Source organism: Aliiroseovarius sp. PTFE2010, from assembly GCF_049943335.1.
Classification (GTDB): domain Bacteria; phylum Pseudomonadota; class Alphaproteobacteria; order Rhodobacterales; family Rhodobacteraceae; genus JBNFVY01.
This window is the reverse complement of sequence record NZ_JBNFVY010000001.1, coordinates 678,417-735,195: the sequence shown is the minus strand read 5'-3', so window position 1 is coordinate 735,195 and position 56,779 is coordinate 678,417. Positions and strand designations below refer to the sequence as shown.

Here is a 56,779-nt window from a genome sequence, read left to right as displayed (position 1 = left end):
GCAGAAAGCGTCAGAGCCAGCGGCGCCGATTTTGCACTGGGGTTCGATGGCGATGGCGACCGCTGCGGCGTTGTCGACGACGAAGCCGAAGAGATCTTCGCCGACAAGGTGGGTGTCATCATGGCGCGCGACCTATCCAAACTCTACCCGGGCAGCACCTTTGTCGCCGACGTAAAATCGACCGGCCTGTTCGCCAGCGACCCAGAGTTGAAGAAACTCGGCGCCAAAGCGGATTACTGGAAAACCGGTCACAGCCACATGAAACGCCGGGTGCACGAACTGGGTGCACTTGCGGGATTTGAAAAGTCTGGCCACTACTTTCTGGCAGGCGACGTTGGGCGTGGCTATGACGACGGCATGCGCGTCGCGGTCGAAATCTGCAAGTTGATGGATCGCAACCCGGACATGAAAATGTCCGACCTGCGCAAGGCTCTGCCCACCACTTATTCCACCCCCACCATGTCGCCATACTGCGCCGACGAGGAGAAATACGAGGTGCTGGAACGGCTGGTCGAAAAATTGGTAACCAAGAAAGAGGCGGGTGAAAAATTCGCGGGCCGCGACATCGCCGAGGTGGTCACCGTGAACGGCGCCCGTGTGATCTTGGACAACGGATCGTGGGGGCTGGTGCGCGCTTCGTCGAACACCCCGAACCTGGTGGTCGTCTGCGAAAGTGGCGAAAGCGACGCTGAAATGCGCGCCATTTTCAAGGAAATCGACGACGTGATCCGCATCGAACCCTCGGTCGGGGACTACGACCAAACCATCTGAACATTGATCACGGCGGCGCGCAGGCTATCCTTTGGAAAACTGTAAGGGTTCCCTATGCGTCGCCTGTTCTCCCTCCTGATCGTCCTTGCTCTTGCTGTCCCGCTCTGGGCTGTTCCGCTCTGGGCCCAGGACGGCGCGATCACGACCGATAGCGTCACCTCGGACGATGCTGCAATCGCAACGCGTATTCGCGACATAAAATCCGAATTGACTGGCTATGATGATGTAACCGTGACGGTGAATTCCGGCATCGTCACCCTGCGCGGAGAAACACTCAACGCAGCCTCTGCCACGCGCATCGAAGATCTGGCTGCCCGGGTCGACGGCGTCGTCGCGGTCAGGAACGAACTCAGCGAAACCACCGATGTCACCGAGCGACTGGTTCCCGCAGTTGATCGGATATCTGACCGGGTCGAAAAAGCTATCGCGTTTCTTCCGTTGATGGCCATTTCATTGGCCATCGGTGTCGCGGTTTCCGCCGTGGGGTTCGCGCTCGCGCGGTTGCAACTACCTTGGAACCACTTGGCGCCGAATGCCTTTATTGCGGATATTTTTCGCGTGGCGATCCGAATTACCGGCGTCATTACCGGTATCGTGTTAGCGCTTGATCTGTTGGGGGCGACGGCCTTGCTGTCCACTTTTCTTGGCGCGGCCGGGATCATCGGTTTGGCGCTGTCCTTTGCCGTCAGGGACACAGTCGAAAACTTCATTGCATCGATCATGCTATCGATCCGTCAGCCGTTCCAGCCGAACGACACTGTGGAAATCGAAGGCGACACGGGTAAAGTTGTGCGCCTGACCAGCCGCGCCACCGTGTTGATGAGCTTTGACGGCAACCAAATCCGCATCCCCAACAGCACAGTCTTCAAGGCGCGGATCGTGAACTATACGCGCAACCCTGAACGCCGATTTACCTTTGCCGTTGGGCTGTCCTATCAGGCCGACTTGGCCGAGGCGCGGCGCATCGCCAAGGCTACCCTAACGGATCTGCCCTTTACGCTGCGCGCGCCTGCCCCTGCCGCGTGGATCGAAGATATGGGCGACTTTTCCGTGACGATGACCTGCGCCGCCTGGATCGACCAATCCGACGCTGATTTTGCCTCTGCCCGGTCCGAAGCCATGCGCATGGTCAAACTGGCCATTGAAAATGCGCACATGGCCGCGCCTGAACCCACCTATCGCATCATCACGCAAGCAGAACCGCCAGCCCCGTCCGCACAGCGTCCTGTGCCCCCCAATATGACAGAGGTCGAGCGCGAAGAGGATACCGCGCTCGAATCCATCGTCGACGCCGAACGGTTGGACGCAGACGCCACAGATCTTCTCAGCGAAACTGCCGTCCAGGAATGAATCGCGGTTTTACCCGCATTTTCCAGGATTCGGGTCTTGCAGAGTGCGCGGCCACGGCGTAAATACCCGCCCACCGTTGGGGTGTAGCCAAGTGGTAAGGCAGCTGTTTTTGGTACAGTGTACCGTAGGTTCGAATCCTACCACCCCAGCCAAATCCTGTTTGTGATGTACGGTCGAAATTGGAACCTAACCGGTCCAACTTGGAACCGTGATCTGGCAAGACTAGGATCTGAGGCCAAAAAACCTGTTTCACTCTTTGGCTTCAGAGCTTCTGCCGCGCTGGCGTAAAATTCGAAAAATTGCACGTTCCGAACCCGCGCGCCACGCGATCAGCGTAAATTAAGCAGCATGATGAACATCGCCCATCTCAATCGCCCTGAGCCTGTCAGGTAACCGATTGCTCCTAGCGAAAAGCGGCCGGCCTACATGACTGAGGATGGTGTACTATTGCGGCGCATCATTTCGGCCGAGGCAGATGTTCCTTTTTCGGAGAGCCATTCAGAAGCCCTAAGAAGCCTGAATGAGGCGAGAGAGCGCCCTTCGTAATACTCATGCTCTGCATCGCCGCAGGGATCGGTCTTGCCCTTTCCTTCTCATCGCAAAACCCAGCCATCATCGGCCTTTTTGCCATTCTGTTTGTCGCGGCCTACGTGATAGAAAACAAAGAGACTTCCGTCTCCTATGCTTTGCCAAAAGGCATCGCCTCGAATATCACCCCGCCCACAATCACCATTGACGGAAAGAACTGTTACTTCTTCCCCGACTGCATCCTGATGGAAGAGAATAAACGATTTGGCGCGATGCGTTATGAGACCGTCCGCATTGCGGTTCGAGATCAGCGCATGATCATGGACACTGCCCCATCAGACGCAACGATCGTAGGCCAGACGTGGAATTACGTGAACAAAAACGGCGGTCCGGATCGCCGTTTCAAGGACAATAGGCAATTGCCGATCTGTCTGTTCGAAGAGATCGGCATAGTCAGTGAGGGCGGTTTCAAGGGCCTATTACAGCTCTCGAAACACGGGATTGGCGGGGCTTTTAGTAGCTCAGTCAGCGAGTTGGGAAAGGTCACGAAGGAATTGAACGACGCCGAACCTCTTCTCATCAATAACAAAACATGAAGAGACCCCGGTCGCGATGGCCGTGACGAGAACTCGGCTTATGCGGTGAGCCAGCTTTCCAGTTTCGCCGCGTCCGGCAGCCCGCCGGCATGGACAAGCTTGCCGTCAATCGCGATGCCCGGCGTGGACATGACGCCTGCCATGGCGATGGACTTCGCGTCGGCAACTTTTTCGATGTCGACCGCGACGCCGAGTTTGGCGGCTGCCTGCCTGACCATGGTTTCGCTCGCCTCGCAGCGTTTGCAACCGGGGCCATAAATCTTGACGGTTTTCATTTGCACGTCCTTTCAGAGAAAGAAGTTGAACAGAAAGCCGGTGGCAAGGATGCCCGCCGCCACCACGGCCAGAAAAATCGCGATCAGGCGAAGGGTCAGCACCTGTTTGAGGATGATCGTCTCGGGCAGGCTAAGCGCAATGACACTCATCATAAAGGCGAGTGTGGTCCCCAGCGCCGCCCCCTTGCCCAGCAGCGCTTCGACAATGGGAATGACACCTGCCGCATTGGTATACATTGGCACGCCCACGATCACGGCTGCCGGCACGGACCACCACGCCTCGCCGCCCATGATCCGCAGCATCATCGCTTCGGGGACGTAGCCGTGAATGGCGGCGCCAATGCCGATGCCAACCAGCACCCAGATCCAGACCTTGCCGACGATTTCGCGCACCTGTTCCACGCCGATCTTCAGCCGATCAACCATAGTCAGCTGCTCATCGGGCAGATCGCTCCCCGGGCCGCCGGTGTTGAGCTCGCGCACCCAATCCTGCAGATAGCGCTCCAGCTTCATCCGGCCGAGGATGAAGCCGGCAACCGTGGCGATCGTAAAGCCGAAAACCAGGTAGATCGTGGCGACCTGCCAGCCAACAAGACCGTAGAGTAGCCCGAGCCCGACCGGACCCACCATCGGTCCTGCGATCAGGAAAGAGAAAGTCACGCCGAGCGGAATGCCCGCCGAAACGAACCCGATGAAAAGCGGGACCGACGAGCAGGAACAAAACGGCGTCAGCACCCCTAGCAGCGCTGCCAGAGGGTATCCCCAGATCTCGCGCTTGCCTGCCAGGATCGCACGCGTTTTCTCCGGGCTGAACCAACTGCGCAGCACGCCCGTCACGAAGACGATCGCGGTGAGCAACAGCAACACCTTCGGTACATCGTATATGAAGAATGCGATCGCCTCGCCGGTATGGCTGTCGCGCGCCACCGGGAAGAGTGCAGTCGCCCATTCCGAAAATGGAATCAGATGCGTGTACAGGGCGTACCAAATCGCGCCCGCGACGAGCACCCCGCCATACCATAGCCAGTCTGGGGCCTGACGTGGGGTCGTGTCATGTGTCTCGGCCGTCATGCGACCCTCTTTTCAGTTTCAGTATCTGCAGTCATAACGGCCTCAAGCACGGCCGAAATCGCGGGCGTCAGCTGTGGGTCCAGCTGGTAACGCACCCATTGCGCATCGCGCCGACCGCGGATGAGCCCGGCTTGCGCCAGAACCTTCATGTGCCGCGACATTCGGCTTTGCGTGACGTCAAGCCTCGCCATCAACTCGCAGACACAGTGTTCCTGCCCATCGGACAGGATCCGCATCGCAGCCAACCGTGTCGGTTCAGCCAGCGCCGTCAAAACGGTAAGAACCATCGGATCACCCTTGCTTGTGCGCATACACGCATATCCGAATGGAACTGGCGGCTACATGACCTGGATCAATTCCCAGCCCGATTTGAGGGAAAGTCCGCGTTTTAGCGCTAACCGGTTCAGCATTTTATGCATAGGGATCGGTTTTAAATGGCGCGCAGTTTGCAAAAGAAACCACTGCTGGAACGTCAGACAGCCTGGTGAAAGGTGCACGGTCACGTCGAAGGCGGCGATAGACCAAGTCGCGCCGCTTCGTCAGTAGGTGAAAGCGTCGCTACAACTGGTGCTTGTTGCGCACCACGGTTCCTATTGTCTACCGCAGTGAACGCCCACGACGCGCCGACCTCAACGGGTTTTGCGATACTCATCGTCTGTATCGGGTTCATTCTTGGCTCTCGCCTTGCGCAGGTTGATCGGCGCGAACCCCCCCAGGATTCAAGTTGGCATTTCGGTCCGCCGCGCAACCGTTACCGCTATCCTAAACGCTGGAACGTATGGATCTGCCCTTGAGCGTTGACCGGTTTGGAGCCTCGCCCTTCTGATATTTGACATATCAATTTATATGTTTTAATAGGCTCTTATCACATTTGGAATATGCATTATGATCACTGGCCCTCAGATGCGCGCGGCGCGCGCCCTTCTTGGCATCGACCAAAAGGTTCTGGCCGAACTGGCTGGGCTTTCCGTGCCGACGATCCAGCGCATGGAAGCCAGTAGCGGCAATGTCCGCGGCGTCGTGGACAGCCTGACCAAGGTGGTCGAGGCGCTTGAACTTGCCGGCATCGAACTCATCGCTGAAGGCACCGCCAGCACCGCACTTGGACGCGGTGTGCGATTAAAGGTGCCGCTACCAAAACACTGATCCCTCAACCGCGACGGAAACCGCCGACACCAAGCCGACAATCCCGCCGCCACCTGAATAGTGCGGTTAAAAATGAAAGATCAGACCACAAGAAAGAGTGACGCACCGAGCTTTGCTGAACTCTTCACACCGAAACTTGTCACTGTCCTGCGCGAGGGCTACGGCCTGCCGCAGTTGCGTGTTGACGCGATCGCCGGGCTAACCGTCGCGATCGTCGCGCTGCCGCTTTCGATGGCCATTGCGATTGCCTCGGGCGCGACGCCGGCGCAAGGGCTCTATACTGCCATCATTGGCGGCTTCCTCGTGTCCCTACTCGGCGGATCGCGCTTTCAGATCGGTGGCCCGGCGGGGGCCTTCATCGTGCTGGTCGCAGCCACCGTGGCCCAACATGGAATGGACGGCCTGATCCTTGCGACGTTTCTGTCGGGCCTGATGATGGCCGCAGTCGGTTTTCTTCGGTTGGGGTCCTTCATCAAGTTCATTCCATTCCCGGTCACGGTCGGGTTCACCGCCGGAATCGCCGTCATCATCTTTGCCAGCCAAGTTAAGGAACTGTTCGGCCTGACGCTGGTGAACGAACCCGGCGCGTTGTTGGAAAAGATCCCCGCCCTGTGGGAGGCACGGTCGAGCTTGTCACCTTCCGCGCTTGGAGTTTCCATAGCGACCGTGGCCGTGATCTTGTGCGCACGCCGCTGGCGCCCCAACTGGCCCGGGATGTTGATCGCAGTTGGCGTGGCTTCCGCTGCCACAGCGATTATTGCGCTTCCGGTCCAGACCATCGGCACGAAGTTCGGCGGCATTCCGTCGTCACTTCCCGCGCCGAGCCTGCCGTCACTTTCGATGGACGCCATTCTCGCGGTCTTTCCGGCCGCTATTTCATTCACGCTGCTGGGTGCCATCGAGTCGCTTTTATCGGCCGTCGTCGCCGATGGCATGACCGGACGCCGCCACCGCTCAAACTGCGAACTTGTGGCACAGGGCGCGGCTAACATTGGATCTTCTCTCTTTGGCGGCTTCTGCGTCACCGGCACCATCGCGCGCACGGCGACCAACGTGCGCGCCGGGGCGCATGGCCCGATTGCGGGGATGCTACATGCCGCATTCTTGCTCGTGTTCATGCTGGTTGCTGCGCCGCTCGCCTCTTACATCCCACTGGCCGCACTTGCTGGTGTTCTGGCGGTTGTGGCTTGGGACATGATCGAAAAGCCAGCCATCGCCATCCTCGTGCGATCAGGCTGGGGCGAAGCAACAGTGCTGGGCGCCACCTTTTTCCTGACCATCTTCCGCGATTTGACAGAGGCCATCGTGGTTGGCTTTGCGCTCGGCGCGGTCCTGTTCATTCATCGCATGAGCCAGATAACAGGTGTTGCGACAGACGGGGCCTTCGTCGCCCGCGACGAGGCCGACACCGCCCACCCGCGCGGCGAATACCATGAAGAGCAGGCCGCGAACCCCGACGTGGTCATCTATCGGATAACCGGTGCGCTGTTCTTCGGCGCGGCCGCGTCCATCGGCTCTGTGCTCGACCGCATTCAGGACACGCACAAGGCGCTGATCGTCGACTTTTCATCCGTGCCCTTCCTCGATTCGACTGGTGCCAACATGATCGAAGGCCTTGCACACAAGGCGCAGAAGGAAGGTGTCATGCTCTGGCTGACAGGTGCGACCCGTAACATCCAGCGTATTTTCGTGACCCACGACCTGAAGCGCCCACTGGTCCATTACGCGGCCACGGTCAATGAAGCCTTAGAGCTGCTGCGCGAGCCCGCCACCACTGATCAGGAGGCAGCCTAATGCCCTGTCCAGGCAACAAAACTCGTCATCCGGCGCGCCGCCGGAACAGCAGGGCGGAAGCGCGGCGACGCTATGTTCTTGATGCCCTCGATCGTCCGCGGACGCAGGCGGAACTACGCGATGCCCTCGGAATGAGCAACAGCGGGATCTTGCAACTTTTGCGGCGGATGGAACGCGACGGGCTGGTGCGGCCCGCCGAGCGTGTTTGCGGCACCCGGATCTGGGAGCGCACGCGCGCACCGGCGACAAAGCAGGGATGATGACGGACGAAAGGCAGAACTGCTGCGCCTGAGGGCATCGGGTGGCGCTGCAGCATCCGCACTCTGCGCGCGGTCGCCAAATCACGTCGTGACAGGACGCGGGTGGCGATGTCTTCGTATGTCAGCCAAGGTACCCCAAGCGGCCACCCTGTTTGCACTGAATTGCAACCAATCGATTGCGGCTGGAAGCTTCATTTGCTCCACGAATGAACGTGCACATCACGCCCGGAATGACCTTCCATTATCTTGACGGCCATTTCTTCGCGTTCCTTGTCACGCAAGCGAACCCAGAGGAGGATGCCGCCGTGCTCAATCTGGTTTGTGTAATAGTCCTTGTGGTGCTTGCCCACGCGGCGCGCCAGCAAAATCCCGATCACCGCTGACGGGCTGCCGCCGATCGCAATGGCGGCGATAGATGCCGCGAGTGTGCTTGCGGGCGTAAGCATCGCCGCCATCGCAATGTAAGATCCGACGAAGAAAAAGCCACCAGCTATGGCGCCCTCCAACTCGCCGGTTGCTTCTTCGGACACGAAGTGCGCGCGTGGCGCGCGCGGGTCGTCTTCCAGGTCGCTCGCACGCCAATACGCCTTTCCGAGTTTTTCTTTCAGTACTTTTTCATTTGCCAAAAGGCTGATATCGGAATGGTGAATCCCGATCATCCGTAGATCGTAGAACGCTTGTTGCAAATCCTCGAACGTGTCGAAGACGCCCACAGCCTCGGGTATGTCGATTACCGGGGTCTTTCCTTCACCGCTTTCCAAGTCCGCCATGGATGGCTCCTGTTTCTGGTTGGGTCAGTACGCCGGCACTGAAACACATTCACAATTCTAAATGCTTTGATGCGGATCAAAGACCTAGAGCGACCAGGGTCTACCAATCTCAGTCGGGTGCAGTTCGATTCGCGCCACTTTGGAAAACGCCACCAGGAGATCGCCGAGATGAAGGGTTTTGCAGACGACATCGAGAAACTGACCGAAGAAAACGACAACTTCCGCCAGGTTCTTTACACTGGCAAGAATATTCAACTGGTTCTCATGTCACTCAAACCGGGCGAAGAGATCGGCGAAGAGGTTCACGAAGATCGCGATCAGTTCTTTCGGTTCGAAACGGGTAGCGGCGAGGTCTGGATCGACGATGTCGCCGATCAAGTGAAAGCCGATGACGGTGTCATCGTTCCTGCAGGGGCCAAACACAATGTCATCAATACAGGGTCGGAACCGTTGCGCCTTTATACGATCTACGGGCCACCCGAACACATCGACGGCACTATTCACAAGACAAAGGCCGAAGCCGACGCATCCCACGAACATTTTGATGGGCAAACCACAGAATAGCGCCACTTGGGCGTTGGAAGCCTTGGCAATCTACAGCGCCGGCAACGCAATGTAACCGGTCGATTCTGCTTTGCAGGCAATAAGGGCTCGCCCCCGCGCCAGACATCTTGCGGCAAGTTCACCACCCTGCCCTAGAGCCAGTGCGACGTCGCCACCTTAAGCGCGCGAGAAACGCCGAACCCTCTGAAGTGCGCTACGGCCAAGACGATGCCATTCAAAAAAAAAGCGAACGGATCGAACGAAAGACACTCGAAACCCGGCGCTTGCGTATCCGCCAGCGCGCCGCATTTTCGCTGGTCAAATTCTCAGGCTTCTTTCCTTGGGTTGATCATCGGGGAAAAGTTGCCAGTGCCCCTCTGGCGTGACCCAAGTGGGTTGAGCGATTTCCACGCCGGCCGATTGTAGCACCCGCGATCGGATTTCCGGCAGGATGCGCGTTTGCCGCTAGATTACGGCGCATTCAAAGGCGAGAAAACGGCCGTCTTGATTGGCTGACACTGGCCCTAGGGGCCGCGGCGCGAAACGCATGAATTTGGCCATACGCATGAATGCCGGGGGGCCGAGAAACAGGCATTTCTTCGCATTTTGACTGCGCAAGAAATCATTCGCCTGCATTAAAATCCCGCGGCTGCACGCGGCGCCGGTTGTCGCAATAAAGCGGGTCAACTCCCACGTGTCGCGATCAAAGGGTGGTTCTTCTTCGCACAACTCGCGCGGCAGACCCTCCAGTCGCCCCAGGTAGGCGTCGCGGATCATATATCCATAGATACCGCTCTTGTTGTCGGTCCGGAGCAACCGCGCCCCGCCGACAACTTTGCCGTGCTGGTGGGCGATGACATAGACCGCCGCCAGCGTGTCGTATTGCTCGAATTCCAAACCATCGTGGACATGCAGGTTCCAACTCATCTGATCGACGAACACATTTGTCCGAAGTCGCAGAAAAGCCTTCACCAAGTTCCACTTATCCATATTTCCCGGATATCTGACGATCTCGATCTGACAATCTTCGAGCGCCGATCCATCTTTCATACAACCCACCTACGTTTTACTTCCGGCAACCTCGCCAGACCCAGAAACGCGCGGCGTTTCGACGAAACGAACCAGAGCCCGATCTCGTTCTTTTCGACCCGCAGGACCCCGTCTTCGGCAAATTCGTCAAAATAGACGAAGAGCGATTGGACCATATCTTCGGTCAGTTCAAATTCTTGAATATCGTCAGAGCGTTTCATTCAAGAAACATGCCGCACCACAACTTAGGCGTGAAGAAAAACTGGCACTCCCTACCGAAAAGAACTATCTAAAAGTATAGAGCCATGGCGAACCAGATTTACAAAGAACTGCCGCATCGGTTCGACAAGCAACTCGGCTTGCTCGAATATCTCTCGGCGTCCGGCTATATGCTGGGCCTTAACGTGACCGTGCGCGGCCCCGAGTACTTTCATTCGACCTACCCGCCATCATGGCAGAACGAATACGAAGCACGCAATTATATGTTCATTGATCCGATGCTGTACTGGAGCATGAGCAAGACCGGCACTTGCCGCTGGAGCGAGGTGCCCCTGAACCGGGCCAGTCCGATCTTCAAGCGGGCCGCGGCGCATGGTTTGAATTACGGCGCGACCATTTCGGCCAAGGGGAACGGTCGACGTTCGCTTTTGTCGATCGCACGGACGGACCGTGAATTTGCAGACGACGAGTTGAACACCTGCCTGAACACGCTTCAGAAGCTTTCCGACAGCACATTTGAAAACACCCTGTCAGTCGAAGAAATAGCCACCTTGAGTCTGGCAGCTGACGGCTTGTCGCAAAAGAAAATGGCTGCCAAACTGGGTGTAGCCGAACCGACGGTGAAACTCCGCCTCTCGCGCGTAAAGGAAAAGCTGAACGCCCGTAACACCACCCATGCCGTCAGTATCGCATTAGCCGAAAAACTGATCTGAATAGCACATCAGGCACGACAAGGACCTCAATGACAATTTGGAAGAAACCGTTCACCGTGGACGAAATCAACACGGAAAGCACAGGTTTGGCACAAGACGTGCTGGGCATCCGGGTAACCGATTTCGGCGACGATTACATTGCCGCAACGATGCCCGTAGAAAAGCGCACCCATCAGCCCATGGGGCTGCTGCACGGTGGCGCCTCGGCCCTACTGGCTGAAACCGTGGGATCGGTTGCCGCCAACCTGGCAGCGCCCCCGGGTCATATCTGCGTTGGGCAGGAAATCAATGCAAACCACTTGCGTGGTGTATCCAAGGGCACGGTGACGGGCACCGCGCGCCCTTTGCACATCGGGCGCCGCTCGCAGGTATGGAACATTGATATCACCGACGATTCTGGACGTTTGATTTGCGTTTCGCGCCTGACCATGGCCGTGCTGGATCGTTCGTCTTAGAACGTCGCGATGGCGTGACGGACAAATCCACCATACCGGACATACCGGACGGGCGGCGCGGCCAAAAGACACCGCGAATACCGAAGCTTGCGTAGCGATTTGGCAGGCGGCGTCAGGTGCAGCGAATGACATTCGTTTTTGCACTGTCACGACCATGCCCCATGGACGGCAAAGTTGTTCGACCGGGCCAAAAGCGCACCGGTTTGACCCGTGCGCCATTTGTTGCGCTGCAAAGCCGATGCCCCCCGAAATGGCGCAAAAAACCAAGCGTCCTGCAGGGCGTTGAGCGCAGGAAAACGAAAGGGCCGTTCGCGGATCAGACGGATTCGCGAATGGCCTTCATATTCGCGCCGTAGACGTCCGGCGCGTCAACCGAGCCGCCTTTGAAGACAGCCGATCCGGCGACAAGCACGTCAGCACCGGCGGCCACCACGAGCGGTGCTGTGGTCGGGTCGACGCCACCGTCGATTTCGATATGGACCGGGCGATCACCAATCATGGCGCGCAGGTCCCGCACCTTTTCCACGCAACTATGGATGAATTTTTGTCCGCCAAATCCGGGGTTTACCGTCATCACGCAGACCAAGTCGACCATATCCAGCAACGGCGCAGCCGCGTGCGCAGGCGTGCCGGGATTCAGCGCCAACCCAGCCTTCATTCCGGCCCCACGGATCGCCTGCAGCGTGCGATGAATATGCGGGCCGGCTTCGACATGCGCTGTCAGGATATCGGCCCCGGCGGCGGCGTAGGCGTCGATATAAGGATCGACCGGCGCGATCATCAGATGCACGTCCATCACTGTTTTTACATGCGGACGGAACGCTTTGACGGCGGGGGGGCCAAAGGTCAGATTTGGGACAAAGTGACCGTCCATCACATCGACGTGGACCCAGTCGGCCCCCTGATCCTCGATCGCGCGAATTTCGGCGCCAAAGTTGGCAAAATCAGCGGACAGGATCGAAGGAGCGATTTTCAGCGAGCGGTCGAAGGTCATGCGATTCCCTTTTCTTTGTCCCATGGATGCCCCCTTTTTTGGCAAATGTCACGTCGGGGCGGGGTAACTGGCGTGAAGGCTTAGAAATGTGCAGTATTTGCCATTTTGTCACAATATCGGATAGCAATATGTGCTATTGTGATGACATGAAATATGTCGAAATCAATAGCGACGCGATTGTCGGTCCGGATGCCGCATTTCATTTCACCCGCGCGGTCTTGGATACGGCGCGTCCCAAGGCCCTGCATCATCATACCCTGTACGAAGTGTTTTGGCTGCACAACGGCCGGGCCAGGCATTATTACGCCGACACGCGCGAGATGCTGCAGGAAGGCGACCTTGTGTTTGTCCCGCCAGGCGTGGCCCATGCTGTCCAGGGCGTCGGGGAAGAGCCGCATCTGGTGAATATCGTCGTGAGCGCCGGTGTTGTTGACCGTATTGCGGCACACGGGTTTCAGAAACGCTTTTTCTGGGGACAAGCCCCGCACCGTGTACACCGTGACATCCGGCGCCTGTCCGACTTGTCGCACAGGGCCGTCGCGCTGGAACGGGCACCTCGCACTGCTTTACATATAGAGGCCTTCTTGTTGGCGCTGCTCGCCGAACTGGATGTTGAAGACCCGCAGCTGCCGCAAGATGCTCCTGACTGGTTGGTCCGCGCCTGCGTAGCAGCCCGCGACCCAGACGTTTTCCGCGATGGATCGGCCGGTCTGGCGCGCGCGAGTGGCAAGGCCCATGCTCACGTAAGCCGCACGATGCAGAAATACCTTGGGCAAACCCCGTCGGACTATGTCAACCGCATCCGGATGGACCACGCGGCACGGCAGTTGGCCGGAACCGGCGACACGCTGGCCGAGATCGCGGCAGAATGCGGCATCACCAACATGAGCCATTTCCACCGTCTGTTTCGCGCGCAGTTCAACGTCACCCCCCGTCAGTTCCGGATGTCGCATCAAAAAGGAATCGTGCAACCCATTTGACCATTCGGTAAAACCTTGCCAGGCAGCGCATTCGGTGCAACCCTGCGCACTGCAATCCGAGGGAGAGCGCCCGTGAGCACCAAGCTAGCGACCAATTCGACAACCACTGCCGGTCTGCCCCAAGTGCATGCGCCGCGCAACGAAACGATTCCGCTGGATATGGCGTGGGTGCGGCGCGCGCAGGCCAACAAATCCGCCATTGAACGTCGCGCAGCCACCATCGGCGCCCGGCGCTCGGTCAAGAAGGATTATCAGGCCGCTTGGCTCTTGAAGGCCATCACCATGATCGACCTGACCACCCTGTCGGGCGATGATACGCCAGGCCGGGTACGGCGCCTTTGCGCGAAGGCCGCCCATCCCGTCCGCACCGATTTGCTGGACGCGCTTGGGATGCCCGGCATCACCACCGGCGCCGTGTGCGTTTATCACGATATGGCCAAAACGGCGGTGGACGCGCTGCGCGGTACGGGCATTCCCGTCGCCGCCGTCAGCACCGGGTTTCCCGCCGGTCTGTCCCCGTTCCATTTGCGCGTCGCCGAGATCGGTGAAAGCGTGATGGCCGGCGCGCAGGAAATCGACATCGTGATTTCCCGGCGGCATGTGTTGACCGGCAACTGGCAGGCGCTCTACGACGAAATGTGCGAATTTCGCGCCGCCTGCGGCGAAGCACACGTGAAGGCGATTTTGGCCACGGGCGAGCTTGGAACCCTGCGCAATGTCGCCCGGGCCTCGCTTGTGTGTATGATGGCCGGGGCAGACTTCATCAAGACTTCGACCGGGAAGGAACCCGTCAATGCCACCCTGCCCGTCAGCCTGGTGATGATGCGCGCAATCCGTGAATATCATGCCCGCACCGGCATCCGCGTGGGCTACAAGCCGGCAGGGGGCATTTCAAAGGCCAAGGACGCGCTGACCTACCTTGCGTTGGTCAAGGAAGAGCTGGGGGACCCATGGCTGGACCCGCATCTGTTCCGGTTCGGGGCGTCGTCGTTGCTGGGCGATATCGAACGGCAGTTGGAACACCATATCACCGGCGCCTATTCCGCCGCTTACCGCCACCCCATGGGCTGAGGTTTCCGAGGTCAAAATGAACGTAAAAGAGATATTCGAAACGATGGACTACGGCACCGCCCCCGAAAATGCGTCCGAGGCACTGGCTTGGATCGCGGCGAAGGGCGGCAAGTTCGGCCATTTTGTTGACGGGACCATGACCAAGCCAGCCGACGGCTTTGAAAGCCGCAACCCGGCGACCGGCGACGCCTTGGCGCGCATCTCGCAAGGAACGGCGCAAGACGTCGACGCAGCCGTCAAGGCGGCGCGAACCGCCCAGCCGAAATGGGCCAAACAGCCTGGCCACACCCGCGCGCGCTATCTCTATGCCATTGCCCGGCTGGTGCAAAAACACGCGCGCCTTCTGGCTGTGGTGGAAACGCTGGACAACGGCAAACCCATCCGCGAGAGCCGCGATGTGGATATCCCGCTGGTCGCGCGTCATTTCTATTACCACGCGGGCATCGCCCAACTGATCGAAGAGCAACTGCCCGGGCGCGACCCCCTGGGGGTCTGCGGGCAAATCATTCCGTGGAATTTTCCGCTTCTGATGCTGGCGTGGAAGGTTGCGCCGGCCATCGCGGCGGGCAACACGGTCGTGCTGAAACCGGCGGAATACACATCGCTTTCGGCGCTGCTCTTTGCGCAGATCTGCGTCGAGGCAGGCCTGCCCAAGGGCGTCGTGAACATCGTCACCGGCGACGGGGAGACGGGCGCGGCGCTGGTAAACGCGGACGTCGACAAGATCGCTTTCACCGGCTCAACCGAAGTCGGTCGCCGCATCCGCGAAGCCACTGCAGGAAGCGGCAAGTCCCTGACGCTCGAACTGGGCGGCAAAAGCCCGTACATCGTTTTCGATGACGCCGACATAGACAGCGCCATCGAAGGGCTGGTCGATGCGATCTGGTTCAATCAAGGCCAGGTTTGCTGCGCCGGCTCGCGCCTGTTGGTACAGGAAAGCATCGCGGATGATTTCTATGCACGGCTTAAAACGCGCATGACAAAGCTGCGCATTGGCGACCCGCTGGACAAGTCCATCGATGTGGGTGCTGTGGTCGATCCGGTGCAGTTGCAGACCATCACCGACATGGTCAGCGCAAACGATCAGGGCGAGGTGTTCCAACCCGTCCCTGCGCCCCCGGGCTGTTATTATCCCCCCACGCTGATTACCGGGACAGAGCCGTCGGCCCGTCTGATGCAAGAGGAAATCTTCGGCCCGGTGCTGGTGTCCACCACTTTCCGCACACCTGCCGAAGCGGTCGAGATCGCCAACAACACCCGATACGGTTTGGCCGCGACGGTATGGAGCGAAAACCTGAACGTCGCGCTGGATATCGCGCCAAAACTGGCGGCCGGGGTCGTCTGGATCAACGGCACCAACATGTTCGACGCCGCAGCCGGATTCGGCGGTGTACGTGAGAGTGGGTTTGGACGCGAAGGCGGATGGGAAGGCATTCAAGCCTATACCAAGGCGACCGGAAAGCCGAAACCGATCAAGTCCATAGCCGCTATCCCCCAACCGGATGGTGTTGAAGTGGGCCCGCTGGACCGCACTGCGAAACTCTATGTCGGGGGCAAACAAGCGCGGCCTGATGGCGGCTATTCGCGCCCCGTCTGGTCGGCCAAGGGCAAGCTTCTGGGCCATACGGCATTGGCCAATCGCAAAGATGTGCGCAATGCCGTCGAGGCCGCCCACGCAGCCAAGGGCTGGGCCGCGGCGACGGCCCATCTGCGCGCCCAGGTGATTTATTACATCGGCGAGAACCTTTCGGCGCGGGCCGACGAATTTGCATCCCGCATCCGCGATCTTACAGGCGCCAACGCCGCTAGGGCGAAAAAAGAAGTACAGGATGCGATCGAAACCCTGTTCACCTATGCCGCATGGGCCGACAAGTATGACCACGCCGCCAAGCCCGTGCCAATGCGGGGGCTGGCGTTGGCCATCAACGAACCCGTAGGCGTCATTGGCGCGCTGTGCGACGATGCGCGTCCCTTGGGCGGATTGGTCGATGTCATGGCCCCGGCCATTGCCATGGGCAACACCTGCGTGCTGGTTGCGTCAAACCCATTTCCGCTGGCGGCGACGGATTTTTATCAGGTGCTGGATACCTCAGACCTGCCCGGCGGCGTGGTCAATATCCTGACTGGCGATCACGCAGAGCTGGCGCCCACCATGGCCAGCCACCTGAACGTGGATGCGGTTTGGAGTTTTTCGTCCAGCGACGTGTCGGCCGAGATCGAACGTCTGTCGGCAGGCAACCTGAAACGGACATGGGTGAACAACGGCCAAGAGCGCCGGATTGGCGCGCGCGAATGGCTGGCGCAAGCAACCGAGATCAAGACAGTCTGGGTGCCCTACGGCGAATAACCGGCGCGCCCTTGGGCGCCGGGCCATTTCGAGCCGGGCCATTTAGAATTTCATGGCGTCCGCATGACGCGACAGTCATGTCCCGCGTCAATTTCGCGGCTTGCCACGCCATGTCCCCAGCCAAGCGCGAAATCCCTTGGACCTTTTGCGCGCACCTTCCGAGACGTTGTCCCAGCCCTCGTCAACGTCCTCCAGCAATGGGTCAATGGTGCGTTCGCGGAACTGCCGCCACATCCGCACAATCAGGATTGCGATCAGCAGCAACATGGTCAGAATGATGATGTTCACCCAAGGAATAATCGTCACATCCGGCCCGTCGACCCGCTTTAATCCAACAGCATTGGGAAAGATCGAAAGCCATTCGTTTCGCCAACCGTAATGCGTGATCGAATACCATTCGGGTTCGGCCTTGTTGGATATTGCGTCATTCGCTTCGGTATAAAGGTTGGCGGTGTCAAACTTGAAATAGGGGGGCCATCCCCACCCGGTATCTTCATTGCGATACACCATGGTCTTGCCGTTCGCCTTGACCGTCTGGATGAACTGAACATCCCGATTGGCCAGGCTGGTGGATTGTGTATCAGGCACCGACCAGAAAATCCGCGTCCAGTCACCCAGATCCTGACGTTCTTCATAGGTGTTCACAATGCGAACGATGTCGTGTTGCGGCAGTGTATAGTGCAGAAAGCCGCCGACCAGCAGGATCAGAAGCGTCAAAAACACCCATTTCACATAGCGCATCGCTTACCTCATATTCGTCAAAATGGTGATCCCCGCGATCAACACGATGGGGATCAGAAACACCAGCGCAATCGCCTTGCGCCGGAAAGATTGGTCATAGGCTTCAAGCCCTCGCTGGACATGATCGTCACGCGTGCCAATTTGCCCGCCTTCGTCCCACGCGTCTTCCAGCTTTTCCTTGCGTACCGAGCGCGAATAGACCGAAATCAGCAGGTAAGCCACCGCCATCACAAGGTAGGCCCAGAACAGCATCCACAACGCACCCATCACTTCCGCCCCTTCAGTACTGATCCCCACGGGCCAACCAGATCGACCAGATCGCGCTTGCGCTTGGTGCTGCGCGTCCAAGGCCCCTGGTCGTGGCGCACCTCAACCATGCTGGCCCCGCCGAACAGCGCATCGCGCATGCCTTCCTTGTCAATCATATAGTCACGTTCAAGGAAATCCGCCACATAGGCGCGCTTGGCATCGCTAAACCCGGCATAGCGTTTATAGAACGCTTGCTTGTGACAGATGAACAATTGACGGAAATCCAACGGGGTCAATTCCGCGAGAAGCTGGTTTACCAGATCCATGTCCGGGCCGCGCCGGGCGCGCAGGGTGTAGAAATATGCCGGATGGTCCGAGCTGATGCGCGGCCATGGCCCCCCTGCCTCGGCCCAACGTTTCAGCGCCGCCAGCCCGTGGAATTCAGCGGGCAGGCGCGCACCGATCTGCCGTGCCATGGCGCGCAATTCCCGGCTGCTGCCGCCGCCCAGATCAATCCCCATACTGGCGGCCGCATCGATCAGAACAAAGTCCATCTTCTGCCCGATGATCTCGGCGCCCGGCCCGCCCTTCTTGCGCACAATCGGTTCCACCAACTGGTTCAGTTCGAAAAAATGGGCAATGGAATTGCGGTCGTCCAGCGTGAAGGTATGAGCGATCGGCAGATCTTCCGACATGCGCTGCACCGTGATCGCCGCCGGGTGTTCAGCATCGCGGAACGCGTAAATGCCCCCGAAATGGGCCGTCCAGAAGTTCTTTTGGTCGTAGCTGATCGGCGTCAGCGCAATCGGGTTGCGCGTCACGTCGCCGGTCTGGCGGGCCAGTGCGATCATTTCGCCAATCAGCGCATCGTCAAACCATGCGTCATCGTGCGACTTGAACTGATCGATCTTGTCCGTCAGTGCGCGAGCATCGGCGATATGGTTGCCAGTGGTGTCTGCTTCGACCGTGATGCGGCGAATGTCAAATAGCCGCGCGGGGGTTGATGCTTCGAAAACCGAGTTGGCCAGCTCGCCGGCGACCGCATCCTTGGCTGTCAACGCGAACAGGTCGCTTTCATTGGCCTCGATGAACTGAATCAGAATCTCGCGGCTGCTCGAGAACTCGGCGTCCAAAAGGGGCGCGTGTTTCTGCGCCGTGGTCAGCAGGATGAACTGCCGGTTCACGCCGTTCGGATTGAGATAGAGCGGATCGCCCAGTTCATCGGCCACCTCGGGGGAAAATCCGGCGATATCGATATAAAAATCCGTCAGTCCGGTGGTCCGACCGCTCAGGTGCTTGAGCGCCCGGTTGTACCTTTCGGCCAGAGCAGGGCTGTCGACGTGGACAAGATTGGCGAACATCAGCCCTTTGGCGATCAGGCGGTGCATCGCTTGCCTCCCGCATCCGAGCCTAGCAAAGAACAATGCGCCCGGCCACAAGGCCCCTTTGCCAAGAACGTGACACCCGGCCGCCCAAGCCCGGACAGAAAGGAAAGCATGCATTCTTCTTTCAATTTTTGCCACCCTCGAACCTTTTGCGCGCCGCGGCCGTCCGCTCCATCTCGCGCACCATGTTGTCCACGGCGACCTCATCGGACTTGTCGGCATAGCGGAATTCACTGTCCGCGTAGCGGTTAATCTCCTGGATCACCATGTCGACCGTGATGGGCTGCATCATATCGCGCAGCATTGCCATTTTTTCGTCGTAGGACTTGAAGAGGAACAGGTCGGGCTGCGCCATCCATTCGTCGGGCAGTTCGAAATCCATCGCGCGCACCTTTACCGCATCTGTGATGTTCTTGATCGCGCGTCCCGTAAAGCGTTCATCGGCCTGCTGGATCCCCTTCAGGTAGGTGCCCAGTTTGGCAATCGTATCCAGCTTGCCGATCTTGGCTTCGGTCTGCGACCAAACACGAAGCAGCCCCTCTTCCTGTGGTCGCTCGTGCTTTTCGAAACTGGCCGCCACCGCGCGCTTGATCTGCTGGGCGGCATAAAGGTCATGGGCGCCCAAGGGAATGTCATGGTTCTTGCCCAATAGCAGGGCAAGGATGTCGATATAATCGTCACGGCTTTGGGGCCCGTCGACCAGAAACCGTGCGCCAGCCCGTTGGCGCAGGGCGTCATCGACATTTTCCGGGAAATTGCTGAACATGCCAAAGGTGCAGTTGCCGCGCACAACAGTGTTCGCCCCGGCAAAAGCTTCCATGAAGACGGCGGTGACTTCTTGCTGGCCCGAGGACGACTGCCGGTCGCCCCGCTTGCCCGCGATCTGGTCTATGTCGTCGATGGTGCCAAAGCCAATCACCGACGGGTCAAGCACGTTTTGAACGAAGGTCTTGGCGTTCTGGCCCGATTTCCCCTGATAGCTGTCGATCTGGTCGATGCTGAAGTTCTGATAGCGGAACGGATATCCCACATCTGCGCAATAGTCGTTGATCAGCCCAGCCATCATCTGGATCAGGGTCGTCTTGCCGGTCCCTGGCGCACCGTCCCCCATGAAGGTAAAGATGAACCCGCCAAGTTCTGCAAAAGGGTTGAGTTTGCGGGTAAAATCATAGGCCATCAGCATCTTGGCCAATTTCATCGACTGGTACTTGGCAATGTGGTTGCCCACAACTTCGTTCGGCTTCTTGAACTGCATCGTCAGCGTGGACCCGCGCCCCTTGCGTGACGGGGTGACGCCCTGAATGGTGAAATCATCGGCCTCGACGCGCCAACGCGCCGCCTCGAACGCTTGGGTGCGGGGGGCCGACTGCGCACGCAGCGCCACCTTCTCTGACAGCTGTTCGGCAAAGGCCAGAACGGTGGGGGCCAGCTTGTCGTGACTGTCGACGAACACCGCGATTTCCTGATCCAGTTCCCATAGCGCGCCCTGCAAGGCCAAGGGCGCGTTGTCTGTCAGAATTTCTTCGACCGCGCCGATCTGGACGGTTCGTTCGCTGGCCTGATCGCCCAGCAAGAACCCGGTTGCATTGGCAAAGACCGACAGCGTCGCCAGTGCCTCGGCGCCCAGCAGTTCGGTGAATTCCCCGCGACGGTTGTCGGGCAGACGGCCCTCCAGGTTCGCCTTTTTCAACTCGACCAGCCCGGTCATATCGGCAAATTTGTCGCCCACGGCCAGCGCGATAGCCAAAGCGCGGCGCAGCCCTTGCAGCACCGACGCTTGTACCGGCGTGATCAGGGCATCGCCCCCATCCGCGCCTTCGATCCGCGCGATCAGGCGCACACCTTCGGGGCGCGCGGTTGAGCGTGTCACCAGCCCCGGTGTGGTCGAGCGAAACCGCCGCCGTGTGCCCAGACCAGTGGATTTTGCGGGTTCAACAGTGTCCTTCGGCTTTGCGATCCGGGGCGTGTGATCTATCCCTTCCAGCATCGACAGCGCCGCATCGTAATGCGCGCGGATGTCTTCTTCGCGCAGTTCCATCTGGTCGGCGGGCATGCTCATTTTTCGGCCTCTGCCTTGCTCAGATCACGTATTTTCTGCCAATGTTCACGCATAGCTCAGGACCTTGCCACCGGCGCCCACCACGAATTTTCGCACGTCATGAAAACCCGGAGGGTTCTGTTCGGCCAGCGCCTGAAAGGGCCGTTCGGGCAGGATGATCGCGCGGCTCATCAGCGACGCGCCCATATCCACACCGCGCCCCGAAAACGGATCCAGCGCAAAAATTTCGCGCTCGACGCTACCGAACCAGCCCTTCTTTTCGGTCTCAACCCGCTCGGACACCAGATCCTCGGCCGTCCAGGCCAGCGCCCAATCCTGTCCCTGCGGCGCGTTCGCGTCTTCCAGAACCTTTTGCAGTGGACCAGACTGACGGGTGTAAGCGCTGGAATACATCGGCCCCACATGAAAGCGGCGCAGTCGCTTGGGGTGCAGATCGTCGAAATCCTCGTCAAAACCCTTGGCGATTGTCAGCAGTTTGAGCCCGCCCAGCGCTTGCGCCATAAGGTGCCGTTGGACCTCGGGCCAACGTTCGGTATCCTTGGGCAGCGACGTCTTGCCGGTATCCTCGACCTCCATCAGGTAGATCGTCGGCAGGTTGGTTTGGCTGTCATAGCTGGCCCAATGCACCATGAAGCGGCGGCGTGGATTGCGGCGATCTTCGCTGAGGTTACCCAGCCATAGCGGTTCGGGATCGTTCGAGGCCCAGAACAGCGCGCCCTTGATCAGCTCTTCGTAATAAAGCCGCTGGCTGAGCGAATACTGCAGGCGCACTGGCACACGCAACTGGCCGACGATTTCAGAAACCATACGGCTCTTCAACTCGGCCACGGGGGGCATATTCATCAGGTGGCTGTGCGCCTGCTGAGCGTCATTGGCCATGATCAACAATTCACGATGGACCGGAAAGCCGCTTTCGTGATTGTCAAAGGCCAACGATCCAAAGAATTGCCCAGTATCGCGCCCGGTCAGCAAGTATTTCAGGCTCAGCGCGCGGAAGGTTCCAGCCAGCCGGTCGACATAATCGGACAGGATCGCGACGTCGATCTTGGACAGGCTGCCCTCGGCCTCCATCGTGGCAGCAACCCGGCCCAGGTGGGTTGTGATCGCCTCGAACTTGCGGAAATACCGCCGCGCGGCGAAAGCATCGGATAGATCGACGTGATCGTGCGTCAGGTTGTTGACGTCAGCCATCCGCGTCCCCTTTGACCAGACGCACCACACCGCTCAGCAACACCAGCGTGGCGACGATCCCGCCCGCAAGACGTGCGTTCGCGCCGAACAGGCCCGATATCGCCAACGACAGGCCCAGCAGCCCTGCGGCCGTCAACACCAACCCGCCGATGACCTCAGGCTTGCCCATAAAGATTCTTGTCGTGTTCTTCGACGATCTTGGCAAAGCGGCGCGCGAACCGCTCGTCGGCTTTCGCCTTTTCTTCCAGCACCTTGCGGGCAAAGACCATCTGGTCGCCGTGGGCCTCCATCATCTCGGCCATGCGCGTATTGGTTGCCGATCCGATCGCGGCCATGGCGGTTTGCGCTTCTTGGTCCGTCTTTGTGCCGATCTCGTTGATGCGGTGTGCTACGTCCTGTTGCTGCGCCGTTTTCAACGACTTGGTCAGCGCATCATACAAAACCACGCGCTGCTTGGTGTCTGTTTCCAGCTTGTTGATCAGAACAGTCTGCGTCGCGGCCTGGTTCTGCAGGCTGTCGACCCAGGTTTTTCCTTTTTCGATGTAGCGTTCCAGTGTCTGGCTCTTGGCCAATTTGACCTGCTCGTCCTGCACCATCTCGTTGTATTTCGTGTTCATCTCGGCCAATTCACTCTCAAGCTTGGTGCGCTTGGCCGCGTCCTGTTCGACGCTGATCTTGTTTTCCAAATCGATGATCTTTGGGTCCATCGCCAAGAGATCTGCGCGCAACCCCTCCAGTTCCGCCACCACAGCCTCTCGTTCGTCCAGCGTGCCGACAAGGTTGTCGTTCACCTTGGCCTTTTCGGCTTCCAGCACGTTCAATTGGCTTTCCAGAAGGGCGACAATCACATCGGACTTGCTGATAAGGTCCTGCAACTTGTCATCTATCGACGCGCTGCGCAGGCGCTCTTGGCGCATCGATTCGGATTTTCCCTTGGCAAAGATGCCGACAAAACCCTCCCATGCGGTTTTCGATCGCATCTCTTCGAAATCCTTGGAAAAGCCTGCCGTAACATCGTCCAACCCCATGATCAGATCGGCGATATTGGCATTCATCACGTCAGTGTGGGCATGAACATCGTCGAGCGAGGCGTTTTCGATATCCACCGTAATATCCTGCCCAGCTTCCAACTTGGCGTGCGCTGTCTCGATCCGGGATGTGATTTCGGCAATTTCGGATTGGGTCTTGGCGACCTGATCCTGGCTTTCGCGAATTTTCTGATCAAGACTGGCCATACTGTCCTCGTGTTATCAATACCTTGTACCCAATATAGGAAATGTAAAAACAATTTACATCCCTCTGACATCGAATTCCTTTTGCAGCTTTGCAAATCACCTGCCGCATGGAAAGGTTTTCCACCATTTTGTATTGCCCGGCGCATACGGCGCGGTAGACTTGCCACATTTATTGAAGGAGGTTCCGATGAAAGCCCTTTGTGCAGCCGCGATTGCCCTGATGCCGTTGCAGGCCAGCGCGGATGAAATCACCGACACGCTGACCTCGGCCATCGAAGCCTATCAGTCGGGTGACATCCAGTATGCGCTTGAGGAACTGGCCTACGCGCAACAACAGCTCAAATCGCTGAAGACCGCCGATCTGGTATCCTACCTGCCTCAACCCGAAGGATGGACGCGGGAGGTGAATACCGACATGAACGCCGGGCTTTCAATGATGGGCGGCGGGATCGGGGCCGAAGCGGACTATTCCAACGGCACCGACACCGTGACCCTGACGCTGATGGCCGACAACCCGATGGTGGTCGCCATGGCCGGCATGGTCCAGAATGCGGGCTTGATGGGATTGAAGATCGTGCGCGTGGGGCGGCAGAAGTTCGTTGCTCAAGACGGCGAGCTGACCGCGCTGATCGGTGGGCGACTGCTGGTCCAGGCCAGTGGGGCGGACACGGACACCCTGATGCCGCTGCTCGAGGCGATCGATTACCAGGCGCTGGCGGACTTTGGGCAATGAGCAATCTGGCCCCCGGTCCACGCAACCTGATCACCGACGTGACCGGTGTGGTTGTTGGCAATGCCCAGGATGACAAGATCAAGTCTGGCGTAACCGTGCTGATGGCGGATGCGCCCTTCACCGCGGGTGTGCACGTTATGGGGGGGGCACCCGGCACGCGCGAGACAGACCTGCTTGCCCCGGACAAAACGGTTCAAAAGGTTGACGCGCTTGTGCTTTCCGGCGGATCGGCCCTGGGTCTGTCTGCCGCGTCCGGCGTGACCGATGCCCTGCGCGCCCAAGGGCGCGGGTTCGACGTTGGCGGGCAAAATGTGCCGATTGTTCCTGCCGCAATCCTGTTTGATCTGATCAACGGCGGGAACAAGGATTGGGCCGAAAATCCCTACCCGACCTTGGGCGCCTCGGCTCTGGCTGCTGCCGGGCCAGAGTTTTCCCTGGGCAGCGTTGGCGCGGGCACAGGTGCCACGACTGCCACGCTGAAGGGCGGGCTCGGCTCGGCATCGATACGTCTTCCATCCGGTCACATGGTCGGCGCGCTTGTCGCGGCCAACCCGATAGGCAGCGTCATTGTGGGCGATGGCCCCAATTTCCATGCCGGCAATTGTGAATTCGGCGATGAATTCGGTGGGCTCGGCCAGAAACCCCATGACCCGCAGACCCTTCCAGTTACCAAACTATCTGCCGCGCGCGCGGCCACCACAATCGCGGTGATCGCGACCGACGCCGCGCTGACCCAGGCCGAGGCAACCCGTATGGCCATAGCGGCCCATGATGGGATGGCCCGGGCCATTTGGCCCGCCCACACGCCGCACGATGGCGATTTGGTCTTTGCCGCCGCCACCGGCCGCACCCCCGCACCGCCCGACGCGCTGTTGCTTGGCCACACGGCGTCGCTCTGCCTGGCGCGGGCCATTGCGCGGGCCATTTTCCTGGCAAGCCCCGCGCCGGGCGACGTCTTGCCAACATGGTCCGAGCGTTTCGCTGATTGATCCTTGGTCGGTTCAAAGTACTTTGCGACGTCGGCAATTTCCTCGGCGCCCTGATGGCTGGCACGCAGAGCGCCAACAGGGCAGGCAAATGACCGAATTGCATGCGCCATTGCCGCAAAACATCAGTCTGCTTCGTAAGATGGCGGCATGTGAGCTTTATATTTCACAGGTGTCGATGCCGTATCGGCCAACCATCAAAACCCCATGCTTGAGGTCCGCGCAGCCGCCCACTGACCGGCGGGTGGCTACCCTGCGCACGGCATGCAAAAGCGAACCGCTCTAGTTTCCCCGAAAGCAGGCATATTGGACAGTCAGGGGGTTGCACCACGCAGGGCTGACGGGGCCTCAAAAGCCCCCCAGCAGCGACTCAACCGCCTACCATCGCGCCGAACGCCAACCGGCCGCTAACGCTTCCGCCTCTGAACAAAACCACCGCTCCCCCTTGGACGTGTTAATCCGGGTCTTGGCGTACCAAGGGCTCCAGGGCGTGTGATAGATCCGACCGTTCTTGGAAATGTTCCCTTTGATCGGACAATTCGCCGGTGCCTGCTGGGCCGACGCTGTCCACGCGCGTTCGCGATATTCCCATGCGGGCACCGATGGCGCTGACCAAATCCCAAGCTTTGCAAACAACGCCTGCTTTTCTTCATCAACGTAGCGGGTGGAATATTTGGTAAAGGCCCAGGCATGCCCGCTGGCCACCATCTGCGCGCCAAGATCGACCCCGCCTGCGGAACAGGTCGCGATGACCCGGCCGTAGGCGTCCGTTCCATGGCGCGAGCAGCGGACCTCTCCGGCACGCATCAAGCGCGCCAGATATTCCTTGGCTTGCTCGCCGCATTTCCACTGGCGCGTCTGAGCTGTCCCGCAGACCTGCGCCAGTTCCGGTGCGTCGATGCCTTCCAGCCTGTAGGTCACGCCCTGATCCGAAAACGTGTCCCCGTCGGTAACGTTCAGGGCCGCTATCGGGCCGGCGAACAACAACGCCAAAATGATCGCAAACCACCGCACGGTTCATCCCCTTGTCTCTGGGGCACTTTGTGCGACGCGTTAAGAAATGTAAACAACTTGACCACGGAACCGCATGCGCGGCCATGTGTTGATACCAAGCCAGACCTTGCGCCTGCACCCGCGCAGACATCGCTGAAAATGAGAGGCCCCAATGAAAGACACAGAAACCAATCTTGCCGATCTGCTGAAGGATCCCAGTCTGCTGGTCACCAAGGCGTACATCGCTGGCGACTGGGTAAATGCGGATGACGGCGCGACCTTTGCTGTCGTCAACCCCGCGCGGGGCGACACGATCGCCAATGTGGCCGACCTGGGCCGCGCCGAAGTCGCGCGCGCTATTGACGCCGCGCATGATGCCCAAAAGGGCTGGGCCGCCAAGACCGGCAAGGAACGCGCGGCAATCCTGCGCAAATGGTACGATCTGATAATGGCCAATCAGACCGATCTGGGTATCATCCTGACCGCTGAACAGGGAAAACCGTTGGGCGAAGCCAAGGGCGAGATTGGCTATGGCGCATCCTTCATCGAATGGTTTTCCGAAGAAGCCAAGCGCGTCTATGGCGAAACCATTCCGGGCCATCAGCCTGACAAACGCATTCAAGTCATCCGCCAGCCCATCGGAGTGGCCGCATCGATCACCCCTTGGAACTTTCCCAACGCCATGATCACCCGCAAGGTCGGGCCTGCGCTGGCGGTGGGCTGCGCTTTTGTTGCGCGCCCGGCCTCGGAAACGCCTCTGTCGGCGCTGGCGCTCGGCGTGCTGGCCGAACGGGCGGGGATCCCCAAGGGCGTGTTGTCGATCGTGCCATCGTCGCGCAGTTCGGACGTTGGCAAAGAGTTTTGCGAAAACCCCAAAGTACGGAAACTGTCTTTCACAGGCAGCACCGATGTGGGCCGCATCTTGTTGAAACAGGCCGCAGATCAGGTCATGAAATGTTCGATGGAACTGGGTGGAAATGCGCCCTTCATCGTGTTTGACGATGCCGATCTGGACGCCGCCGTGGAAGGCGCCATCACGTGCAAGTTTCGTAACAATGGGCAAACCTGCGTCTGTGCCAACCGCATCTATGTCCAGGACGGCGTGTATGACACATTTGCCGAAAAGCTGAAGACGCGGGTTCGCGAAATGAAGGTTGGCGACGGGCTGGAGGACGGCACGGACCTTGGTCCGCTAATCAATGGGGGTGCCATCGAAAAGGTCCAGGGTCATATCGCCGACGCCAAATCCAAGGGCGGCAAAGTGATCCTTGGCGGTGAACCGCACCAGATGGAAGGCAACTTTTTTGGCCCGACCATCGTGACCGGCGTCACCCAGGACATGAAAGTCGCGTCCGAGGAAACCTTCGGCCCGGTGGCTCCGCTCTTCCGTTTCAAGGACGAAGACGACGTGATCGCCATGGCCAACGATACCATTTTCGGACTGGCCAGCTATTTTTATGCCAACGACCTGAGCCGCGTTTACAAGGTGGCCGAGGCTCTGGAATACGGGATCGTCGGTGTGAATACCGGACTCATTTCTACCGAGGTTGCGCCGTTTGGCGGGGTCAAACAGTCCGGGCTTGGGCGCGAGGGCAGCAAGTTCGGGATCGAAGACTACCTGGAAATGAAATACATCTGCCTGTCCGTCTGATTGGACGCTCTAAATTGCAGAACGCCCCGGCCAAAAACCGGGGCGTTTTCGCTTTGGTTCGCGCAGATCAGGCGTCGGCTTTTTCTACAACGCTGGCTTCGACGGCAGCCGGCTTTGATGCGGTAATCGCGATGGTGCGCGGCTTGAGTGCCTCGGGCACTTCGCGGACCAGATCGATGTGGAGCATGCCGTTTTCATGGGCCGCGCCGGTTACATGCACGTGCTCAGCCATATGGAAGCGGCGCTCAAAAGCGCGCGTCGCGATGCCGCGATGCAGATAGGTCCGGTCCGCGTCGGCGTCGGCCTTGCGACCAGTGATCACCAGCGCGTTTTCACGGGTTTCGACCGTCAGGTCTTCGTCCGCGAACCCTGCCACGGCGATCGAAATCCGCCAACTGTCTTCCCCGAGCTTTTCGATGTTGTAAGGGGGGTAGTTTGATTGCGTCGGCTCGCCCGCAAGAACGCGGTCCATCAGGTCGGCAATCTGGTCGAAACCGACGGTCGAGCGGTAGAAGGGGGTCATGTCGAAGTTACGCATGTGTCATTCTCCATCTGAGCAATAACGTATCGGCCCTCCACAGATCGGCAGGGCCATGGGGTAACCGGGCCCGTTCATCGGCGTCCGGTGAAACTGATGTAGGAAGTGATAAATCGCGGTTCAAGGCCCGTGCTGACCGGCCAAAGTCAGGGTTTGACGAAGCGCGCGCCCGATGCGCTTTTCGGCCCACCAACGGTGATCCGGCGTACAGCGGTTTCGTTGCGGCTGGCCACCGGCATGGATCGCCCTGCCGCCAAGCGCGCCTTCAAGCGTGGCACCAAATGTTCCACGTCCATCGCATAGGTGATCTGGCCCTGGTCGCTTTGCGCAATGGCCGACACCACCGCCACGATCCGGGGTCGCGGCCCGCGCAAGGCAAACACCGGCGATCCAGACGACCCCTGAACCGCTTTACAAGTCAGCGCTTTGACCGCACCATAAGCTCGCGTGACATCACAGGCGCGTTGACGCGATGGGGCGTCAAATCGCCCCGCACCGTAGCTGACCACACTGACGGTTTCGCCGGGGCGTATGGCCCCATCTGTTATGTAGGGATCGGCATGCGTCGCCGGGATCGGTGCATCCAGACGCAGCAAAGCCAAGTCCAGAGAGATCTGCCGCGCAGTTTGGGCCACGGCATCTGCATAGCCTTCGGGGATCACCCATGCGGTGACGCGGCGCTTGGCAACCGACCGCCCGTCGCGCCAGCCCGCGTTGAAAACGATGCTGCTGGCCGGTGTCTTTTTGCCCGTTGCCGGATCGTGAACACAGTGCGCGGCTGTCAGGACATGGTCCGGCGCGATCAGGGTGCCTGTGCACCGGCGATTGCCTTCAAGTTCAAGCACGCCCACGGCTTCCCATCCGCGCGATTTCCCCCAACTATCGAGACTGACCAAAGGCGCGTCTTGGGCCGCGGCTGCATTGGATGCCATCGCTGCCGCCGCCACGCACGCGGCCAAGGCGATCGCGGCCGCCGCCAGCATTCCCATAACCTTGCGAAACATGCGCAGCGCCAGTGTCATCTCAGGGCCTTTCGAACTTGGCGCCGGCTTCGGGTGCGCCGGTGGGGGCGATCCGGTTGGCCAGCGGTTGGACGTCGGTGAAGACCTGTGCATCAGCAGACCTCAGCAGGGCATGCAATTCGGAAATCGAGGCGGCCAGAGTCGAGCCGAGCGCGACCTGTTTGTCTCGCATCATTGCCTTGGCCGAGACGACCGACACGATCTGCGCGCGGCCCTGATGGATCATGAAGACCGGTGCCCCGGATGACCCGAAGTCGACATCACAGTCCATGACCAGCACGCCGGACTGCCGGGCCACAACACGGCAACTTTCCTGCAATGCCGGCGATGTCGCGCGGTCCTGAGCATAAGAAACAACGTCGACCTTTTCGCCCCGCTTAGGGCTGTCCCCGATTCCGAAAGGAAGAACCGTAGCCGATCGAACGGGCCGCGTCAGACGCAGCAGCGCCAGATCCCGCGTCACGCGCAGCACGCGGTCGTCATGGGTAAAGCGAAATTCAGGATGAATGACTGCGGTACGCACTGGCAGTTCGGCCGTGGCACGCCCATTGCGAAACGCCGCCTGAAATTGGATGGATTCCACCGGCACCTGCTTGCCTGTGTCGATGTCATACAAGCAGTGTGCTGCCGTCAAAACCAGATCGGGCGCGATCAGGGCACCGGTGCAAAAGCTTTTGCCTGCGAAACTGATCCGACCGACCGCATCCCAGCCCTTGGCCTGAGCGCCGGTCATCATGACCTGCAGCCCCGAAGCGCGGTCTGCCATCGCTGTACCCGCCAAGACCACCAGAACCATCGAAATCAAAAGTCGTATTACCGGCATCCGCCCAGCCCATCCCATGCATCATTCCCAAATCGATACGTACGGCTTGGGGCAAGAATGTGGCTGATTATGGTTGATTTAGGGATAATGCGTGGGTGCGATCCGTGATTGCACACGGCCTACAACGCACGGCGCCGCCACATCAGCCGCCAAGGACGCGCGGCTTTGGCCCACCGGTCGCCCAGTCGAGCAATTGAACCGTGTGCACGACGGGCACCTCGGTGCCCATACCAATCTGCATCATGCAGCCGATGTTGCCCGCCGCGATCACCTGAGGCGACGTGGCTTCTAATGTCTCGACCTTGCGGCGTTTCAGTTTCGCACTGATCTCGGGCTGCATCAGGTTATACGTCCCCGCGCTGCCGCAGCACAGATGGCTGTCGGCCGGTTCTACAATTTCGAATCCAGCGCGCTTCAAAAGGGCCTTGGGCGCATGGGTGATCTTTTGCCCATGCTGCAGCGAACAGGCCGCGTGATAGGCGACCCGCAGGTTCTGCCGGCCTTCGGGCAAATCCAGCCGAGATAGAACTTCGGATACGTCGCAAGCCAGGTCGGCAACAGTTGCGGCGTCACTGGCGCGTTCGGTGGTCCGGAACATGTGGCCATAGTCCTTTACAGTCGTGCCACAGCCCGACGTATTGATGACAATGGCATCCAGCGGGTCGCGCCGGTGTTCGACCAACCACGCATCCATGTTGGCCGCCGCGCTGGCATGCGCATCTGCTTCGCGGCCCATGTGATGGGTCAGCGCACCGCAACATCCCTGCCCCTTTGTGATCACGACTTCGCAGCCCAACCGCGTGAGCAAGCGGATCGTGGCATCGTTGATATCCGTGTTCAGCGCGCGCTGCGCGCAGCCAGTCATCAGCGCCACGCGCATCTTGCGCGGACCGTGCGCGCAAAATGTTTGCGGATCGTCATTGCGACTGACTGGCGGGATGTCACGCGGCGCCATGTCCAGCATCGCGCGCAGCCGCGCATCAGGCACAAAGCGCTTGAAAGGGCGGCCCAGCTTGGCCAACAGCAAAGCCAACCGGAAACGGCCCGGATATGGCAGCACTTTGGCCAACACCCACCGCAACGCCCGGTCACGCCACGGGCGGCGGTAGGTTTGTTCGATATGCACCCGGGCGTGATCAACCAGGTGCATGTAATGTACGCCGCTGGGGCAGGTGGTCATGCAGGCCAGGCACGACAGGCAGCGGTCCACGTGTTTGACCGTTTTTTCATCCGCCGGACGTCCGGATTCCAGCATGTCCTTGATCAGGTAGATGCGGCCGCGCGGACTGTCCAATTCGTCGCCGAGCACCTGGTAGGTCGGGCAGGTCGCGGTGCAAAAGCCACAGTGCACACAGGCGCGCAGAATCTCGTTCGCCCGATTCAGCCCCGGATCTTGCAACTGCTCTTCTGTGAAATTCGTTTGCATCAGCCCATAAGCCCCCGGTTCAATATGCTGCGCGGATCGAATTTGGCCCGTAGCGCGGCGCTGATCCGCGCGATGGCCGGCTGTTGCGGGGGAAAACGGGGCGCGCCGCTACCCCGGATCAGCGTGGCGTGGCCGGTAAATTCGCCCAGATGCGCGCGCAAGTCTGTGCCTGGCTCTACCTGCAGCCAGACACGCGCACCGCCCCAGTCATAGATCACTTCGCGCCAGCCTTGGTTGAACAGCGCGCTCGGCAGGCGTGCCACGATACTGGCGGCCTGACTGGGCCGGACCGACAGGCGCCAGACATCCCGCCCGCTACCCGTGAATGGGGCCGCATCGCGCGTCTGGGTCCAGCGCGCGTTGACTTGGGCAAGATCGTCGGTCGCCATGACATCGCCAAATTGCGACAGCAGAGCGACCAGACGCTCGGCGCGATAGGCAACCGAGTCGGCAAACCCTTCGATACGGATATGGGTCACAGGATGGCCTGCGGCCCCCTTGCTCCAATGTGCAGCGCCGCTAACGTCGTATGGCGATGCCAGGGCAGCGGCCATCGCATCAATCGCGGTGCCATCGTCAAGTCCGTTAATCGCGATGCTCTGCGCCACTTCGGGCTTGGGAAGAACCTTGAAGCTTACCTCACTCAGTACGCCCAGTGTGCCATGCGCCCCCGCCATCAGTTTGACCAGGTCGTAGCCGGTTACATTCTTCATGACCCGCCCGCCATTCTTGACGATCTGGCCAGCGCCATCCACGAACCGCACGCCCAAAAGGAAATCGCGCGCTGCCCCCGCTTGCGCGCGGCGTGGCCCGCTGGCGTTTGTCGCGAACACGCCGCCAATGGTGCTTTGGCCCGTGGATCCGGTCAGCCCCGACACGTCATAAGGTTCAAAGGCCAGCATCTGCCCTTCGGCGTCCAGCGCTGCTTCGATGTCGCCCAGGGGCGTGCCGGCCCGGGCGATCATCGTCAACGCGCCAGGCTCATATAGTGTGATCCCCGACAGCCGCGCGACAGACAATGGCGCTCCCTCGGGCACAAGGCGTGTCCCGCCGCCGATGACCCACAAAGGCGCCTTCGCCCCAGCAATCGCCTCGGCCAACTCCGCTTCACTGTCAGGTGCAATCACCATACGCATGTTCTCCAGATCATCCCAATGGCGCGTGCAAGGGCGGCGCGCAAAGTCGCTATGCGCGCCGATCCGCTGTGGCCTGCAGCGGAAACACTTTCGCCGGATTCAGCAGCCAATCCGGGTCAAACACATCTTTGACCTGCATCTGTGCCTCCAGGTCGGCAGCCGCATATTGATGCCCCATCAGGTCGCGCTTTTCCACGCCCACGCCATGCTCGCCGGTCAGGCACCCCCCCACCTCGACGCAAAGCCGCAAGATATCGGCCCCCATCGCCTCGCACTTTTCCAGATCGCCCGGCTTGTTGGCATCAAACAGGATCAGCGGGTGCATATTTCCGTCACCGGCATGAAATACATTCCCCACTTTCAGCCCATATTCATCGGACAACTCGCCGATACGGCGCAGCACGCGCGGCAGTTCGGACACCGGTATCGTTCCGTCCAGACACATGTAATCGTTGATTTGGCCCATCGCGCCAAAGGCGGATTTGCGCCCCAGCCAGATACGCGCGCTTTCTTCGGGGCTGCGGCTTTCGCGCAGTTCGACCGGCTGATGAGTTTGCGCGATAGCGACGATCCGGGCCAGTTGCGCGTTGATTTCGGCCTCGGAGCCTTCGACCTCAACGATCAGCAGTGCCTCGCAATCGGGATATCCTGCCTTGGCGAAATCTTCGGTCGCGCGAATGCACGGCCGGTCCATGAATTCGATCGCCACAGGCAGAATTCCGGCCTTGATGATGTCGGACACGCAAGCCCCGGCGACTTCGTTGCTGTCAAAGCCAATCAATACGGGCCGCGCGCCTTCGGGCTTGGGCAGAATTCGCAACACGGCCTCGGTCACGATGCCCAGCTGACCTTCACTGCCACAGATCAGCCCGATCAGGTCCAGCCCCGCACTTTCCAGCGTCTCGCCGCCGATTTCGACCACTTCGCCATCGGCCATTACCATGGTCACGCCCAACAGGTTGTTTGTGGTTACACCGTATTTCAAGCAATGCGCCCCACCGGAATTCATCGCGATGTTCCCCGCTATCGCGCAAGCCAGCTGCGACGACGGATCGGGCGCATAGAAAAAACCCTGGGTCTCGATCTCGCCCGTTACCGACAGATTGGTGCGTCCGGTCTGAACGCGCATGATGCGATCACGATAGCTTATGTCCAGGGTCCGGGTCATCCGCGCCACCCCGATAACCACGGCATCTGCCGTCGGCAGCGATCCACCGGCCAAAGACGTGCCAGCGCCGCGCGGCACAACCGGCACACCTTCGTCATGGCAAATGCGCATCACAGAGGCGACCTCGTCGGTGCTGGCGGGCAGGCACACGGCCAAGGGCGGACACCGATAAGCAGTAAGCGCGTCACATTCGTAGGCGCGTGTCTCTCGGTGATCCCAGATCACGGCGTCGTCCGACAAAGCCGCGCGCAGACGCAGCACAATTTGATCCTTGCGCGAGAGGATCGACGGGTTAGGAACAGGCATTTCCATTGAAATCTCCGGATTGGTCAGGAAATATAACCAATAATATGATCTGGCAAGGGTCGCTGCGCATTGTTATCAGTATCGGCATGGATATGCTTCACCGCCTGACCGCTTTTTCAACCCTCGATGGGATGGCCGTCGGTTTGCTGATGCTCAGTTATCTGGTCATAGGATGGCGCATAGAACACCCTTCGGCCAAAGAGCCATCGGTGTCACGCATCATGGCAAACTACAGGCGCGAATGGATGCGCACGATGGTTTCGCGGCAACCGCGCATCCTGGATGGCGCCATCCTGAACACCCTGCGTCAGGGGATCACGTTTTTTGCTTCGACCTGCCTGATTGCCATTGGCGGCGGTCTGGCGCTGATCGGAAACGCCGAACGCCTGATGGGCGTGGCCGAGGATCTGACCCTGTCGAATACCCCGATCGTGATCTACGAGCTGAAGATCATCGTGGTCATCCTGTTCCTGACCAATGCGCTGCTGAAGTTCATCTGGTCACATCGGCTGTTTGGCTATTGCGCCGTGCTTATGGCAGCGGTTCCGAATGACCCCCAAGATCCGACCGCCATGCACCGGGCCGAGCAGGCAGCAACGATCAACATCAATGCCGCCCGCGCGTTCAACCGGGGACTGCGCGCGATCTACTTCGCCCTCGGATCGTTGGCTTGGCTTCTTGGCGCGCCTGCGCTGATACTGGCCACGGGCGTGACCTGCTGGGTGCTATGGCGGCGCGAATTCCGATCAACATCGCGTGATGCGCTGTTGAGAAAGGAAAAGTGATCAAGTCGCGGTCTTGTTTCCTGTAGGCTTGGCCGCTCTGCTATCCATGGCGATGTCCCCGTATTGGAACCGGTCTTGGCCCAACTGCCCTTGAACGCGGGGGCCTTGACCCGGCGGCACGGCAATCCAACCATTCCAGATGGTGTTTCCCGGGTGCTGGGTTGCGCGCGCAGCTTGATCCATGGGTGGCGCGCGGCTGGTGCGCCCATCCACCTGCCGCGCTAGTTCCGCCCTTCGCGCAGCCAAGCGCCAACTGCCAAGAGCGCCGCAACAGACACCCAAAGCCACGCGGGCAACAGCGGGAAAATGCGGATTTCTTCGATCGTGTAGGCATCGCGCGGGGTGATCCCGATCCAGCCACGCCCTGCTGCGGGGCGCCCTGCGCGCACTGTCCGCACATCTGGCACACCGTCCTCGACCGCGCGAATTCCGCCATTGGTGAGATCAACCAAAGGCTCTAGCACTGCGCTCGACGCGACTGTCTGGTCAAATTCCTTGGGCGCGGACGGTCCAAGGGCGATCACCGCGTCCTTGTCACCATTCGACAGTCGGTAAAGGCCTATTTCGGGGGCTTCGAATGTCGTTTCGAAACGTCCCGGCGCAACCTGTTGCATCGACAAGGTCGTTTCGGTGCCGTCGGGGCCGGTAATTTGCACATCGCCTACGGCCGCGGACAGGCTGCGCCGGGTGATCGTCATAGACTGCCCCGTGGCGGTTGCAACCAGCGCTTCTTCTTCCAACTCGGGCTCTTTCATCATCCAATGGGCCAGCCGCCGTAGCAGTTCAAGCTGCGGGCCGCCCCCTTCGAAACCGCGCGACCACAGCCATGCATGATCCGAGGCCAGAAGTGCGATCCGCCCCTGGCCTACCCGGTCGAGCAACAATAGTGGGCGATCATCGCCGCTCATCACGGTCTGTCCCGCCGTTTCCGTGACGCCGATCAGGCGGAACCAGCGCCCCCATGCGGGCCCTTCGGCGTCGGGGGTGGCCTGCGCGGCGAAACTGTCCAGCCCGGCGGTGACCGGGTGGCGCGCGCCCAAATCGGTGATCTGCGGGCGAAAGCCACTTTCCAGCACGCGGCTGGTCGGGGCGCCCGGCAGAATTGGCCCCAAGGGCGAGCGATAGAGGCTGTCTGCCGTGGCAAAGTCCGGCCCCGCTGCGACCAATACCGCCCCACCCGCTTCGACATACTGGCGCACGTTGTCCAGGTACAGCGATGGCAAAATTCCGCGTCGCTTGTAGCGATCAAAAATAATCAGATCGAATTCGTCGATCTTGTCCATGAACAACTCGCGGGTGGGAAACGCAATAAGGCTCAGCTCGGACACTGGCACGCCATCTTGTTTGTCCGGCGGGCGCAGGATGGTGAAATGGACAAGATCAACCGAGCTGTCGGATTTCAGCAAGTTGCGCCATGTGCGCTCGCCCGGGTGCGGCTCGCCGGAAACCAAGAGTACGCGCAACCGGTCGCGCACCCCGTTGATCTGCACAACGGCGCTATTGTTGCGGTCGGTCAGCTCGCCCTCGATCATCGGGGTTGAAAACTGCAGCACGTTCATCCCGCCATGAGGGACGGTGATTGGCACCTCGACAGCGCGGCCCACCGGCACGGTGTAAGTGCCCGGCGCGCCGCCATCGATGGCAATGCTCAGCTGCGCAGTGCCGGTTTGGCTGGCTGGAACGTCGCCCTGATCTTCCAGTCGCAGGACCAACGTGACCTCTTCGTCCAGAATGGCGTAGGCTGGCGCGTTCTTGACGATCAGCCGCCGATCCCAATCGCCCTGTCGTCCGGTGAGCAGCACGTGTAGCGGCGCGGGCAGGTCGGGCGCAGCCTTGATGTCATGCACCTGACCGTCAGTCAGCAGGATCGCGCCGGCCAGACGGGCGCGGGGCTGCTCGGCCATGGCTTGTGCCAAGGCGCCCATGACCAGAGATCCCGCGTTGTCTTCGCCGTCACCCAAGGTGACCGTTGCCAATTCTGTGTTCGGCAATTGGGCGATTTCTGTTTCGATGCGTGCAATGCTCTGGGCGATCTGATCCGGGCGGTCCGAAAGGGCTTGCGATGCGCTTTCATCCACAACCAGCACCACGATATCGCTGAGCGCCGCGCGCTCTTCGTTCTGCACCGACGGGTTGGCCAGCGCCGCGATCAAAACTATGGCCGACAGAGCGCGCAGCCACCACCCGGGCAGCCCGCGCCACATGGCCACACCCACAACCACTGCCGCAAACGCGGCGACCGCGCCAATCACCGGCCATACGAAATACGGATCGAACACAACGCCGTTCATTGGCCCAACCTGTCCAGAAGCGCAGGCACATGCACCTGGTCGGATTTATAGTTGCCGGTCAGCACATGCATGATCAGGTTGACCCCGAACCGGTAGGCCAGTTCACGCTGACGCTCGCCTGCGAACCCGCGCCCGACGGGCAGAACCGGCAGACCCTGATCGGTCTGCGCCCAAGCCCCGGCCCAATCGTTGCCGCCGATAACCACCGGTGTCACGTTGTCGTTGAGATTGCGGAACGGCATGCCATCGACTTGCTTGGCATCCGCCGGCGCAGCTTCAACCCAGACCTGGCGCGCGGTGTAACGCCCTGGGAAATCCTGCAGCAGGTAGAACGTGCGCGTCAGCACGTGATCGTCCGGAATCGGTTCCAGCGGCGGAATATCCAGCGGCAGGGCCAACTGTTGCAGCCGCCGCCCGGCCGGCGAGGTGCCCGAATAGGCTGTGTTCGAATCGCGCGTGTCGAACAAGATCATCCCGCCGGACCGCAGGTAGCGGTTCAGCTTGACATAGGCTGCGTCCGACGGCAGCGGCTGGGTTTCGGACACCGGCCAGTAAAGAAACGGAAAAAACGCCAGTTCGTCAGTTTCCAGATTGACCGCAATGGGCGCTGCCGGCTCAATCGTGGTGCGTTGGAACAAGGTTCGCGACAAGCCGAAAAGCCCTTGCCGGGCCAAGGTATCCAACTGCGCATCGCCCGTCACGACATGGGCCAACACGACCTCGGACGTGGCGGCGATGGCAGCGCTGTCGTCTTGTGCCGGGGCCTGATGCGGCGCCAGCGACATGGTCGCGCCCAGCACGGCGGCCATCACGGTGGCCCGCGCCCTGGACAGCCGACCGCTCACCACAAGCGAGCTGACCATATCAACCGCCAAAAGCGCCATCGCCAAAAGGATCAGCCACGGCTTGAGCGCCGCTTCGCGCGCAATCCCCAACCCTTCGACGGTGATCCGTGCAGGCCAGCGGGTTGCTGAAATCTCGCGATCGGGGCCGATCACGTTCAGGGCAAGGCGCCTCTCGTCTCCGGCGTAAAGACCCGGCGGCAGGCCCGGCCCGGGCCGGGCGCCCGTCGCAAGCTCTTCCCCCGGCACCCCAGGCATATCGCCCGCATCGCGCAAAGTGCCGAACCCGTCCAGCACCTGTGATGGGGTGAAAGTCTGCCCGGCCAGATCGGCGGGATCCTGCGCCGCCGGAAAGGACGACACGGCCAACCGTTCAAGCATCTGCACAAAAAGCCCAGACAGCGGCAGGCTGGACCATTCAACATTCGCCGCAACATGGAAAAGTACGATCTGCCCTTCGCCTTGCGACTTGCGCGTGACCAAAGGGGTGCCGTCGGACAAGCTGGCAATCACCCGCTCTGAAAGATCTGGCCCCGGCTGGGCCATGACCTGCGCGTTCACGGTCACGTCAGGCGGGATTGCCAGCCCATAAAACGGCGAACTCTCGGCAAACGCCTGCAATTGCTTGGGCTCGCCCCAGCTCATTGCGCCACCGACACTGCGCCCGCCCGCCCGCAGGCGCACCGGCATCAACGGATCGTCCATTTCGCGGCTGACATCCGACGCTGCAAGACGGGGGCCCGCGAACCGCACCAGTAGCCCGCCTTTGTTTATCCACTCCAGCAGGGCAGTTTCAGTGACCTCTGGCAGCCGGGCAACATCTGCAAAAACGATCACGTCGGGATTGGCCAAGATGATGTCGGACAGCGCGCCTTCGATCAGGTCTGCTGTCGGCTCGAGCGCTTGGCGCAAATAGTGCATTTGGTCGAGCAGTTCGAGACCCTCGCGCGTGTTCCCGCCCGAAATCAACGCGACCTCGCGCCGTTGAAGCGCGTCGTCGGTCAGCGCCACGGCCCCGGCGCTCCGCGCGCCTTCGATCTCAAAGCGAGACACCCGGTTGCGCAGTTCCGGCGGCAGCGACAAGGCAACGGTGGCTGTGCCTTCGCCCGCCGCAAATTCGGCAGTTGCGCGCGCCAGTTCCCGTTCGACCCCCGCAGGGTCCGGCCCAACGGCACGGACCACGGCCTGGCCCGGCCCATCGGTTTGCGCGCGCAGTGCAGTGACTTGCAACACCCCGTCACTGTAGCTGGGCGAACGCAGGGCGCGAAGTGCGCGCGGGCTTTCAAAAACCCGCACTTTGCCGCGCGCTTCCAGCGACGCCAACAAGTCCGCCCGCCAAGGCGCATCCAGCCCCGACGACACCCAGAACGTATCGAAGTCCCCTTCCAGGGCCGCCCCCCACTGCGCAACCTGGGCGGGATCGGGATCATAGGGCGCGGGCTGGATCGACGGCAACCGCGCGGCCCAAGCATTGGCAGCCAGAAACGGCACGTTTCCCACCGCGCCCACCGGCAAGTCGGTCAGGGCAACCACAGCCACGGGGCGGCCTGCGCGCCCGGCCTCTGACAGGGCACCGGACATGCGTTCCGTCCGTGCGCGCCAATCGCGTGCATCGGCCCATGATCCGTCGGTCAGGATCAGAAGCGGGCCGTCGTCAACGCCTGGCGAGGTGTCGGGATTCAGCACCGGACCGGCAAAGGCAAGGATGATCGACGCCACCGCAAGCATACGCAGCAAGAGCAGCCACCATGGCGTCTTGTCGGTTTGCGTTTCATCGTCGCTCAGCCCCACCAAGAGCGCCACACCGGGAAACCGGCGCCGGATCGGGGCGGGCGGCACGGCGCGCAGGATCAACCAAAGGACGGGCAGCACGATCAGCCCCAGCAAAAGCCAGGGCGACGTGAACCCTATGGGACCAAGAACCCACATCAGCGTACCTGCTCGAGCGCGCCATAGAGCCAAAGCAGCGCCGATTGCGCCGATGCGTCTGTATGATGCGTTTCGAACCGCCAGCCGGTGCTGCGCGCCAAGCCCGACAAGCGGTCCTTTCGCTCGGCCAACCGCTCGATGTAGCGGCCCCGCAAATCGGCCGCCTTGAGCGTTTCATGACGCACCGTTCCGCCCATGCTTTCAAAGACGGTGCGACCGTCATAGGGAAACGCCTCTTCGGCCGGATCCAGCACCTGCAGGATGGCGCCCTTGACGCCGCGGTCCGCAGCCTTGGTCAGTTGCCCGGCCAGTGCATCGATATCCCCCATGAAATCCGACACGAAGAGCGCGCGCGAATGGGGCAACATCCCGCGGATTTCCGGCACGCCATAATCTTCGTCCGCCGGGTCGGTCAGACCTTGGCTGATCCGCAAGAGTTGCAGGTTGCCAATTCGCGGCGGTGTCCCCAGCGAGGCCAGCGCCACACGTTCGCCCGCCCGCATGAGCAGAACCGCCATGGCCATTGCCAATAGGGCCGTGCGATCAGCCTTGCTCACCCCCGACTTGAGCGAGCTGAACCGCATCGATGCCGACCGGTCCACCCACATCAGCACAGATTGCGCGCCCTGCCATTCCTTTTCCCGCACGTAGTTTTCGTCTGACCGGGCCGACCGGCGCCAGTCGATCATTCTGGCGCTGTCGCCGACTTCGGCCGAACGATATTGCCAGAATTCGTCGCCCATGCCTGCACGTCGCCGCCCATGCGCGCCCAGCAGGACCGTCTGGGCCAGATGTTCTGCATCAGCCAAAAGCGGCGGCAGCGGGGCACCCAACAACTGCGCTTCGGCGCGCAGCCTAGCATAAGCGACGTTGGGGGGGGGCTGACTCACGCGGCGGCCTCGGCCCGGATCAGGGTCGTTATGGTGTCGTCGATCAACTGCCCCAGGCTTTCCCCCCGCGCGCGCGCCGCGAAGGTCAGCGCCATGCGGTGGGTCAGCGCCGGGCGGGCCATGGCAACCACGTCATCGACACCCGGCGCCAGCCGTCCGTCCAACAGCGCCCGTGCGCGCACCAGCAGCATGAGCGCCTGCGCCGCCCGCGGCCCGGGCCCCCAACTGACCGAGTTGCGCACCTGTTCAGAGGCTTCGGCTTCGCCGGGACGGAAAGCCCGCACGATATCCAAGATGACATCAATCACGCTTTCGCCAACCGGCATCCGCCGCAACAGGCGTTGCGCCGCGATCAATTCGCCCGCCGTAAAGACGGCATGGGCCTCTTCTTCGTCGATGCCAGTGGTAGCCAGAAGGATATCGCGCTCGGTTTCTCTATCTGGATATTCCACGTCGATCTGAACAAGGAACCGGTCAAGCTGCGCCTCGGGCAACGGGTAGGTGCCCTCTTGTTCGATCGGGTTTTGCGTGGCCAACACGTGAAACGGCGCGGCCAGCGCATGCGCCTGCCCGCCGACGGTGACGGATTTCTCTTGCATCGCCTGCAACAGCGCAGACTGGGTGCGTGGGCTGGCACGGTTAATTTCATCAGCCATCAAGAGCTGGCAAAAGATCGGCCCTTCGATGAACCGAAAATTCCGGGTTCCGTCCTTGGCTTTTTCCAGAACTTCCGAGCCCAGAATGTCAGCCGGCATCAGATCGGGCGTGAATTGTACGCGCGACCCGTCCAGCCCCATCACCGTGCTTAACGTATCAACCAAACGCGTCTTTCCCAGCCCGGGCAGACCGATCAACAGCGCATGCCCGCCGCACAGCATCGAGGACAGGACAAGGTTCACGACCTTTTCCTGACCGATGAATCGCTTGGTGATCGATTCCTTGGCCTCGGCCAGTTTGGCGCCCAAAGCCTCGATCTCGGCTACAAGCTGTTCGGTCTCGGACATGGCATCGCCTCCTTGATCGCCCTATATAGGCTATTAGAGACGAGGAACGATCCGATCTCAAATGACAAAAGGCTAAACAGGACAAAAGATTGTGACCTTATCCGCCGACAATATCGCCGCCGCCGCCCGCCAAGCCGCCAAACATGGCCAGCTTCCCCCTGTAGACAAATGGGATCCCGAATTCTGCGGCGATCTGGACATGCGCATCGCCCGCGACGGGACGTGGTTTTATCTGGGCACCCCCATCGGCCGGCCTGCACTGGTGCGGCTGTTCTCAACCATTCTGAAGCGTGAAGGCGACAAGTATTTCCTGGTGACCCCCGTCGAAAAGGTCGGGATCCAGGTCGAGGACGCCCCCTTCGTGGCTGTGGATTTCACAAAGGACGGCGACGCGCTGACCTTTCACACCAATCTGGGCGATAGCGCCACCGCCGGCCCCGATCACCCGATTCGCGTGGTCCGTGATCCCGACACGGGTGAACCTGCGCCCTACGTGACCATTCGCCGAAACCTCGAAGCGCTGATCGATCGCAAGAGCTTTTACCGCCTGGTCGACATCGGTGAAACACGCACGCATGAAGGGATCGACTGGTTCGGCGTCACTTCGCAGGGTGTGTTTTTTCCCATCATCCCGGCCTCGGAACTGGGCTGATACATACCTGACCTTCGTTCATGCAAGAATGCCCGCTTCCTGGACGGTCTGACAAAGCCCACCGGGTTCGAATGGATCGAAGTGCTAGGGCGGGGGCACCGGTTTTCCGGCGCCCCACGTATTCAGTTTCCAACCGGCTCAGCCGAACACCGCGCCATCCGTGCGCCAAATTGCGATCACCGAACTGCGCGGCTTGCCAACGCCATCGGGCCACGATCCGCCGGGGTGCTGGATGCCGACAAAGGCGGTCTTGCCATCAGGCGACCAGGTGAGTCCGGTTACCTCGGCGCCGTTCGGCGCGGTCAGAAAGCGGGCGATGTCGCCGGTTTCCGGATTGCCGACCAGCATCTGGTTGTTGCCTTGCCCGGCAAAGTCGCCTTCGTTGCTGTCATCGCCATCGGTCTGAATCCAAAGCAACCCGTCGCTGGAAAACGCCATCCCGTCGGGCGAGTTGAACATGTTGCCGGGCGTGACGTTGTCCGACCCGCCATAGGCATTGTCGTAAACTTCGGGGTTGCCTGCCATCACATAGAGATCCCAGGTGAACCCGTCCGAACCATGATCGCCCCCGTCGGGACGCCAACGCACGATTTGGCCGTATTTGTTCGTCTCGCGCGGGTTCGCGCCGCCAACCGGCGTGGCGTCGCCCCCCGCGTTCGGTTTGACGCCACGGTTCTTATTGTTGGTCAGCGCGCAATAGGCTTCGGCGCGGAGCGGGTTGCAGGCTACCCATTCAGGACGGTCCATCGTGGTAGCGCCAACTTTCGATCCGGCAATGCGCGCGAAGATCAGGATTTCCGCAAGCGACATGCCCGTGCTTTCCGGCGTCAGGGCCAGCCACTCGCCGCTCTGATCGGCGTTGAATTTGGCGACAAACAATGTGCCGTCCGACAACAGTCCATCGCTCGGCTGGCCTTCGGCCCATGTGCTGTTGGACACATAGCGATAGATGAACTCGCCGCGTTCATCGTCACCCATGTAGACCACGACGCGCCCGTCAGCAGCCTGCACCATTTCCGCGTTCTCGTGCTTGAAACGGCCTAGTGCCGTGTGCTTGATCGGCGTGCTGTTTGGATCGGTCGGGTCGATCTCGGTGATCCAGCCGTGACGGTTCGGCTCGTTCGGTTCGGCGCTCAGATCAAAGCGCGGATCGAACTTTTCATAGGCATAGCGGCCCTCGCCCCCGATGCCATACCGGCGCAGCCCTTCTGTTTCCTCAAAGGCGCCGGTTGCGCCGAAATAGCCGTTGAAGTTTTCTTCGCAGGTCAGGTAGGTGCCCCAGAGAGTCTTGCCTGAGCCGCAGTTGTTCATTGTGCCTTTGGGCGACTTTCCCGATGGATCAGCGTTGGTCTTCAGCAGATCCGTCCCGGCCGCCGGCCCGTCCATCGCCGTCTGCGTTTCATGCGTGATACGGCGGTTGTAGGGGCTGTCCAGAACCACCTCCCAGCCAGTGCCCTGATCGGCGACTTCCATCACCGTCACGCCTTGCATGTTTTTCAACAAGCGCACTTGGTCGGCGTTCTGGGGCACGCCTTCGGACGCGGCTGGCAGGTTGATCTTGGGGTTCACGTATTCCGAATTGATGGCCAGCAGCACGCGGCCATTGTGGGTAAAGATTTCCATTCCGTCAGTGTTTTCACCAAACACCTTGTCCGAATTTTCAACGCTGACACCCTGGTCTGGCGAATACGCCCCTGCGGCATCGGAAAACAGCGGATCGCCCCAACGCACCAACACATCCCAGTCGAACCCGTCCGGCACGTGGATGTCATGGTCGGTCGCAATGCCAACGGGTTGGAACCCAAAGCCTGCCGCCTGCGCATGCGCGGACGTGGCTGAAAGCAGCCCCGAACCGAACACCGCCGCGCCCGAGCCAAAGGCCAGCGCCCCGCCCAGAAACCCGCGGCGCGAAATCGCGCGTTCGACCACGGCGTCGAAATCGTTGGTGTCAGCGCGCGGATCGCGCAATTCGTCGAAATCGTCCCAACTCAGGTCGACCGTTTCTTTGATGTCCATGGGAATTCCTCTCATCTGGCAGGTGGCTGGATATGCGCAACGGCCAGGCCCCGCGCATCGGAAAACCACATAGGCGGCGTCTACAAACCCGAGGCGACACTCAGGTGACAAATCTGTGACAAACCCGTCTGACTGGATGCTGGTGCCAGCGGTCTGCGGCATCGCCGTCATCGCGGCGCGGCGCCGTGGGAAGCAATTTCCGTCCACACCACCCCACCCGGATCTCATGCCTGAAATCGCTTTGCTGGCGGCCGGCGCGTACATCCCGCGCGGCTTGGACGCCACTGCCATCGCGGTTGGGCGCGCAACAAACGCTGCTCAAGATCGAAAGCGTCATGCCCAAGTCCTGCGCGATACGTCCAGCGGATCGGCTGGCGCGGGGCCGTCACACCCGCCGCTTTGGCGGGGCCATCAATCATACAGACTGCGATTGCGGCGTCGCGCGGTGGCTAGGCGTGCCCACTTTCGCTGCGCTGATCAGCGCAGCCTGCACCCGGCGCTTCGGCTTCCAGCGTGGAATGGGCGATCCCAAAGGTTTCGGCCAGCAGCGTCTTGACGTCGGCCAGCACACGCCCGCTGTCATGCCGCTCTGCAATAATCAGATGCGCCTCAAGGCTGATCCGGTTTTCGTCCATCTGCCACAGGTGGATATGGTGGGCATTTTCAACGCCATCGACCGCTTCGATCCCCGCCTTGACCGCACTCAGCCCGACATCCGGCGGTGTGCCGTTCATGAGAATTCGGATCACGGGGCGAATGTCGCGCAAGGCGTGACGTAAAATATAGGCGGAAATCCCGATGGTGATGATCGGATCGACCATGCGCCAGCCGAACAGCAGGATCAGTGTGCCGCCCACGATTACCGCCACCGACGTCAGCGCATCGGCCAGATTGTGCAAGAAGGCCGCGCGAATGTTCAGGCTTTGCTTGGCCAGGCGCCATGTCAGCCCGGCCGTGATCAGGTCAATGACCAGGGCGATTCCTGCAACGATCACAACGATCCAGCCCTCGACCGCGGGCGGGTCGATCAGCCGCGCGACCCCTTCCACCGCCAGCCACAACGCCACCACGATCAGCGTGACAAAATTGATCAGCGCGGCCACCAGTTCCGCCCGCCCATAGCCGAAGGACATCGCCTCGTCCCGCGGGCGGCGGGCGATCTTGCGGGCAAAAAACGCAATCCCCAGCGACGCGGCATCCGACAGGTTGTGCACTGCATCGGCAATCAGCGCCAACGACCCCGACAGGACGCCCGCAACCATCTGCACCACCGTCAAAGCCACGTTCACGCCCACCGCTGCCAAGACCTTGGCGTCGCCGGCATTCGGGTCGATCGCGTGATGGTGATGGGCGTGCTCGTGGGGCATGGCGGCTAGTGCGCCTCGGCCCAGTTATCGCCAATGCCCGCGTCTACTTCGATCGGCACGTCCAGTGTCACGGCGGGCAAGGCTGCTTTTTCCATCACCTCCGTGACCACGCCAATCAGGTCTTCGCTCGCAGCTTCGTCCACTTCGAAAATCAGTTCGTCATGCACCTGCAACAGCATGGTGGCGGGCAGGTCGGCGATGGCGTTCTCCATCCGGATCATGGCGCGGCGGATGATGTCAGCCGCGGTTCCCTGGATCGGCGCGTTGATCGCGGCGCGCTTGGCAAGGCCCGCGCCCGGCCCCTTGGCATTGATTTCGGGGGTGTGGATCCTGCGCCCGAACAGTGTGGCGACATGGCCGTGTTCCTTGGCGAAGGCGACAGTGTCGTCCATATAGGTGCGGATACCGGGGAAGCGCTGGAAATACCGGTCGATGAAGCCCTGAGCTTCGGACCGCGGAATACGCAGGTTCCGCGCCAGACCATAGCCGGAAATCCCGTAAATTACCCCGAAATTGATTGCCTTGGCTTGTCGCCGAATGCTTGGGTCCATCCCGTCTATTGGCACATCAAACATTTCGCTGGCGGTCATCGCGTGAATGTCCTGGCCGTCACGAAACGCCTGCTTCAACGCGTTGATCCCGGCGACATGGGCCAAGATGCGCAATTCGATCTGACTATAGTCGAGACTAACCAGTTTTTTGCCCTTGGGCGCGATAAAGGCTTCGCGGATGCGGCGCCCTTCCTCAGAGCGTACGGGAATGTTCTGCAGGTTTGGTTCGGCCGACGCCAAGCGCCCCGTTACCGCGCCCGTCTGCACGTAAGATGTGTGCACCCGGCCCGTTTCGGGGTTGATGTAACCTTGCAACGCATCGGTATAGGTGGATTTCAGCTTGGACAGTTGGCGCCAGTCCAGAACGCGGCGCGGCAGATCATGTTCGGTTGCCAAATCCTCTAAAACGTCCGCCGGTGTGGAATACTTGCCGCTCTTGCCTTTCTTGCCGCCCTCGAAGCCCATTTTCTCGAACAGGATTTCGCCCAATTGCGCGGGCGAGCCGACATTGAATTCCTGCCCCGCCAACTCATGGATTTCTGCCTCGAGCGCGGCCATTTTCTGGGCAAAGGCGTTCGACATCCGGCTGAGCGTGTCGCGATCGACCAGAACGCCTGCCCGTTCCATCCGCGCCAAGACCTGCGACAGGGGCCGTTCAAGCGTCTCGTAGACCGTCGTGACACGGCTTCGGTGAAGCTTGGGCTTGAACAGCTTCCACAGGCGCAGGGTGACATCAGCATCCTCAGCGGCGTAGGTGGCCGCCTTGTCGATGGCGACCTGATCAAAGGTGATGGCCGACTTGCCGGTGCCCAAAAGGTCTTTGATCGGGATCGGCTCGTGGGCCAGATACCGCGTCGAAAGCGCGTCCATCCCGTGATTGTGCATTCCTGCATGCAGCGCATAGCTCATGAGCATGGTGTCGTCATAGGGGGACACGTCGATGCCATAGCGGGCCAATACCTTGGCGTCGTATTTCATGTTCTGACCGATTTTCAAAACCGATGGGTCCTGCAAAACCGGGCGCAATGCGTCCAGCACATCGTTCAGTGGCAACTGCCCTTCGGCCAGATCGCTGCCTCCGAACAGATCGCCCTTGCCTGTCTTGTGGCCGACAGGGATGTAGCAGGCCGCGCCCGCTTCGACGCTCAGGCAGATGCCGGCCAGTTCGGCCACCATATCATCCAGCGAATTGGTTTCGGTATCCACCGCCACATAGCCGCGTTCGTTGATCGCATCGATCCAGCGGGCCAGCGTATCCATGTCGCGCACGCATTCGTATTTATCGTGGTCAAAGGGCAGCTTGGCCGCGCCTTCGCCCGGGGTCAGCGCATCGTCAGCAATGGCTGCCGTAGGTTCGACGATGGCCGGCGCCTCGACGCCCAGCTTGTCAGCTACGCGCTTGGTGATGGTGCGAAATTCCATCTCGGCCAAGAACGGCAGCAACGTATCGGGGTCTGGTTCGCGCAGCTCTAGCGTATCCAGCCCGTATTCCAGTGCCATTGTCCCGTTCAGTGCCACCAGATCGCGGCTCAGCCGGATTTGATCGGCGTTTTCGATCAGGGTCTCGCGCCGCTTGGGCTGTTTGATTTCACCCGCACGTTCCAGCAGGCTGTCCAGATCGCCATATTCGTTGATCAGCAGAGCGGCGGTCTTGATCCCGATGCCAGGCGCGCCGGGGACGTTGTCCACGCTGTCGCCCGCCAGCGCCTGCACGTCGATCACCCGTTCGGGGTAGACGCCGAATTTCTCAAATACGCCCTCGCGGTCGATGCGCTTGTTCTTCATCGGATCGAGCATTTCGACCCCGTCGCCCACCAGCTGCATCAGATCCTTGTCCGAGCTCAGGATCGTCACCCGCCCGCCCGCGTCGCGCGCTTGGTTGGCCAGCGTCGCGATGATGTCGTCGGCCTCGTACCCCTCTTGTTCGAGACAGGCGATGTTGAAGGCGCGCGTTGCCTCGCGGGTCAGGGGGATCTGCGGGCGCAGATCTTCGGGCATGGCGTCGCGGTTGGCCTTGTACTGATCGTAGAGGTCATTGCGGAAGGTGTGGCTGCCCTTGTCGAACACCACCGCCACATGGGTTGGGGCATCTGGGCCAGCGTTATCTTCGACTTGTTTCCACAGCATGTTGCAAAAGCCCGCCACCGCCCCGATCGGCAGTCCATCGGATTTCCGCGTGAGCGGCGGCAGCGCGTGATAAGCGCGGAAAATATAGGCCGATCCATCAATCAGATGCAGATGGCAACCCTTGCCGAAACCCATGGTGCGATCCCCCGTCTTACGCGCAAGCGCAACCTAGCGCGCAGGATCGGGGAAGGCCACAAGCTAGTCGGCCCGACCCGCCGCCCTGCCGCGCGTGACGCCACAGGCCAGAGGAAAGATCAAGGTGTACCCTGCCGCCGCCCATTCGATTTGGCTTTCCGTCGCACCCAGATCGGTGACGTCGAAGGAAGCGCGGCATTTACAATGGTTACATCGACAAATTCCCTGACGGCGCCAAACGGTTGGTCAGAAATATGGCCTAGCGCTGTCGGTGCGAAATGCCCCCGCGCAACAGGCAGCACGGACCGTCTTGCTGAATTCAAGCGCCGGCGGCGGGCTCTGCTTCCAGCTTGGCACTTTCGTGAACGAACTTCTTGTCGCAATAGCCGCATTCAACCCAACCGGTGTCGTGCGGAATGCTCAGCCAGACACGCGGATGGCCCAACGCACCCTCGCCACCGTCACAGGCGACACGCCATTGCGTTACGATTTCAGTTTCGGGGGCGGGTATGGTCATGCTGGCATCCTTCGAAAGGGGCTGTCTTGCCGTTGGCTTGGGACCGCCCTAGGTTTGCAGCGCATGATACTGAAACCGCGCATAGCGGCAAGGGGGACAGGTGGGCGAAAATGCTATCGAAATCGTAGGTCTACAAAAGACCTACGGCGGATCCGGCAGCCAGCCACCGAAAGAAGCGCTGAAAGGCGTGGACATGGCGATTCCCAAGGGGTCGATCTTTGGTCTGCTCGGCCCAAACGGCGCAGGCAAATCGACCCTGATCAACATTCTGGCCGGTCTGGTCGTCAAGTCCGCCGGGCAGGTCAGCATCTGGGGCTTTGATCAAGACGTGAACCCGCGCCAGTCACGCGCAGCCATCGGCGTCATGCCGCAAGAGCTGAACCTGGATCCATTTTTCACGGCGCGCCAGGCGCTGGACGTGCAGGCGGGGCTGTACGCGGTTCCCAAGGCGCAGCGCCGGACCGACGAAATCCTGGCCATGATTGGCCTGACCGACAAAGCTGACGTGTATTCACGAACGCTCTCAGGCGGCATGCGGCGGCGGTTGCTCTTGGGCAAGGCGTTTGTGCACAGGCCACCGATTCTGGTCCTTGATGAACCGACCGCAGGTGTGGACATCGAACTGCGCCAGATGCTGTGGTCGAACGTGCGCAAGCTGAATGAAGAGAATGGCACCACAATCATCTTGACCACGCACTACCTCGAAGAAGCGGAAGAAATGTGCGACGAGATCGCCATCATCAATCATGGCGCAGTGATTGCGCGCGACAGTACGGCCGCCCTGATTGGCCAGATGGATGCCAAAACGCTGGTCATACACCCCGAAGGCACGGTGCCAGACCATATCGCTCTGCCACCTGGTGTAACACTGGAACACCGGCGCGGCGGCGGCATCGCCCTGAGCTACAGAACTGGACAGACAAGCGCAAACGCAGTGCTGTCCGCCATCCATGAAGCGGGCATTTCCATTCTGGATGTCGCGTCAGAGGAACCGGATCTGGAAGACGTGTTCATGGCGCTGACGTCTGGGGCGCACGGATAGCTGGCCGCAGGTGGCTATCTGCCCCCTTCGGCCCTTCTTGCCTGATACCTGATGGGTATTTGCTGAAGAAGACGCCGATTGGGGGCATTTAGAGGTTTCCGGCAGATTGTCGGATACAGATCATCTTGGGATCCGGAGCTGCGCCCCGGACTGGCCCAACCGCCTGCCAAGCCGACAGGCATCAATGTAGGGCGCGCGCCCTAGCTGACCGGCGGCAACATTCGACCCAAGGGCCGACCGGCGAGGATGTGCAGGTGGTAGTGCGGCACTTCCTGCACCCCGTCCTGGCCCGCGTTCGTGATGGTGCGGTATCCCGCGCCGCCCCCGCCCGGAGCCACGCCCAGATCGCCACAGATTTGCGCGGCCACCCTGTGGAAATCCAAGATTTCCGCGTCTGACGCTTCACCGTAAAAATGATCGAAACACACGTAGCGGCCCTTTGGGATCACCAGCACATGGGTCGGCGCCTGCGGTTGAATGTCCTCAAAGGCTAGCGTGTGTTCGGTTTCAACCACCGTCTTGTTCGGTATTTCACCGCGCAGGATTTTCGCAAAAATATTCTCGTCGTCATAGTTGTAGGGCATTTTGGTCCTCAGTCGGAAAACAGGTGCTGTGTCTCAGCGATAGAAAAGGCGGTTTTTTCGGGAATGTCCAGAAACTGCGACAGCGCATTGGCATTCATATCTGCCGGGTCGCCCTGCCGGATCCGGAAAAAATGCTCAAACTCGGCGTCGCGAATGCGGTCGCTTTCCGACAAAACATCACCCCGGATCGTCGGCAGCAACCGGTCGATGGTCTCGGCTGGGGTGCGTTCGCCCGCCAGCCCGATCCGTTTGGCGTGGCCCAGCAGGTAGTCGTCGGAAAAAGTGCATTCGACCTCGAGCAGCTTGGTCCGCGACCGATCCGAATTGAAATCCTGCATCAGGTCCATGTTCTTTGGATCAATGCAGATGACCAGCCGGTCAGTGTTGTAGAAATCAAACAACATGCGCATCAATGCGCGTCTGTGCCGGGTCCGCTTGCCCAAGGTTTTCTGAATCCCCCCGAGGTCCGGCAGGGGCGTGCCTTCTTCATCGAACATGTATTCGATGCCGGGCAAATTTGTATGCCGCTTTATCGCCTGCAACAGACGCTTTCCGACGTGCCACTTCTTGCAGGTCACGATCATCAGCTCGCGTTCGCGTCCAAGTGTCGATTCCGTCTCCCAGAACCGTGGGGCAAACCGCCGCCCCACACGCCCACGCCCCGAAATGAACTTGAACAGGCTGCGCCCTTCGTTCGAGATTTGGAAATCCACCCCTTCGGCGGCATAGAGCGCCCCGAGCCGCCGCTTGAGCTCTTTCGCCTCGGGGCTGATCTTGCGCGCGAACAGGAAATCCTGACTGAGCAAAAGGTCGTAACTGTCATTGTAGAACGTCACCGGCATTCCATAGTCGGTGAACATCAGGAAGGTCAGGGTGCGCGTTTCGATTTCGGACTCGGGCACAAGATGGCGCACCAGGGTCTGGAAAAACGTTTCGTCCGGGATCCAGGTGGTGGCGAAGAACCGCATCACATCGCGCCGTTTGCGGGCGAACTCTATGATGAATTCGACGGTCCGGCGGCGCAGGCACCACCATTGGCTACCGATCATGATCTGCAGATCAGCCGGAATTTCGCGCGCCAGCCCGAACCGTTTTTGCAGGTTCATCGATGCATAAAACAGCGACTTGTGCAGGCGTTCATTGAAAAAATGGCGATAGATCAGCCTTTCTTCCTTGATGCCGGTCTTGATCCAGTCGCTTTCGAAAAAATCAAAACTCTCGATATAATCAACATCGCGATTGTCCAGGAATTCATGGGCAAACTCGGCGGTCTTGATTGACATGCAATCGCCCGACAGCATGTAAAAATGAGTGGCCCGTGGAAACGCCTCTTCGGCCGCCTCTACCGCATAAAGTGTCGCTTGAACCAGGCTCCATTCACCCCAGCCGCACTTGATGCGTTTCTTTGCGAACGTCACGTTCGGATTGCCCTGCAGCGCTGTGCGAATACGTTCGTAATCGGCCCGGTTTGCGCGGGCATCGAAATGGATCGCCATAAAATCACCCACCGCGGTCAAACGCTCGGCCTGCTGGATGATCGCATCCGGGTCCTTGTGACACAGAAGAATAAAGGCGATTTGGGCCATTTTCGAAACACTTACCCCTGCAACTGCATGGTTGTTCGCATGGATAGCTTGAAAAACCGTTGAATATACAGAGATTATTTGCTTTTTGATGCCAAACCATTGACCGAGCATGAACTCGGACAAGCTGGAGGCGAGCAAATGGGTTTTCCTGGTACATGGATGACCGAAAGTGAAAGCGTGGTTTACCGCGTGGTGCCGAAGTGCGCCTGCTCGACGATCGGTCAGGTCATGTTCTATTCCGATCATGGTGAATTCTTCGACGGCGACATCCATGACAGCAAGGACCGGTTGCACAAATGGGCACAAGAAAACAGCCAGCCCTTGATCGAAGCGAACGTCAAGAACCACAGCTCTTACGCCTTTACCTGCGTGCGTAATCCCTACACCCGGATCCTGTCGTCATTCTTCGATAAAATCTGCGGCATCCAGCGAAACGGCAAACGCTATCGCGGCAATCTGGTACCCCTGCTTATCCAGAAATACGGGATTGAGGTTGGCAGCCCCGAGGATGATTTCCAATTCGACCAAGTCCAGTCGTTCCGCCGGTTCCTTCTGTTCGCGCGGGACACCATTCGCTGGCGCAAACCGATGGATCCTGACATTCACTGGTCGGCCATGTCAGGTCATGTCAGCACCTTCATCGTAAACGGTGGGCGATACGACAACATCTTTTTTACCGAGAAGTTCAACGAAGGGATGCAAAGCGTGCTGGACGCGATTGATACGCCAGTCCAGATCGATCTGGCCAAGGTACCGCGTTTCAACGAAAGCGAAGGGCACGGGCCAAAACGTGCGCATCCGGTCGAAGATTATTTCGACGACCTGTCGATGCATCTGGTTTACGAAATGTACAAGCGCGATTTCGAAGTCTTCAAATATGACTTTGAAGACCCGTCAAACAAGATGCCGGTGGGTGAAATTGACCTGGACGAAGTGCACGCGAAACTGGGCGATTGAGGCATCGATCACCCGCCGCGTGCGCCTTTTCCCTCAGACCAGACCGGCCTTGGCGAATAGTGCTTTCACATCCGTTTCGGGGCGCGCGCCATAGTGGCTGATCACCTCGGCCGCGGCGATGCAACCCATGCGCCCGCACACCGCCAAAGGCTGACCCGTTGCATAGCCATATAGGAACCCGGCCGCGAATTGGTCCCCGGCTCCGGTGGCATCTACCGGCGCCACCTTGGTGACCGGCACGACTGTTTCTTCCTCGCCGCGCACCAGCACCACATCGTGCCCCGAACGTGTGCACACGACCATGCCGCTGTCCTGCGCGGCCTGCTCTAACGCTGTCGACAGGTCGGTTTGGTACAGGCTTTCCCACTCGTGCTCGTTCCCGATCACATAATCCAGATCCTTGACCAGACGGCGGAAATCGTTGCGATGCCGGTCGACGCAAAACGGATCGCTGAGTGCAATCCCCGCCTTTCCGCCCCCCTGCCGGCAGAGCCGCGCGGCGGTTTCAAAAGCTTCCTTGCCCTTGTCCTTGTCGTACAGATACCCTTCGAGAAACAGGATATCCGTGCCCCCGGCCACGTCGTCCGGCACATCGAACGGCCCCAACTCGGACGAAATCCCCAGATAGGTGTTCATCGACCGTTCGCCATCCGGCGTCACAAAGATCATGGACCGTGACGTTGGCAGTTCGCCCCCCTCAACCGGGTCGTTCACAAAGGCCGATCCGTTTTGCGCGAAACTTTTTGCATAGAATTGCCCCAGCACGTCGTCATGCACACGCCCGATGAAGCCCGTTTTCAGCCCCAGCGCGCCCAGCCCGGCGACGGTGTTGGCAACCGAGCCGCCAGCCACCTGCGTGCGTTCACGCATAGCGGCATAGAGCATCTCACCGCGCTTTCGCTCGACCAGTTGCATGATGCCTTTTTCAATCCCCATGAGTTCCAGAAAGCTGTCGTCACATTGGGTGATTACATCAACGATCGCATTGCCGATCCCGACGACTTGAAAGGTTTGGCTCACAGGTTCTTCTCCTCGTATTGGCAGAGATCTCGTATCAGACAGGTGTTGCACAGCGGTTTACGGGCCTTGCAGGTATAGCGTCCGTGCAAAATCAGCCAGTGGTGGGCGTGGTGTTGAAATTCGGCCGGTACGTTATCCTCGATCGCCCGTTCGACTGCCGCGACATCCTTGCCCGGTGCGATCCCGGTGCGGTTGCCAACGCGGAAAATATGGGTGTCGACCGCCTGCGTGGGCTGGCCCCACCACATGTTCAGCACCACGTTGGCGGTCTTGCGCCCGACGCCCGGCAGCGATTGCAGCGCCGCGCGCGATGACGGCACTTCGCCGCCATACTCTTCGACCAGAATGCGGCTCAGCTTGATGACGTTCTTGGCCTTCTGGCGAAAAAGCCCGATGGTCTTTATGTGCTCGATCAACGCCTCTTCGCCCAGGTCCAACATTTTTTGCGGCGTGTCGGCAATCTTGAAGAGCGCGCGCGTCGCCTTGTTCACGCCCGCATCTGTGGCCTGCGCCGACAAAGCGACAGCCACCACCAGCGTATAGGCATTGACATGCTCGAGCTCGCCCTTGGGTTCGGGCTCGGCGTCGCGGAAGCGCGAAAAGATCTCGTGGATCGTGTGATAACTCAGCTGCTTGGCCATGGCAGATGGCTAGCTTGTCGCGCCCGCAGGGGCAAGCGGCGCATTTCGCGAAATCCAACAGGTCTTCCCCTAGAGCGCTTAACGCGGGGCGCCTAAATTGCCATTGGTTCGCGACGGGGAAACTGGCGGACAGCGCCAGAGGGGGCCGTATTAAAGAACCATTTCGATCATTCGCTCCAGCCGCACCGCGTCGGGCTATTGCCAGATCAGCTGCCTGCGCCTGCCCCGCGCCGATGCAATGCTATTCCTTTCGCGCACCGGAATCGCCGCGCGGCCTGTTGCGAAAGCGCAATTTCCGGCTCGCCGCGCCGGGGACAGGCGGCTAACCTCAGCGCCATGACACAGTCCGCACCAGACACAATCGACCAAGCCTACCACTACGGCGTGATCAAACGCGCGATCGACCGGATCGACGCCCATCCCGGCGGCCCTCTGCCGCTGGACGCGCTTGCCGCCGAATTGGGCCTGAGCCCGGCGCATTTCCAGCGTGTCTTTACCCGCTGGGCGGGCGTGTCGCCCAAGCGTCTGCATCAGTACCTGACGCTGGGCCATGCCAAGGCGCTGCTGGACCAGAACGCCACCACGCTAGAGGCGACGCATGAAACCGGGCTCAGTTCAACCAGCCGCTTGCAGGATCTTTTCGTGCGGTGGGAGGCGATGCGACCCGGCGACTATGCCAAGGGCGGCGGGGGGCTGCTCATCGCCCACGGCTGGTTCGACACGCCCTTTGGACGGGCGCTTGCGATGGGGACCGACCGCGGTCTTTGCGGGCTCGGTTTTTCCGACGAAGCGGGCGACCTGGCAACTTTTGACGATCTGCGCGCGCGCTGGCCCGCCGCACAGTTCACCGAAAGCCCCGAGCGCATCGCGCCATGGGTGCACGCAGCCTTTGAAGGGGGCAACGCGCACCTGCACCTGATCGGCGCGCCCTTTCAGATCAAGGTGTGGGAGGCCCTGTTGTCGATCCCCTCTGGCCAAGTCACCACCTACGGCGACATCGCCCAGGCCATCGGCAATCCGCGCGCCGTGCGGGCCGTCGGCACCGCTGTTGGGCGCAACCCGGTGTCCTGGCTGATCCCCTGCCACCGCGCATTGCGCAAGTCCGGGGGACTGGGCGGCTATCACTGGGGCCTTGGCGTCAAGCGTGCGATGCTGGCCTACGAGGCAGCCCGCCGCGACGCAGGCTGAGCAAAAACCCGCGCACACGCAGATGTGTATCGATTTGGGAACCATCGCCGACAATTTCGCGTTATTAATCCGCCAAATAATTTCGCAAACGAGGCTTTTCA

The 56,779-nt window shown here is 60.3% G+C and carries 54 protein-coding genes and 1 tRNA gene (2 of these 55 only partly in view); 22 read left to right on the top strand and 33 right to left on the bottom strand.

Going from position 1 to position 56,779, the window contains the following annotated elements:
• From ACP2AV_RS03575 to ACP2AV_RS03560, 4 genes are all read left to right on the top strand, one after another.
• Positions 1-771, top strand: the 3' portion of a protein-coding gene (locus ACP2AV_RS03575) for a phosphomannomutase/phosphoglucomutase (RefSeq protein ID WP_426371276.1). 732 nt of this gene lie to the left of the window's left edge; the window shows 771 of its 1,503 coding nt (coding positions 733-1,503); the start codon falls outside the window, past its left edge; the stop codon is at positions 769-771.
• Between the two features lie 54 nt (positions 772-825).
• On the top strand, positions 826-2,121 hold the full coding sequence (locus ACP2AV_RS03570; protein ID WP_426371275.1) for a mechanosensitive ion channel domain-containing protein: 1,296 nt from the start codon (positions 826-828) through the stop codon (positions 2,119-2,121).
• Between the two features lie 77 nt (positions 2,122-2,198).
• Positions 2,199-2,273 (top strand) — tRNA-Gln (locus ACP2AV_RS03565).
• Positions 2,274-2,672: 399 nt separating this feature from the next.
• Complete coding sequence (locus ACP2AV_RS03560) at positions 2,673-3,245, top strand: hypothetical protein (RefSeq protein ID WP_426371274.1); 573 nt, start codon at positions 2,673-2,675, stop codon at positions 3,243-3,245.
• A gap of 38 nt (positions 3,246-3,283) precedes the next feature.
• Here the strand turns inward: ACP2AV_RS03560 and ACP2AV_RS03555 are convergent, their stop codons facing one another.
• The 3 genes from ACP2AV_RS03555 to ACP2AV_RS03545 are packed head-to-tail and all read right to left on the bottom strand — an operon-like array spanning position 3,284 to position 4,878.
• Entirely contained in the window at positions 3,284-3,520 is a 237-nt protein-coding gene (locus ACP2AV_RS03555; protein ID WP_426371273.1) for a thioredoxin family protein, read from the bottom strand.
• Positions 3,521-3,532: 12 nt separating this feature from the next.
• Positions 3,533-4,591, bottom strand: coding sequence for a permease (locus ACP2AV_RS03550; RefSeq protein WP_426371272.1), 1,059 nt, complete (start codon positions 4,589-4,591; stop codon positions 3,533-3,535).
• Positions 4,588-4,878, bottom strand: a complete 291-nt coding sequence (locus ACP2AV_RS03545) for an ArsR/SmtB family transcription factor (RefSeq protein ID WP_426371271.1) — start codon at positions 4,876-4,878, stop codon at positions 4,588-4,590. The genes ACP2AV_RS03550 and ACP2AV_RS03545 overlap by 4 nt, the downstream gene beginning before the upstream one ends.
• 598 nt (positions 4,879-5,476) lie before the next feature.
• Here ACP2AV_RS03545 and ACP2AV_RS03540 point away from each other — a divergent pair.
• From ACP2AV_RS03540 to ACP2AV_RS03530, 3 genes are all read left to right on the top strand, one after another.
• Positions 5,477-5,737, top strand: a complete 261-nt coding sequence (locus tag ACP2AV_RS03540) for a helix-turn-helix domain-containing protein (RefSeq protein ID WP_426371270.1) — start codon at positions 5,477-5,479, stop codon at positions 5,735-5,737.
• 72 nt (positions 5,738-5,809) lie between these two features.
• Entirely contained in the window at positions 5,810-7,531 is a 1,722-nt protein-coding gene (locus tag ACP2AV_RS03535; RefSeq protein WP_426371269.1) for a SulP family inorganic anion transporter, read from the top strand.
• The gene (locus ACP2AV_RS03530) at positions 7,531-7,791 is read left to right on the top strand and encodes a winged helix-turn-helix transcriptional regulator (RefSeq protein WP_426371268.1); all 261 of its coding nucleotides are present in this window, start codon (positions 7,531-7,533) and stop codon (positions 7,789-7,791) included. Before ACP2AV_RS03535 ends, ACP2AV_RS03530 begins: the two co-directional genes overlap by 1 nt.
• A gap of 191 nt (positions 7,792-7,982) precedes the next feature.
• Here ACP2AV_RS03530 and ACP2AV_RS03525 read toward each other — a convergent pair whose 3' ends face one another.
• Positions 7,983-8,561 (bottom strand): hypothetical protein, encoded by a 579-nt coding sequence (locus ACP2AV_RS03525; RefSeq protein ID WP_426371267.1) that lies wholly within the window; start codon positions 8,559-8,561, stop codon positions 7,983-7,985.
• Between the two features lie 168 nt (positions 8,562-8,729).
• Between ACP2AV_RS03525 and ACP2AV_RS03520 the strand changes: the two genes are divergently transcribed.
• Complete coding sequence (locus tag ACP2AV_RS03520; RefSeq protein ID WP_426371266.1) at positions 8,730-9,125, top strand: cupin domain-containing protein; 396 nt, start codon at positions 8,730-8,732, stop codon at positions 9,123-9,125.
• Positions 9,126-9,569: 444 nt separating this feature from the next.
• Here the strand turns inward: ACP2AV_RS03520 and ACP2AV_RS03515 are convergent, their stop codons facing one another.
• Both ACP2AV_RS03515 and ACP2AV_RS03510 read right to left on the bottom strand, forming a co-directional pair.
• Positions 9,570-10,154 (bottom strand): acyl-homoserine-lactone synthase, encoded by a 585-nt coding sequence (locus ACP2AV_RS03515; RefSeq protein WP_426371265.1) that lies wholly within the window; start codon positions 10,152-10,154, stop codon positions 9,570-9,572.
• The gene (locus tag ACP2AV_RS03510; RefSeq protein ID WP_426371264.1) at positions 10,151-10,354 is read right to left on the bottom strand and encodes a hypothetical protein; all 204 of its coding nucleotides are present in this window, start codon (positions 10,352-10,354) and stop codon (positions 10,151-10,153) included. The genes ACP2AV_RS03515 and ACP2AV_RS03510 overlap by 4 nt, the downstream gene beginning before the upstream one ends.
• 84 nt (positions 10,355-10,438) lie before the next feature.
• On the opposite strand from ACP2AV_RS03510, the gene ACP2AV_RS03505 reads away from it, so the two are divergent.
• Together ACP2AV_RS03505 and ACP2AV_RS03500 are read left to right on the top strand one after the other, a co-directional pair.
• Complete coding sequence (locus ACP2AV_RS03505) at positions 10,439-11,065, top strand: helix-turn-helix transcriptional regulator (RefSeq protein WP_426371263.1); 627 nt, start codon at positions 10,439-10,441, stop codon at positions 11,063-11,065.
• A 29-nt stretch (positions 11,066-11,094) separates the two neighbouring features.
• Complete coding sequence (locus ACP2AV_RS03500; protein ID WP_426371262.1) at positions 11,095-11,520, top strand: hotdog fold thioesterase; 426 nt, start codon at positions 11,095-11,097, stop codon at positions 11,518-11,520.
• A 316-nt stretch (positions 11,521-11,836) separates the two neighbouring features.
• Here the strand turns inward: ACP2AV_RS03500 and rpe are convergent, their stop codons facing one another.
• A complete protein-coding gene (rpe, locus tag ACP2AV_RS03495; protein ID WP_426371261.1) occupies positions 11,837-12,514 on the bottom strand; it encodes a ribulose-phosphate 3-epimerase in 678 nt (225 codons plus the stop codon).
• A gap of 146 nt (positions 12,515-12,660) precedes the next feature.
• On the opposite strand from rpe, the gene ACP2AV_RS03490 reads away from it, so the two are divergent.
• The 3 genes from ACP2AV_RS03490 (at position 12,661) to ACP2AV_RS03480 (ending at position 16,912) form a co-directional block, all read left to right on the top strand.
• Positions 12,661-13,494, top strand: a complete 834-nt coding sequence (locus ACP2AV_RS03490; RefSeq protein ID WP_426371260.1) for an AraC family transcriptional regulator — start codon at positions 12,661-12,663, stop codon at positions 13,492-13,494.
• A gap of 72 nt (positions 13,495-13,566) precedes the next feature.
• Positions 13,567-14,565, top strand: coding sequence for a deoxyribose-phosphate aldolase (deoC, locus tag ACP2AV_RS03485; protein ID WP_426371259.1), 999 nt, complete (start codon positions 13,567-13,569; stop codon positions 14,563-14,565).
• Positions 14,566-14,581: 16 nt separating this feature from the next.
• Positions 14,582-16,912 carry an aldehyde dehydrogenase family protein gene (locus tag ACP2AV_RS03480; RefSeq protein ID WP_426371258.1) on the top strand — a complete coding sequence of 777 codons (2,331 nt, stop codon included), beginning with the start codon at positions 14,582-14,584 and terminating at the stop codon, positions 16,910-16,912.
• 87 nt (positions 16,913-16,999) lie between these two features.
• On the opposite strand, the gene ACP2AV_RS03475 is transcribed toward ACP2AV_RS03480, so the two are convergent.
• From ACP2AV_RS03475 to ACP2AV_RS03445, 7 genes are all read right to left on the bottom strand, one after another.
• Entirely contained in the window at positions 17,000-17,653 is a 654-nt protein-coding gene (locus tag ACP2AV_RS03475; protein ID WP_426371257.1) for a DUF1523 family protein, read from the bottom strand.
• 3 nt (positions 17,654-17,656) lie between these two features.
• The gene (locus ACP2AV_RS03470) at positions 17,657-17,920 is read right to left on the bottom strand and encodes a hypothetical protein (protein ID WP_426371256.1); all 264 of its coding nucleotides are present in this window, start codon (positions 17,918-17,920) and stop codon (positions 17,657-17,659) included.
• A complete protein-coding gene (locus ACP2AV_RS03465; protein WP_426371255.1) occupies positions 17,920-19,290 on the bottom strand; it encodes a DUF6638 family protein in 1,371 nt (456 codons plus the stop codon). The genes ACP2AV_RS03470 and ACP2AV_RS03465 overlap by 1 nt, the downstream gene beginning before the upstream one ends.
• Before the next feature lie 121 nt (positions 19,291-19,411).
• Positions 19,412-21,346 carry an ATP-binding protein gene (locus ACP2AV_RS03460; protein ID WP_426371254.1) on the bottom strand — a complete coding sequence of 645 codons (1,935 nt, stop codon included), beginning with the start codon at positions 21,344-21,346 and terminating at the stop codon, positions 19,412-19,414.
• A gap of 45 nt (positions 21,347-21,391) precedes the next feature.
• Positions 21,392-22,537, bottom strand: a complete 1,146-nt coding sequence (locus ACP2AV_RS03455) for a hypothetical protein (protein ID WP_426371253.1) — start codon at positions 22,535-22,537, stop codon at positions 21,392-21,394.
• Positions 22,530-22,706 (bottom strand): hypothetical protein, encoded by a 177-nt coding sequence (locus tag ACP2AV_RS03450; RefSeq protein WP_426371252.1) that lies wholly within the window; start codon positions 22,704-22,706, stop codon positions 22,530-22,532. Before ACP2AV_RS03450 ends, ACP2AV_RS03455 begins: the two co-directional genes overlap by 8 nt.
• Positions 22,693-23,772 (bottom strand): hypothetical protein, encoded by a 1,080-nt coding sequence (locus tag ACP2AV_RS03445; RefSeq protein WP_426371251.1) that lies wholly within the window; start codon positions 23,770-23,772, stop codon positions 22,693-22,695. The genes ACP2AV_RS03450 and ACP2AV_RS03445 overlap by 14 nt, the downstream gene beginning before the upstream one ends.
• A gap of 187 nt (positions 23,773-23,959) precedes the next feature.
• On the opposite strand from ACP2AV_RS03445, the gene ACP2AV_RS03440 reads away from it, so the two are divergent.
• Together ACP2AV_RS03440 and ACP2AV_RS03435 are read left to right on the top strand one after the other, a co-directional pair.
• Positions 23,960-24,505: a hypothetical protein gene (locus ACP2AV_RS03440; protein ID WP_426371250.1), complete on the top strand. Its 546-nt coding sequence runs from the start codon at positions 23,960-23,962 to the stop codon at positions 24,503-24,505.
• A 5-nt stretch (positions 24,506-24,510) separates the two neighbouring features.
• Entirely contained in the window at positions 24,511-25,494 is a 984-nt protein-coding gene (locus ACP2AV_RS03435) for a P1 family peptidase (protein ID WP_426371359.1), read from the top strand.
• Between the two features lie 375 nt (positions 25,495-25,869).
• On the opposite strand, the gene ACP2AV_RS03430 is transcribed toward ACP2AV_RS03435, so the two are convergent.
• Complete coding sequence (locus tag ACP2AV_RS03430) at positions 25,870-26,505, bottom strand: thermonuclease family protein (RefSeq protein WP_426371249.1); 636 nt, start codon at positions 26,503-26,505, stop codon at positions 25,870-25,872.
• Between the two features lie 151 nt (positions 26,506-26,656).
• On the opposite strand from ACP2AV_RS03430, the gene ACP2AV_RS03425 reads away from it, so the two are divergent.
• Entirely contained in the window at positions 26,657-28,135 is a 1,479-nt protein-coding gene (locus tag ACP2AV_RS03425; protein ID WP_426371248.1) for an NAD-dependent succinate-semialdehyde dehydrogenase, read from the top strand.
• Between the two features lie 67 nt (positions 28,136-28,202).
• Here the strand turns inward: ACP2AV_RS03425 and ACP2AV_RS03420 are convergent, their stop codons facing one another.
• The 6 genes from ACP2AV_RS03420 to ACP2AV_RS03395 form a co-directional block, all read right to left on the bottom strand.
• Positions 28,203-28,673, bottom strand: a complete 471-nt coding sequence (locus ACP2AV_RS03420; protein ID WP_426371247.1) for an Hsp20 family protein — start codon at positions 28,671-28,673, stop codon at positions 28,203-28,205.
• A 146-nt stretch (positions 28,674-28,819) separates the two neighbouring features.
• Complete coding sequence (locus tag ACP2AV_RS03415; protein WP_426371246.1) at positions 28,820-29,695, bottom strand: trypsin-like serine peptidase; 876 nt, start codon at positions 29,693-29,695, stop codon at positions 28,820-28,822.
• A gap of 1 nt (position 29,696) precedes the next feature.
• On the bottom strand, positions 29,697-30,518 hold the full coding sequence (locus ACP2AV_RS03410; protein ID WP_426371245.1) for a trypsin-like serine peptidase: 822 nt from the start codon (positions 30,516-30,518) through the stop codon (positions 29,697-29,699).
• Between the two features lie 142 nt (positions 30,519-30,660).
• A complete protein-coding gene (glcF, locus tag ACP2AV_RS03405) occupies positions 30,661-31,944 on the bottom strand; it encodes a glycolate oxidase subunit GlcF (protein WP_426371244.1) in 1,284 nt (427 codons plus the stop codon).
• On the bottom strand, positions 31,944-33,068 hold the full coding sequence (locus ACP2AV_RS03400) for an FAD-binding protein (RefSeq protein ID WP_426371358.1): 1,125 nt from the start codon (positions 33,066-33,068) through the stop codon (positions 31,944-31,946). The genes glcF and ACP2AV_RS03400 overlap by 1 nt, the downstream gene beginning before the upstream one ends.
• Before the next feature lie 61 nt (positions 33,069-33,129).
• On the bottom strand, positions 33,130-34,560 hold the full coding sequence (locus tag ACP2AV_RS03395; RefSeq protein ID WP_426371243.1) for an FAD-linked oxidase C-terminal domain-containing protein: 1,431 nt from the start codon (positions 34,558-34,560) through the stop codon (positions 33,130-33,132).
• Between the two features lie 80 nt (positions 34,561-34,640).
• Between ACP2AV_RS03395 and ACP2AV_RS03390 the strand changes: the two genes are divergently transcribed.
• Complete coding sequence (locus ACP2AV_RS03390; protein ID WP_426371242.1) at positions 34,641-35,339, top strand: DUF599 domain-containing protein; 699 nt, start codon at positions 34,641-34,643, stop codon at positions 35,337-35,339.
• A gap of 221 nt (positions 35,340-35,560) precedes the next feature.
• On the opposite strand, the gene ACP2AV_RS03385 is transcribed toward ACP2AV_RS03390, so the two are convergent.
• The 4 genes from ACP2AV_RS03385 to ACP2AV_RS03370 are packed head-to-tail and all read right to left on the bottom strand — an operon-like array spanning position 35,561 to position 42,295.
• Complete coding sequence (locus ACP2AV_RS03385; RefSeq protein ID WP_426371241.1) at positions 35,561-37,630, bottom strand: hypothetical protein; 2,070 nt, start codon at positions 37,628-37,630, stop codon at positions 35,561-35,563.
• On the bottom strand, positions 37,627-40,401 hold the full coding sequence (locus tag ACP2AV_RS03380) for a DUF4159 domain-containing protein (RefSeq protein WP_426371240.1): 2,775 nt from the start codon (positions 40,399-40,401) through the stop codon (positions 37,627-37,629). The genes ACP2AV_RS03385 and ACP2AV_RS03380 overlap by 4 nt, the downstream gene beginning before the upstream one ends.
• Positions 40,401-41,291, bottom strand: a complete 891-nt coding sequence (locus ACP2AV_RS03375; RefSeq protein ID WP_426371239.1) for a DUF58 domain-containing protein — start codon at positions 41,289-41,291, stop codon at positions 40,401-40,403. The genes ACP2AV_RS03380 and ACP2AV_RS03375 overlap by 1 nt, the downstream gene beginning before the upstream one ends.
• Positions 41,288-42,295, bottom strand: a complete 1,008-nt coding sequence (locus ACP2AV_RS03370) for an AAA family ATPase (protein WP_426371238.1) — start codon at positions 42,293-42,295, stop codon at positions 41,288-41,290. The genes ACP2AV_RS03375 and ACP2AV_RS03370 overlap by 4 nt, the downstream gene beginning before the upstream one ends.
• Positions 42,296-42,386: 91 nt before the next feature.
• On the opposite strand from ACP2AV_RS03370, the gene ACP2AV_RS03365 reads away from it, so the two are divergent.
• The gene (locus ACP2AV_RS03365) at positions 42,387-42,947 is read left to right on the top strand and encodes a DUF1285 domain-containing protein (RefSeq protein WP_426371237.1); all 561 of its coding nucleotides are present in this window, start codon (positions 42,387-42,389) and stop codon (positions 42,945-42,947) included.
• Between the two features lie 138 nt (positions 42,948-43,085).
• On the opposite strand, the gene ACP2AV_RS03360 is transcribed toward ACP2AV_RS03365, so the two are convergent.
• The 4 genes from ACP2AV_RS03360 to ACP2AV_RS03345 form a co-directional block, all read right to left on the bottom strand.
• Positions 43,086-44,963, bottom strand: a complete 1,878-nt coding sequence (locus ACP2AV_RS03360) for a PhoX family protein (RefSeq protein ID WP_426371236.1) — start codon at positions 44,961-44,963, stop codon at positions 43,086-43,088.
• 449 nt (positions 44,964-45,412) lie between these two features.
• The gene (locus ACP2AV_RS03355) at positions 45,413-46,330 is read right to left on the bottom strand and encodes a cation diffusion facilitator family transporter (protein ID WP_426371235.1); all 918 of its coding nucleotides are present in this window, start codon (positions 46,328-46,330) and stop codon (positions 45,413-45,415) included.
• Positions 46,331-46,335: 5 nt separating this feature from the next.
• A complete protein-coding gene (polA, locus tag ACP2AV_RS03350; protein ID WP_426371234.1) occupies positions 46,336-49,143 on the bottom strand; it encodes a DNA polymerase I in 2,808 nt (935 codons plus the stop codon).
• Between the two features lie 319 nt (positions 49,144-49,462).
• Positions 49,463-49,660 carry a zinc-finger domain-containing protein gene (locus tag ACP2AV_RS03345; RefSeq protein WP_426371233.1) on the bottom strand — a complete coding sequence of 66 codons (198 nt, stop codon included), beginning with the start codon at positions 49,658-49,660 and terminating at the stop codon, positions 49,463-49,465.
• Positions 49,661-49,760: 100 nt separating this feature from the next.
• Between ACP2AV_RS03345 and ACP2AV_RS03340 the strand changes: the two genes are divergently transcribed.
• Positions 49,761-50,702: an ABC transporter ATP-binding protein gene (locus ACP2AV_RS03340; RefSeq protein WP_426371232.1), complete on the top strand. Its 942-nt coding sequence runs from the start codon at positions 49,761-49,763 to the stop codon at positions 50,700-50,702.
• 200 nt (positions 50,703-50,902) lie between these two features.
• Here ACP2AV_RS03340 and ACP2AV_RS03335 read toward each other — a convergent pair whose 3' ends face one another.
• Positions 50,903-51,286 (bottom strand): HIT domain-containing protein, encoded by a 384-nt coding sequence (locus ACP2AV_RS03335; RefSeq protein ID WP_426371231.1) that lies wholly within the window; start codon positions 51,284-51,286, stop codon positions 50,903-50,905.
• A gap of 8 nt (positions 51,287-51,294) precedes the next feature.
• On the bottom strand, positions 51,295-52,872 hold the full coding sequence (locus ACP2AV_RS03330) for a DUF5928 domain-containing protein (protein WP_426371230.1): 1,578 nt from the start codon (positions 52,870-52,872) through the stop codon (positions 51,295-51,297).
• Between the two features lie 138 nt (positions 52,873-53,010).
• Here ACP2AV_RS03330 and ACP2AV_RS03325 point away from each other — a divergent pair, with 138 nt between their 5' ends.
• On the top strand, positions 53,011-53,829 hold the full coding sequence (locus ACP2AV_RS03325) for a sulfotransferase family protein (protein ID WP_426371229.1): 819 nt from the start codon (positions 53,011-53,013) through the stop codon (positions 53,827-53,829).
• A 33-nt stretch (positions 53,830-53,862) separates the two neighbouring features.
• Here the strand turns inward: ACP2AV_RS03325 and ACP2AV_RS03320 are convergent, their stop codons facing one another.
• Complete coding sequence (locus tag ACP2AV_RS03320; RefSeq protein WP_426371228.1) at positions 53,863-54,849, bottom strand: adenosine kinase; 987 nt, start codon at positions 54,847-54,849, stop codon at positions 53,863-53,865.
• A complete protein-coding gene (gene nth, locus ACP2AV_RS03315) occupies positions 54,846-55,490 on the bottom strand; it encodes an endonuclease III (RefSeq protein ID WP_426371227.1) in 645 nt (214 codons plus the stop codon). Before nth ends, ACP2AV_RS03320 begins: the two co-directional genes overlap by 4 nt.
• Positions 55,491-55,826: 336 nt before the next feature.
• Here nth and ACP2AV_RS03310 point away from each other — a divergent pair, with 336 nt between their 5' ends.
• Together ACP2AV_RS03310 and ACP2AV_RS03305 are read left to right on the top strand one after the other, a co-directional pair.
• Complete coding sequence (locus ACP2AV_RS03310) at positions 55,827-56,678, top strand: methylated-DNA--[protein]-cysteine S-methyltransferase (RefSeq protein WP_426371226.1); 852 nt, start codon at positions 55,827-55,829, stop codon at positions 56,676-56,678.
• A gap of 100 nt (positions 56,679-56,778) precedes the next feature.
• Position 56,779, top strand: partial view of an OmpA family protein gene (locus tag ACP2AV_RS03305; protein ID WP_426371225.1) — a 1-nt sliver only. The gene runs 644 nt beyond the window's last position; only 1 of the gene's 645 nt is visible here; its start codon straddles the right edge of the window (only 1 of its three bases is visible, at position 56,779); its stop codon lies beyond the right edge, outside the window.

Bases quoted from the DNA above. Each gene is read 5' to 3' on its own strand.
- ACP2AV_RS03570 (WP_426371275.1), top strand. From the start codon at position 826: ATGCGTCGCCTGTTCTCCCTCCTGATCGTCCTTGCTCTTGCTGTCCCG.
- ACP2AV_RS03560 (WP_426371274.1), top strand. From the start codon at position 2,673: ATGCTCTGCATCGCCGCAGGGATCGGTCTTGCCCTTTCCTTCTCATCG.
- ACP2AV_RS03555 (WP_426371273.1), bottom strand. From the start codon at position 3,520: ATGAAAACCGTCAAGATTTATGGCCCCGGTTGCAAACGCTGCGAGGCG.
- ACP2AV_RS03550 (WP_426371272.1), bottom strand. From the start codon at position 4,591: ATGACGGCCGAGACACATGACACGACCCCACGTCAGGCCCCAGACTGG.
- ACP2AV_RS03545 (WP_426371271.1), bottom strand. From the start codon at position 4,878: ATGGTTCTTACCGTTTTGACGGCGCTGGCTGAACCGACACGGTTGGCT.
- ACP2AV_RS03540 (WP_426371270.1), top strand. From the start codon at position 5,477: ATGATCACTGGCCCTCAGATGCGCGCGGCGCGCGCCCTTCTTGGCATC.
- ACP2AV_RS03535 (WP_426371269.1), top strand. From the start codon at position 5,810: ATGAAAGATCAGACCACAAGAAAGAGTGACGCACCGAGCTTTGCTGAA.
- ACP2AV_RS03530 (WP_426371268.1), top strand. From the start codon at position 7,531: ATGCCCTGTCCAGGCAACAAAACTCGTCATCCGGCGCGCCGCCGGAAC.
- ACP2AV_RS03525 (WP_426371267.1), bottom strand. From the start codon at position 8,561: ATGGCGGACTTGGAAAGCGGTGAAGGAAAGACCCCGGTAATCGACATA.
- ACP2AV_RS03520 (WP_426371266.1), top strand. From the start codon at position 8,730: ATGAAGGGTTTTGCAGACGACATCGAGAAACTGACCGAAGAAAACGAC.
- ACP2AV_RS03515 (WP_426371265.1), bottom strand. From the start codon at position 10,154: ATGAAAGATGGATCGGCGCTCGAAGATTGTCAGATCGAGATCGTCAGA.
- ACP2AV_RS03510 (WP_426371264.1), bottom strand. From the start codon at position 10,354: ATGAAACGCTCTGACGATATTCAAGAATTTGAACTGACCGAAGATATG.
- ACP2AV_RS03505 (WP_426371263.1), top strand. From the start codon at position 10,439: ATGGCGAACCAGATTTACAAAGAACTGCCGCATCGGTTCGACAAGCAA.
- ACP2AV_RS03500 (WP_426371262.1), top strand. From the start codon at position 11,095: ATGACAATTTGGAAGAAACCGTTCACCGTGGACGAAATCAACACGGAA.
- rpe (WP_426371261.1), bottom strand. From the start codon at position 12,514: ATGACCTTCGACCGCTCGCTGAAAATCGCTCCTTCGATCCTGTCCGCT.
- ACP2AV_RS03490 (WP_426371260.1), top strand. From the start codon at position 12,661: ATGAAATATGTCGAAATCAATAGCGACGCGATTGTCGGTCCGGATGCC.
- ACP2AV_RS03480 (WP_426371258.1), top strand. From the start codon at position 14,582: ATGAACGTAAAAGAGATATTCGAAACGATGGACTACGGCACCGCCCCC.
- ACP2AV_RS03475 (WP_426371257.1), bottom strand. From the start codon at position 17,653: ATGCGCTATGTGAAATGGGTGTTTTTGACGCTTCTGATCCTGCTGGTC.
- ACP2AV_RS03470 (WP_426371256.1), bottom strand. From the start codon at position 17,920: ATGGGTGCGTTGTGGATGCTGTTCTGGGCCTACCTTGTGATGGCGGTG.
- ACP2AV_RS03465 (WP_426371255.1), bottom strand. From the start codon at position 19,290: ATGCACCGCCTGATCGCCAAAGGGCTGATGTTCGCCAATCTTGTCCAC.
- ACP2AV_RS03460 (WP_426371254.1), bottom strand. From the start codon at position 21,346: ATGAGCATGCCCGCCGACCAGATGGAACTGCGCGAAGAAGACATCCGC.
- ACP2AV_RS03455 (WP_426371253.1), bottom strand. From the start codon at position 22,537: ATGGCTGACGTCAACAACCTGACGCACGATCACGTCGATCTATCCGAT.
- ACP2AV_RS03450 (WP_426371252.1), bottom strand. From the start codon at position 22,706: ATGGGCAAGCCTGAGGTCATCGGCGGGTTGGTGTTGACGGCCGCAGGG.
- ACP2AV_RS03445 (WP_426371251.1), bottom strand. From the start codon at position 23,772: ATGGCCAGTCTTGATCAGAAAATTCGCGAAAGCCAGGATCAGGTCGCC.
- ACP2AV_RS03440 (WP_426371250.1), top strand. From the start codon at position 23,960: ATGAAAGCCCTTTGTGCAGCCGCGATTGCCCTGATGCCGTTGCAGGCC.
- ACP2AV_RS03425 (WP_426371248.1), top strand. From the start codon at position 26,657: ATGAAAGACACAGAAACCAATCTTGCCGATCTGCTGAAGGATCCCAGT.
- ACP2AV_RS03420 (WP_426371247.1), bottom strand. From the start codon at position 28,673: ATGCGTAACTTCGACATGACCCCCTTCTACCGCTCGACCGTCGGTTTC.
- ACP2AV_RS03415 (WP_426371246.1), bottom strand. From the start codon at position 29,695: ATGACACTGGCGCTGCGCATGTTTCGCAAGGTTATGGGAATGCTGGCG.
- ACP2AV_RS03410 (WP_426371245.1), bottom strand. From the start codon at position 30,518: ATGCCGGTAATACGACTTTTGATTTCGATGGTTCTGGTGGTCTTGGCG.
- glcF (WP_426371244.1), bottom strand. From the start codon at position 31,944: ATGCAAACGAATTTCACAGAAGAGCAGTTGCAAGATCCGGGGCTGAAT.
- ACP2AV_RS03395 (WP_426371243.1), bottom strand. From the start codon at position 34,560: ATGGAAATGCCTGTTCCTAACCCGTCGATCCTCTCGCGCAAGGATCAA.
- ACP2AV_RS03390 (WP_426371242.1), top strand. From the start codon at position 34,641: ATGGATATGCTTCACCGCCTGACCGCTTTTTCAACCCTCGATGGGATG.
- ACP2AV_RS03385 (WP_426371241.1), bottom strand. From the start codon at position 37,630: ATGAACGGCGTTGTGTTCGATCCGTATTTCGTATGGCCGGTGATTGGC.
- ACP2AV_RS03380 (WP_426371240.1), bottom strand. From the start codon at position 40,401: ATGTGGGTTCTTGGTCCCATAGGGTTCACGTCGCCCTGGCTTTTGCTG.
- ACP2AV_RS03370 (WP_426371238.1), bottom strand. From the start codon at position 42,295: ATGTCCGAGACCGAACAGCTTGTAGCCGAGATCGAGGCTTTGGGCGCC.
- ACP2AV_RS03360 (WP_426371236.1), bottom strand. From the start codon at position 44,963: ATGGACATCAAAGAAACGGTCGACCTGAGTTGGGACGATTTCGACGAA.
- ACP2AV_RS03355 (WP_426371235.1), bottom strand. From the start codon at position 46,330: ATGCCCCACGAGCACGCCCATCACCATCACGCGATCGACCCGAATGCC.
- polA (WP_426371234.1), bottom strand. From the start codon at position 49,143: ATGGGTTTCGGCAAGGGTTGCCATCTGCATCTGATTGATGGATCGGCC.
- ACP2AV_RS03345 (WP_426371233.1), bottom strand. From the start codon at position 49,660: ATGACCATACCCGCCCCCGAAACTGAAATCGTAACGCAATGGCGTGTC.
- ACP2AV_RS03335 (WP_426371231.1), bottom strand. From the start codon at position 51,286: ATGCCCTACAACTATGACGACGAGAATATTTTTGCGAAAATCCTGCGC.
- ACP2AV_RS03330 (WP_426371230.1), bottom strand. From the start codon at position 52,872: ATGGCCCAAATCGCCTTTATTCTTCTGTGTCACAAGGACCCGGATGCG.
- ACP2AV_RS03325 (WP_426371229.1), top strand. From the start codon at position 53,011: ATGGGTTTTCCTGGTACATGGATGACCGAAAGTGAAAGCGTGGTTTAC.
- nth (WP_426371227.1), bottom strand. From the start codon at position 55,490: ATGGCCAAGCAGCTGAGTTATCACACGATCCACGAGATCTTTTCGCGC.
- ACP2AV_RS03310 (WP_426371226.1), top strand. From the start codon at position 55,827: ATGACACAGTCCGCACCAGACACAATCGACCAAGCCTACCACTACGGC.